Raw genomic sequence first — 56,624 nt, forward strand, 5'->3', positions numbered from 1 at the left:
CCCGTCGGGGCTGAAGGCCACGGAGTGCACCAGCCCGGTGTGACCGGCCAGCGGTTCGCCGATCGGCGTCGCGTCGCCCGGGGCGTCGACGTTCCACAGCCGGACCCTGTTGTCGTCGCCGCCCGCCGCCAGCGTCCGGCCGTCGGGGCTGAACGCCACCGAACGCACCGCCGCGGTGGGGCCCGTCAAGGTGTCCAGCGCCTTCGGCCGGCGCGGATCGGCCACGTCCCACAGCCGCACGGCGTGGTCGTCGTGGGCGGAGGCCATCGTGCGGCCGTCCGGGCTGAACGCGAGCAGGTAGACGGTGCCGCCGTGACCGGCCAGGGGGGCGCCGAGCGGGCGCGGGTGGCGCAGGTCGCTGACGTCCCAGAGTCGGATCGTGCCGTCGTCCGAGGCACCGGCCAGGGTGCGGCCGTCCGGGCTGAACACGGCGGAGCTGACCCAGCTCGTGTGGCCGGTGAGCGGCTTGCCCAGCGGTTCGGGACGCGCGGGATCCGACACGTCCCACAGCCGCACCGTCCGGTCGTAGCTCGCCGTCGCCAGGGTCCGCCCGTCCGGGCTGAAGGAGGTGAGGTAGACGGCGCCCGTGTGCCCGAGGAGCGGTGTGGCCAGCGGCGCGTTCACGATCGATATCAGCCGGTTCCGCACGTTCTCGTCGTCCGGCCGCAGGCGGTGCGCCGCCAGGTCGAGCTGGGCCGACAGCGACGGGTCCGTGTACTGGACCCGGTCCGCCTCGGCCACCACCTGCTCGAACACCGCGTCGTTGCGCTGCTGCCAGGCGACCACCGCCGAACCGACCGCCACCAGCGCGAGGACGACCAGCGCCGACACCGCGGCACGGCTGATCAGGACGGAGCGTTTGCGCAGCCTGACCGCGGCGGCCAGGAAATCCACCGCGCTCCGGGTCAGGAACGTGCCGTCGGCCGACTCCGCCCAGCCGCGGGCCCGCTCCAGTCGGGAGCCCCGGTAGAGCAGCGAGGCGTCGCGGTCCGACTCCTCCCAGGCCCGGCCGTCCTCCTCCAGCCGCTGGCGCAGCAGGTTGCCGGTGCGGTCCTCGTCGATCCACTCGCGCAGGCGCGGCCAGGCGTGGAGCAGCGCCTCATGCGTGATCTCCACGGTCTCCGCGTCGAGTGTCACCAGCCGGGCGCGCACCAGGGCTTCGAGCGACTCCTCCGTCTTGCCGGGATCCCTCGACTCCTGCGCCAGCCGGCGTCGGGTGCCCCGCCTGCGGGTGGCCTGGGTGTCCTCGCTCACCCGGACCAGCCTGAGCAGGAGCAGCCGTGCGGCCGTGCGTGCCGCCGGGTCGAGGCCCGACCAGGCCCGCTCGGCGGTCGCCGCTACCGCTCCCTGGATTCCGCCGGCCGCGCGGTACCCGGCCAGCGTCAGCCGGCCCGCCTTGCGGCGCTGCCAGGTGGCGAGCAGGGCGTGGGAGAGGAGCGGCAGCACGCCCGCGTCGTGCGCCCCGCGCGGGCCGCCGGTGCTCACCTCCCGGATGATCAACTCCGCCAGGCCCGGTTCGAGTTCCATGCCCACGGCCCGGGCCGGGCCGTTCACCGCCTCGCGCAGCTCCGCGGTGGTCAGCGGCCCCAGCACCATGTGCCGGTGCTGCAGCGCGTCGGCCAGCTCGGGGTGGCGCAGGCACTGCTCGTAGAAGTCCGCGCGTACACCGAGGGCCACGAGCACGGGCGCCGGGTCACCCGGACCGCCGGGCGCGCAGGCGGCCTGGAGGAGCTGGACGAAGGCGCGTCGGTCCGAGTCGTCGGCGCAGAGGGTGAAGATCTCCTCGAACTGGTCCACGATGACGACCGGACGGGGTGTCGATGCCGATGCCGACTCCGACGCCGACTCCGATGCCGTCTTCGTCGCCGACTCCCTCGCTGATTCAGCCGCTGATCGCGTCGACCCTTCCGCTCTGCGGCGGGCCCACGCCGTGAAGGCGGCCCTGGCCGCCCGCGCGGTTCCCGGAGCGCCCGGCTCCTCCTCCGCCGCGTCCTTCGTGGTGGAGGAGGCGGAGACGGCGGCCACGACGGGCGCGAGCTCGGGGATCCGGCGGGCCAGCTCCCCGAGCGGATCGGCTCCCGGTACAAGCTGGAGTACTTCCCTGGGCCGGCCGGGCCCGTCGTCCTCGCCGCCCCCGTCGTCCAGCGCGCCCTTGCGCAGGGCAGGCACCAAGCCCGCGTTCAGCAGGGAGGACTTGCCCGCCCCGGAGGCGCCCACGAGCATGACCAGGCCGCCCGAGCCCTCCGCCGCGCGGAGCTGGGCGACGAGGGCGTCCGTGCTCCGCTCCCGCCCGAAGAACCAGTCGGCGTCCTGCCGGCGGTACGCGGCCAGGCCGAGGTAGGGGCAGACACCGCCGGGGACGGCCGGGCCAGCCTCGGCCGGGGGCTGTTCCTCGTCCGAGGGGGACGGCGCGGGGCGTTCGCCGGTCGGGTCGGCCACCGCCCGCTCCCAGAGGCGCTGCCACTGGGACAGGTCGTACAGGCCCGCGCACACCGGTGCGGGTCGCGCGCGCCGCGCCAGGGGGATGAGTACCTGCAGCACCGCCGCGAGGGCGGGGAACTGGGCGGGTACGTTCTTGGCCCGCCGCCAGTCGCTGATCCGCTGGGCGGAGACCCGCACGGGCCGCCCTCGTTCGTCGACCCGCTGGAGCCGGACGACCGCCTCGGACACGCGTTTGAGGGGAGGGTTGCCCGCCTCCCTGTACAGCAGAGCGAGACGTTCCGCGAAGGCCGTGCGTGCCCCTGAGTCGAAACTCAAGGTCTCCACTCCTTACTTCCCCCGCACCTGGACGTCCGGACCGGAAAACTCACTCTATACGCCTGACCTGCGGCTACGTCATGGTCGTCGCACCGGAACCTCCTCGGCGGCGACCTCAGCTGGCAGGATCACGTCGCAGTGGCGAGTCGCCCGCCCGACACCCGGACAGGTCAGCGGCCCAGCGCCCGGTGAGCCGCCCCATGAGGCCGCACGTTCTCGGTCAGCTTTTGGTGACCCAGCCCTCTCCGACCCGGTCCGGTACCGCGTACCACACGCCGTCGGCATGGCTTGGCTCCGGTCCCCACGAGGGGAGGGACCGGTGCCGAACCATGCCGACGGACGCGGACGCTCTCGCGAGCGCGGGCCGACGGACGAGCGGCCGGGACGGATTCAGCGCGGCGATCCGCGGGCAGGCACGTCGTGATGGTTCCCGTTCGAGCGCCGCTGGAGTGTGTATGAGGATCTCCGTCGACCCCGAGCAGTGCTACGGCTCCGGCGACTGCGTCCACCGGGCCCCGTCCGTCTTCACCAAGGTCGACGGCCTGGGTGCCGTGATACCCGGTCGCGAGAACGAGGTCGACGCACCACGGGTGCGGGAAGCGGCCGAGGGGTGCCCCTCCGCCGCGATCACCATCACAGGGGAGCACTGAGCGTCATCCGAGCACTGAGCACTCCCGTGTCCGAGGTACTGGTCACGCTCGGCAGCCGTTACGTGCGGAACGCCCCCGGTACCCTCGGGAAGGCGGCGCTCGCCGCGCGCTGGCTGAACCCCCATCTGCGCGAGCACCCCCGCCGGCGAGTCGTCAGAGTGCGTTCCGGGGACCTGTTCGCCGTGGACACGCGGGATCTCATCCAGCGGTACCTGTACCTGTTCGGCACCTGGGAGCCGCACATGACGGCCTGGTTGCGGCGCCGGCTGCGACCGGGGGACGGCTTCGTCGACGTCGGGGCCAACATCGGCGTTTTCAGCGTTCTCGCGTCACAGCTCGTGGGCGACGAGGGCAGGGTCGTCGCGATCGAGGCCTCCCCCGTCTTCCACCGCCGTCTGGTGCGGCACGTCGGGCTCAACGCCCGCGGGAACATCCGCGCCCTCAACGCCGCCGTCTCCGACGGCCACAAGACCCTGACCTTCGTCCTCGCCAGCTCGCGCAACATGGGCGCGAACAGCATCGTCCCGTACGACGGCCCGGCGGAGTCCACCTTCGACATCGAGGCGCGGCCGCTGCCGGAGCTCCTCGACCCGGCGGAGATCGCGAACGCCCGGGTGATCAAGATCGACGTCGAGGGCGCGGAGGGGAGCGTCGTCCGCGGGCTGGCGCCGATGCTGGGCAGCCTGCGGCCCGACGCGGAGATCAGTGTCGAGGTGACGCCCGAGCGCATGGCCCGGCTCGGGGACTCCGTCGGCGAACTGCTGAGGGTGATGCGCGACGAGGGCTTCCACGTCTACCGGCTGGCCAACGACTACGCGCCCGAGAGCTATCCCTTGGCGCTGGGTGGTGAGCCCGGTGAGCCCGGGGTGCCGGTCCGGTGGCGGGGGCCCGTCGTCGAGGAGAGCGACCTGATCTTCTCCCGGGTCGACGCGGAGACGCTCCCCTGACCCGCCTTCTTGACCGGCCTTCTTGACCCGCCTTCTTGACCCGGTGGAGTCTCAGGTACCGGCCGGAAAGCGCCATCCGAAGGAGGCCAGCGCCCGCGCCCTGGCCTCCACCACCGCCATCCTGGCTTCCCGTTCGGCGGGGTCCACATGGGCCGCCTGGCCGGTCAACTGGCCCTCCCACTTGCGGTAGAGAAGGCCCACCTCTTCGGAGAACCACCCCCGGCTCACGCAGTTGAGCGCCAGCAGCAGGCCGGTGTCCTCGGATGCCGGAAGGGCCATCCAGCCGCCGAGCGCGAGCAGCAGATCGCGCCGTACCAGGAGCGTCGCCGGGTGGACCTGGGGGCGGTGACCGTTCGCCTTCCAGTAGTCGAGCACCTGCCCGCGCTCGATCGGCCCGTGGTCCGGGTCGCCCGGGAACCCGGCCGTCGAGCCGTCGGGCAGCAGGTCGAGGACCCGCGACGTCGCCCACCCGAGCGCCGGGTCGGCCTCCAGGGCGGCCAGGTCGCGGGCCAGGGCTCCCGGCGGAAGTTGGTCGTCGGCGTCCAGGATCTTCACGTACTCGCCGTCGGCGTGGAACAGGGCCATCGTGCGGGCCATACCCGGGCCGCCCTGCTGTCCCGGCCGCCCCTGCCGGAAGACGACGCGCGGGTCGTCGGGCACGTGCGGCCGGACATCGTCCGTCCGCCCGTCCTCCTGGATCACCCAGCGCCACTCCCAGCCGGCGGGCAGCTCCTGCGCGCACAGCGACGCGTGGGCCTCCGGCAGGAAGGGTGCCGAGGGGCCGTGGACGGCCGTGACGATGATGACGCGCCGGCTCACGGCGGCACTCACCACCTTTCCAGACGAGTGATCAACAGCGGTTCCGTGCGGTCGCCCGGGGTGCGGAGTCGGTGCTGGGTGCCGCCCGGCCAGGGCTCGTTGGCCATGCTGCCGCCGATCCCGGCACGGGTGGCGAGCGGCCGGCGGGCCTGGCCGTGAAGCCTAGGCAGTCCTCAGGAGGTCTTGGTGAGCGGGGTGGCCCCGAACATGGCGGCGGCCCGGCTGCTCTGTCGAGCGGCCGGGCCGTTTCTCGCGTGTGGTGCTGTACGCAGATCGCCGTGACGTCGGGTGCGGGCGGCGCGGGCGGCGCGGCGGGTGCCGTGCGCGCGCCGGACCGCTCAGCGTTGGAGCGGCTCGGTGTGCTGGGCGGTGGTGTGCCGGGCCGGGGTTTCCGCGGTGTCGTCACACAGCAGGTCGGTGGAGGTCGCGGTGGCGTCGACGGTCGGACGGTGGCGGCAGGTGGGGGCCTTGCCGTGGGCCTCGGCGCGGATGCGCTGTTTCATCGTGGGGGGCAGGGAGCCGGTGCGTGACCAGGACCAGGGTGCCGCCGCCGCGGGTGCCGCCTCGGGGGAGGCGCTCTCGGTGTTGCTGTGCGTTCCGGTCTGCGGTACGGCCGCGGAGGCGGTCGTCGTGATGAGTCCGAGCGCCGTGCACAGCGCGAGGAAGGCGGTGACGATGGTGGTCCACAGCGTCATGACCTTGTTCCGGGCCATAACCCCTCACTTTCGGGTTGGGCGATTTGCGTACTTTCCTCATGATGTGTATGTGGACCGCGAAGTGGTGGACCGACGCCCGTGGCGCGTCGATGTTCAGATGAACACCACCCGGATGGGCGCAAGGGGTCGGAAAACGTGCCCAGGCGGTCGGAAGACGGACAAAAGTCGCGTTCTGTGAGGGTGTGATCACCCTCCGATCGGAACGGCTTCGTCCGCTGTTATCGGGCTCCGACGGCGGGCAGTTGGCCGTCGGCACAGGTCACCGATCGGTATCGGCCGGTGTGTATAGTCGGGCGCCAGAGGTCCCCTACGTCAAGGAAAGACGAGGTAGCGCGGTGAAGAAGCTTCTCCTGGTCGCACTGGCCGCCATCGGCGGGCTCCTCGTGTACCGCCAGATCCAGGCGGATCGCGCCGAGCAGGATCTGTGGACGGAGGCGACTGACTCCGTGCCCACGGGTTCGTGAGTACGACCGACATCCGGTCCTGAGCAGACCCCGGCCGTCATACGGTCGGGGTTTTGTGTTGCCCGGGCTCGGCTGCCGGACTTCGCTGCCCGGATTCCGCTGCCGGGTTCCGTGCGGGGGCGCGGAAGCGCGGGGTCGCGCGGCAGGATGGGCCACGGTCCGGTCCGGGCGGCGGCGACAGCGCCGGTGAACGCGAGGGGTGGCGGGTGATGGGGCGGTGGTGTACGTCTCGGTGGGGCGCCGGGGCGGGGCGCGGCGGATCAGCGCGTGCGGGGCGAGCGGGGCGTGCGGGATCAGGGTCTGACCGACCGCGTACGCCCCTGCGGCTGGTGGTCGTGACCGTCGTACTCACCACCACCGTCGTACTCACCACCACCGCCGCCCTGGCCACGACCGCCGCCCTGCCCGCCGGTGCCTCGCTCGCGGCGAGTACGCCCCCCGGCTACGCCTTCGCCGAGGACGCCCGGCGGATCGAGGGGGCGAGCGGCACCTCGGACGCCGTACGCCTGGAGCCCGGCGCCACGTACCGCAGTTCCCTGCCGAGAAGCGGCACTCTCTACTACCGCCTCGAACTCGACGCGGCGTCGGACGCCTACGTCTCCGTCACCGCCGTACCCGGCCCCGACGGCGAGGTCACCGCCGTCGACGGTATCCGCGTCTCCGTACAGGACGCCGAGGGCGGCTCCTGCTCGTCCGACAGCGCGACCTTCGGCGCCGCCCGCAGCCCCCGCCCCGTCACGGCCCGGGGCATGCGCGAGATCGCCCCCGGCGAAACGCGGTGTCAGGACCCCGGTACCTACTACGTCGCGGTCGAGCGGTCCCGGCCCCAGGACTCCCCGCCCGCGGCCTGGGACCTGGAGCTCACCGCCGTCACCGAACCGCGCCCGGAGCGCACCGGCGCGACCACCGCACCCGAGACCTGGGACTCCGCCTCCCCCGCACCCCTCACCGGCGAGCCCGAACGACGCCCGGGCGGCAACGGCTTCGCCCACGCCACCCCCGTCGGGCAGGGAGTATGGCGTGACGACATCCGGCCCGGGCAGACCCTCTTCTACGAGGTGCCGGTCGACTGGGGCCGCCAGTTGTACGCGACCGCCGAACTCGGCAGCACCGGCGACGGCTCCGGTTACGCCACCGGCGCCCTGCACCTGGCCCTCCACAACCCCGTGCGCGGCGAGGTCGACGACGCCGCGAGGGGGTACACCGGCCGCCCGACGTCCGTCGGCCTCGCTCCCCTGCCGCCGGTGGCGTACGCCAACCGGTACGCCACCGACGCACAGGCCGGCGCGATGCGGTTCGCCGGCTCCTACTACCTCGTGGTGCACCTCGCGGCACAGGTGGCCGACGACTTCGGCGACGGCCCCTTCGGGGTGACGTTGCGCGTACGGCTCGGGGGAGCGGCGCGGCCCGGCCCCGAGTACGCGGGGGAGTCCGAGCCGGAGGGCGTCTTCGAGGTCTCGGCGCAGGACCGGGAGGCCGCGCCGGAGGGCGGTGCCGGGGGCGACGACCTCGCCATGAAGGCGGTCGCCGTGGGCGGCATCGGCACCGGCAGCCTGCTGCTCGTGGGCCTGGGAGTGTGGACGGCGGCGGCGCGGCGCGGGCCCGGCAGGGCTTGAGTGCGCGGGCCTGGTGGAGGCCCGGGCTCAGATACGGGTCAGGGCCCAGAAACCCACGGCGTAGCAGGCCAGCGCGAGGAGCAGCAGCGGAACCGCCACCCTGGCCGGAGGGCCGGGGCGGCGCCGGCGACGTGCCGCGCGGTGCTGTGGATACGCCTGGGCGGGAGGGCGCGACCGCGGGCTCTGAGCGGTGTACGTGGCGGTGGGGACGTCGGCCGGCGGCTGCGGTGCCAGTGCCTGGGCGGGGTGCGGAGGCGCGTACGGGGTCCGGTATCGCGGGCTGCCCGGGAGGTCCGGGGTCTGTGCGTGCGCCTGCGGGGGGCCGGGCGAGGGGGTGGCGGTCGGCTGCGGGGGGCCGGGCGCGGGCGAGGGGGCGGCGGTCGGCTGGGGGAGACCGGGCGCGGGCGATGAGGTGACGGTCGGCTGCGGGGGCGGCAGATGGAAGCTGCCGGTCTCCGACATGGCGGACGGCCCGGCAGGCCCGGGAGACGACGCCGACGGCGTGCCGTCCGGGGCGGACGGGAGCCAGCCGAGGGGCGCCGGGGTTTCGGCCGGGGTGGGCGGCGTGCGGTTGTGGGGTGGTGGGGTCTGGGCCGGGGTTACCGGGCCGCCCGGGGTGGGCGGCGTACGGTCCGGGGCCTCCCTGCCGTCCGGGGTGGACGACGTACGGCCCGGGACTGCCGTGCCGTACGGGGCCGCCGGGGCACCGCCCGGAGCCGACGGCGTACGGCCCGGAGTCGACGGCGTGGCCTCCGGAGCCGACGGCGTACGGCCCGGAGTGGACGGCGTACGGCCCGGAGTCGACGGCGTAACCTCCGGGGACGGTCCCGGACGGCCGAGCGGTCGTCGTGGGTCCTGCGGGGCGTCGTCCACACCCGAGGCCCGCCTGAGTGGCCCGTCGGGCCCGAACCCCGCGGGCAGCGGGCCGACTTGGTCGAAGATCTCGATCAGCTCGTCGTCGGGCCCCGGCTCCGGCAGCAGCTCCGCCGCCGCGGCCAGCGCCTTGCGCGCCCCCGTGGCGGTGCGGAACCTCGCCGGCGGGTCCGGCTGGATCAGCGTCGCCACGACCTGCCACAGCGGCTCGGGGATCCCCTGCGGCGCGGGCGGCGTCCCGTGTTCGGCGAAGTACCGCACCAGCGCCTTGGCGTCCGGCTTGGCCCCCTCCAACAGGTACAGGGCGACCAGGCCCACGGCGAACAGGTCGGCCGGGAAGTCCGGCTCGGCGCCCAGCATCTGCTCCGGGGCGAGGTAACCCGGCGTGCCCACCACGAGGTTGGTCTCCGTCAGACGGGGCTCGCCCAGCCGCATCGCGATGCCGAAGTCGGACAGCCGCAACCGGGGCCGGCCCGTCCCCGTCGCTTCGAGCAGCAGGTTGGCGGGCTTGATGTCACGGTGCACGACGTCCTCCGCGTGCACCGCCGCCAGGCCCGCGAGGAGCTGGTCGAGGAGGGTGCAGACGAAGGCGGGCGGCAGGGGGCCGTAGTCCCCGATCAGGTGGACGAGCGAGCCGCCCGTGACCAGGTCCATGGTGAACAGGACCTTGTCGTCGTCGGCGGCCCAGCTCGCGGGCGCGAGCACATGGGGGTGATCGATCCGCATCGCCTGCTCGCGCACGAACCGCAGCAGCGAGTGCGCGTCCCGCTGCTGGAGCACCTTGGCGGCCACGTACCGCCGGCGCCGATGGTCCCAGGCACGCCAGACGGCACCGACCCCGCCCCGGCCGATCGGATCGACCAGCTCGTACCGGCCCGCGAACACCTCACCCATGGCTGTGCGCCGCTCCTCCCCTGGGACCTGTCGCGCCACTCCCGCGGCCCGGCCGCCGTACCCCCTTACGGCGACCGGATCCCGGGGTCAGTTCTGGTGGGACTGGTAGTGCGCCACCGCGTCCGAGGTGCGGCCCGCGCCGTACACCCGCAGGAACTCCGCCAGTTCCGGGTGGGAGCCGGACAGGGCGTCCGCCGCGTCGATGATGTCCCCGGCGGCCGCCACCGAGCGCAGCAGCGACTGGATCTCGCGGACCACCCGCTTGACCGTGGGCGCCCCCGAACTGCTCGTGGTCGTGGTGGTGTTGCTCAGCACCGAGCCCCCCTGCGACTTCTTGATCTCGTCCATGCGCTCCGTCGCCTCGGCCGCGCTCACGCTGCCGTCCGCCACCTGCCCCGCCAGGTCCTGCAGCAGCTGCACCCGCTGAACCACCGCGGGGTTACCGATCTTCGCCCGCTGGCCGCTCATCAGCTGCGACAGCATCGGCGCGGACAGCCCCAGCACCCCCGCGAGACGAGCCTGGTTGAGACCAAGATCGTCGATCAGCCTGCGGAAGAGCGCCCCCAGCGGCTCCCCGTACCAGTTCCGCTGCAGTTCCCGCGCTCTTGCGGTGGCTTCCTGCTGTGCGGCGTCCATTGCGTCTCCCCATCGCTTCCCCAAGAACCGCAGTTCGCTCCAGCGAACCACGCCGAGCATCTTACGGAGCGTGGTGTTTGACCGGGACCCCCAATCGTTTGTGAGATACGGGGGGCGACCCGGTACTCTTGTCTGCGGCGCCCCGCCGGCACGAGGTTCACCGGCCGGACGCCTCCTGCGGGGCCTTAGCTCAGTTGGTAGAGCGCTGTCTTTGCATGGCAGATGTCAGGGGTTCGACTCCCCTAGGCTCCACACATACAGCCCCTCTGGCCTGCGGAAACGCGGTTCGGAGGGGCTTTTTTTGGCTGCTGTCGTGCCCCCCTGTCCTTCACCTGCCGGTGTACGGGGGCGCCAGGGGCAGTTCCACGGTGACGCGCAAGCCGCCGGTGGAGCGCGGGGCGAGGGTGAGAGTGCCGTCGTGCGCCTGGGCGATGGTGTCGACGATCGCCAGGCCCAGACCCACGCCTGCCTGGTCGGTGTGGACGCGCTCGGTGCCGCGCCGGAAGGGCTCGGCGAGGGTCGGGACATCCTGGGGGGTGAGCAGCTCGCCGGTGTTCTCGACAGTGAGCACCACGGTCCTGGGGCGGACTCCGGTGTGGACCCAGACGTTGCCGTGATCCGGCAGGTTGTGGACGATCGCGTTCTGCACGAGGTTCGTGGTCAGCTGCAACAGGAGCGCCGGCGATCCGCTCGTGGGGGCGATGTCTCCGTAGGTCTCGACCGTGATGCCCTGCCCTTCCGCGAGGGGCAGGAGCGTCTCGGTTGCTTCCTCCGCCACGAGGGAGAGGTCGACGCGTTCCCGGGTGAAGGACCGCTGCTCGGCGCGGCTGAGCAGGAGCAGTGCCTCGGTGAGGTCGATCGCCCGTGCGTTGACGGCGCGCAGGCGGTCGACGAGTTCGCCGGTGTCCTGGTCCGGATCGGTGCGGGCCACGTCGAGCAGTGCCTTCGAGATCGCCAGCGGGGTGCGCAACTCGTGCGAGGCGTTGGTCGCGAACCGCCGCTGTTCGGCAACGTGCGCTTCGAGCCGCGCGAACATCATGTCGAAGGCGTCGGCGAGTTCGCGGAACTCGTCCGCGCGGCCCGGCAACCGGATCCGGTGGGAGAGCGATCCGTCGGTGGCCATGCGAGTGGCGTGTGTGATCTGGGTCAGGGGAGCGAGCATGCGGCCGGCGAGGAACCACCCTCCCAGGAGGCCGAACACCAGGAGGAACACCATCACCGCGGCTGCCGTCGGGGCGAAACCGCGCACGAAGAGGGTGCCCGGGGTTACTCGCACCGCCCCCGCTTCGTTGGTCTGCAACCACCCCTGTCGCAGGAGGAACACTCCCACGGCGACGAGCAGCAGGGCACCCGCGAGCATGAGGAACCCGGCGTAGCTGAGGGTGAGTTTGAGGCGAACGCTCAGCCCGGGCGGCCTATCCACGTCCGGCACCGTCCACAGGGCCGGCACCGTCCTTACGTCCGGCACCGTCCACAGGGCCGGCACCGTCCTTACGTCCGGCACCGTCCGCACGACCGACGCCGTCCGCACGACCGACGCCGTCCGCACGTCCGGCACCGTCCGCACGACCGACGCCGTCCGCACGACCGACGCCGTCCGCACGTCCGGCACCGTCCACACGTCCGACGCCGGGCCCCGCGTCGATGCGGTAGCCGACGCCCGGCACGGTGGCGATGATCCACGGCTCGCCGAGGCGTTTGCGCAGCGCGGAGACCGTGATGCGCACGGCATTGGTGAACGGATCAGCGTTCTCGTCCCACGCCCGTTCCAGCAGTTCTTCGGCGCTGACCACACCGCCTTCCGCGGTGACGAGGACTTCGAGCACCGCGAACTGTTTGCGGGTGAGCGCGACGTAGCGGCCGTCGCGGTAGACCTCGCGGCGGAACGGGTCCAGCCGCAGACCCGCGATCTCCCGTACGGGAGGCCTGGGGAGCGCGCGCCTGCGGTCGAGTGCTCTGAGCCTGAGTACGAGCTCCCGCAGTTCGAACGGCTTCGTGAGGTAGTCGTCGGCGCCGAGTCCGAACCCGGAGGCCTTGTCGTCGAGACGGTCGGCGGCGGTGAGCATCAGGATCGGCACGCCGCTGCCGGAGGCCACGATGCGGGTGGCGACCTCGTCACCGGACGGGCCGGGGATGTCGCGGTCGAGGACGGCGATGTCGTAGGTGTTCACGCCGAGCAGTTCCAGAGCGGTGTCGCCGTCACCCGCGATGTCGGCGGCGATCGCTTCCAGGCGCAGACCGGCGCGGATCGCTTCCGCCATGTAGGGCTCGTCCTCGACCACCAAGACACGCATGGCCTCAAGGCTACGAGTCGGTACATATCGTCGGCGTATCGAAATCCGCATACGTGCCGGCAACACCGTGCCGTCTTCCCTTGCCTCCAAGCATGGGCCCGGAGTGGGCCGACGAACACAGCGGTGAGCGAGGACGGACGATGACGCAGGTGGACACGGCGGGGACCGGACAGGGCGGCAGCCCGGCGGATCCCCGCGAGCCGGGTACCGGAGCCGGTCTCCCGGCGGCCGTCGGCTCTGGCGGGACCCGGCGCGCGGACGTACGCCGGGCGTTCCGTAACGGCATCCGGCCAGGACCCTGGAAGCGCGGACCGGTGCTCACGGCATCGGCGCTGCTCCTCGGCCTGCTCCTGCTGCTGCACACGGAGATCCCCAATCGGCCCGGTGGCCTCGGCAGCCTGGTGGCGACCTTCCTGCCGTGGTTCGGCCTGCTCATCCCGGTGCTGCTGGCCGGGGCACTGTGGCGCCGCTCCGCCTCCGCGGCGGTCGCGCTGCTGCTGCCGGTCACGGTGTGGCTGAACCTCTTCGGCGGGCTGCTCGGCGACAAGTCTCACCCGGGCGGCGACCTCACCCTGGTGAGCCACAACGTCGGCGCCGACAACCCCGACCCGGCCGGCACCGCCCGCGACCTGGCCGCCTCCGGCGCGGACGTGCTGGCACTGGAGGAGATCACCCCGCAGGCCAGCGGCACGTACGAGAGGGAACTGGCGAAGGCGTACCCGTACCACGCGGTGCGGGGCACGGTCGGACTGTGGAGCAGGCTGCCGCTGTCCGACACCCGGCCGGTCGACATCGAGCAGGACGTCGGACCGCTGGGGGACGCCAAGCCGGCCGAGATCAAGCTGGCCTACAGCCGGGCGCTGCGCACCACGGTGGCCACGGACCGGGGGCCGCTGGCGGTGTACGTGGCCCACCTGGGTTCCGTACGGATGAACCCCAGGGCAGGCTTCTGGACGGACTCGCGGGACAGGAACGCGCAGGCGCTCGGCAAGGCGATCGCCGCCGAGCGGAACGAGCGGGTGGTGCTGCTCGGCGACCTGAACGGAACCATGGACGACCGCGCGTTCGACGGCATCACCTCGCAGTTGCACTCGGTCCAGGACGCGGCCGGGGACGGCTTCGGGTTCAGCTGGCCGGCGAAGTTCCCGGTGGTGCGGATCGACCAGATCCTGGTCCGCGGCGTGCAGCCGCAGAGCTCGTGGCTGCTGCCGGCCACCGGCAGCGACCACCGGCCGGTGGCGGCCGGAATCAGCTGGTGAACATCGCGCACGGCCGACGCAGGAGAGCGGCCCCGGCCCCGGCCCCGTGAGGCGTGTCGGCCCGGTACAGCCCGGAACATATCGCCGCCGTACCGAAACCCTCATCACGTAGCTCACCCGGCCCGAGCGGGCTGATGGTGCCGGGCCCGCCCCGAGAGTGACGGGAAACACCAGACCGTACCCCCGAACAGCCGGTGCCGACGACGTCCACAACCTCCCCACCAGGCATGACAGTTGACCCAGGGCGCCACCGGACCGCCTCGCCACGCGGCCGCACCCGAGCGGCCGCGGCTCCTGGGCGCGCACCGACTCCCCGGGGCCCCGCCGAGCACCACGGAGGTGCTGTCTGCTCTTGATATCGTCACCCCACAGGGCACCAGCGCCACACCCCTGCGGGGCGGTGCCACGTGGCTCATCGCCGTCGGAGGCGTCCGGTCGCTACCGACGAGGTGGAAGGGGTAACCATGCGGGCGAAGGTACGGGCCGCTCTCGATGCGCTCTATATGAAGCGGCTGGTCAGGGAGTTGGAGGGACGCCCACGCCCCCAGCACATCGGCATCATGCTCGACGGCAACCGCCGGTGGGCCAAGATGTCGGGCATCGCCGACCCACGCGAGGGCTACCGGGCCGGCGGGGCGAAGGTGCTGGACTTCCTGCGCTGGTGCGACTCCGCACAGATCGAGCACGTCACCCTGTTCATGCTCTCCGACGACAACCTGCACCGGCCCGAAGACCAGCTGAACCCGCTCATCGACATCATCGCCGAGGTCGTGGAACAGCTCGCCGCACCGGGCAACCCCTGGCCCGTCGAAGCGGTCGGCGCCCTGGACCTGCTGCCCGCCGAGTCCGCAGCCCGCCTCAAGACCGCCACCGCCGCCACCCAGGGCCGCAAGGGCGGCACCAAGGTCGACGTCGCCGTCGGCTACGGAGGCCGACGGGAGATCGTCGACGCCGTACGCTCCGCCCTCACCGAGCACAGCTCCCAGGGCGGGGACATCGACGAGTTCATCGAGACCTTCACCATGGAGCACATCTCCAAGCACCTGTACTCCAAGACACGGTCCGAGTCCGACCTCATCATCCGCACCTCCGGCGAACAGCGCCTCTCCGGATTCCTGCTCTGGCAGTCCGCCTACGCCGAGGTCCACTTCTGCGAGACCTACTGGCCGGACTTCCGCGAGATCGACTTCCTGCGCGCGCTGCGCAGCTACTCGCTGCGCGAACGCCGCTACGGCCGCTGAGCGACAGCTCCAACGGTTTCACGTGAAACATCGCTGCGGGGCGGGAGACCCTGAAGTCTCCCGCCCCGCAGCGATGTGAAATCCGTCCGGCGAAGATCAGCGGGGCTCGTCGCCCTCCGCCGCCTCCTCCTGCGCCTGCTTGGCCTGCACCTCGGGATCAAGGATCGCCTCACCGGTGCCGTCCACCGACGTCAGCCGCCCCGACTCCGGAACCTCCGTCGCCTCGGGCGGCTCCACCAGCCAGTCCGGGTTGGCCTGCTTGTCCCACCACTTCCAGGCAGCGAAGGCACCGCCCGCGACGAGACCCGCGACCGCCAGAACCTTGGCGATACGCCCGGCCCTGGCCCGGCGCTGATGCTTGCGCGTCAGCTTCTGGATCTCCTTGGCCGTGACCTCGCCCCGCAGCGCCGCCAACGCGGCGGCACCCCGAGCGGCGGCCTCGTCCCTGACGGGTCCCGCCGCGGCCACCGCCTGCTCGATCATCGGCCTGGAGTACTCGGCCGCCTGCCGGGCGGCCAGGCGGGTGCGGACGGCGGCCTCCTGAGCGGCCGCGTCCACCTTCGGCGGCACATGCGTACGGGCCTGCTCCAGCCGCGGCGCGACATGCGCCCCGTACTGGTGACGGGCCTGACACGCGGCCTGCGACACCTTGGGCGCCAGCCGTCCGCGCGCCTCCTGTGCGTAGTGAGCGGCCCTGTCCTTGGCCGTGTCGGCGTAGGGCGCCACCACTTCCGCGGCGTGCAGCACGCTGTCCTTCGCCGAACCGGTCGCGGCGCGCACGCTGTCGATGCGGGTCACGGGTTCCTCCTCCTCGGTGGCGTACGGTAATTCGACTTTCCACCCTTTTACGGATCATGCCTGCGGACGCACTGCCAGGCATGTGAGGGCGGGCATCCGGGTCACAGACGATGCCTTCGGGCCCTCTGGGGCAAGTGGTGATGAAGTTGCGAACAAGAGTCGATCAACATCAATAACGGATGAATACCGGGCAACGGGAGCCTGTCGACGACAATGCCATGGATCGGCGCCCCACGCTCGTAACCCAGGAGTACTCGGCGGAGCAGCCCGCCGACCGTGCAAGGATCGACAAGCACGACAGGACGACGGAAGGCACAACGTGGCCGAGCAGCTCTACGCCACCCTGAAGACCAGCCAGGGCGACATCGAGATCCGGCTTCTTCCGGACTACGCCCCCCGGACGGTCAGGAACTTCGTCGAGCTCGCCCAGGGCACCCGGGAATGGACCCACCCCGCCACCGGCGAGAAGTCCACCGACAGGCTCTACGACGGCACGGCCTTCCACCGAGTGATCAGCGGCTTCATGATCCAGGGCGGCGACCCGCTCGGCAACGGCACCGGCGGCCCCGGCTACCAGTTCGAGGACGAGATCCACCCCGACCTCGCCTTCGACAAGCCCTACCTGATGGCCATGGCCAACGCCGGCCCCGACACCAACGGCTCGCAGTTCTTCATCACCGTCTCCCCGACGACCTGGCTCAACCGCCAGCGCACGATCTTCGGCGAAGTGACCGACACAGCCAGCCAGAAGGTCGTCGACGCCATCGCCACCATGCAGACCAACCCCCGCACCGAACGCCCCCTCAACGACGTCGTCATCGAGTCGGTCGTCGTCGAGACCCGCCAGGACTGACCACCGGGGCAGACCCACCCGCCCACAGGGCAGGAACCAAACGCCCCGCCCATCCGTAAAGATGGGCGGGGCGGCGCATGTGCCCGCACCGCCCACAGAACGGCCGAAGAACGACCGAGGGGAAGCCATGGACCACGCGGCAGTCGGCTCACCGGACGCTCAGAGCACGCCCGGCTGCTACCGCCACCCCGACCGGGAGACCGGCATCCGCTGCACCCGCTGCGAACGCCCCATCTGCACGGACTGCATGGTCAACGCCTCGGTCGGCTTCCACTGCCCCGACTGCGCCACAGGCCGCGGCGGCACCGGGCCGGCCCCCGCCGCCTCCCGGCCCCGCACGCTGGCCGGAGGCACCATCGCCCGAGACCCCCACCTCCTCACCAAGATCCTCATCGGGCTCAACGCGGCGGTCTTCATCGCCGTCCACGCGCTGCCCTCGTCCTTCCTCAGCGACATGGTGCTCATCGGACGATGGCCCCCCGCCCCCTTCGTCCCCACCGAAGGCGTCGCCGAGGGCGAGTGGTACCGACTGGTGACCACGATGTTCACCCACGAGGAGATCTGGCACATCGGCTTCAACATGCTCAGCCTCTGGTTCCTCGGCGGCCCCCTGGAAGCCGCCCTAGGCAGAGCCCGCTACCTCACCCTCTACCTCGTCTCCGGCCTGGCCGGCAGCGCTCTCACCTACCTGCTGGCCTCGCCCACCACGGCCACTCTCGGCGCCTCCGGCGCGGTCTTCGGTCTCTTCGGCGCGACCGCCGCCCTGGTCCGCCGCCTCAACGCGGACATGCGGCCGGTCGTCATCCTCCTGGCGATCAACCTGGTCTTCACCTTCACGTGGGCCAACATCGCCTGGCAGGCCCACATCGGCGGCCTCGTCGCCGGCGCCGCGATCGGCTACGCCATGCTCCACGCACCGCGCGAGCGGCGAGCGCTCGTGCAGTACGGCACGAGCGCGCTGGTACTCGTCGCCGTCGTCGGTCTGACCCTGTTGAGGACCGCCCAGCTCACCTGAGCGCGCGTTGTCCACAGTCGGTGGCGGATCTTGTGCACAGTGTGCGGGAACACGTGTGCCCCCTGTCGCTGACTTGGGTTTCCGCAGGTCAGGCAGGGGGCGAACATGTTTTCGGGTGCCGATACTTCCGTCACACCGGCGTCAATGCTCAGTGGGTTATCCACAGATCGTCTTTCTTTTCCCCATGTGGATAACGCCTGTGGATAACTCCGTGGATAGTCCTGGGGAGAGCTGCTGCCTCCCGGCTACTTCCACTGCGTCGAGACACCGAACCCGGCGGCGATGAATCCAAAGCCCACCACGATGTTCCAGTTGCCCAGCGCGTCGATGGGCAGTGAACCGTCGGTGACGTAGAAGACGACAATCCAGGCGAGGCCGATGACGAACATGGCCAGCATGACGGGGGCCACCCAGCTGCGGCTGGTCAGCTTGATGCTGGTCGCCTGCTTCGAGGGCGGCGGCGTGTAGTCGGCCTTCTTGCGGATACGTGACTTCGGCACGAGGGTCTCTCCTGTCGATGCGCTGCGTGGCCGCGCAGGGAACGGGGTCGGGGACTCTGAGCGCTCCCCCGGGCGTCCGTTAGCGTAGTGCTTCCGTGGCGCCGAAGGAGATAAGGGTACGTTGAGCAATTCTGCCGACTCCCCCGGGACGGGATCCAGCCCTGCCCGCAGGCGCCGATTCCGGCCCGTGCGCGTACTCACGGCGGCCGTCTTCGCTCTCGCGGGACTCATATTCTTCACCAGCTTCAATACCGCCAAGGGCACCAATATCCGCACGGACGCCTCTTTGCTCAAGTTGTCCGATCTCATCCATGAACGCAGCCAGGAGAACGGTGAGCTGGAGGAGTCCAACGCGGCTCTGCGCGACGAGATCGACGCGCTCGCCGAGCGCGACAACGGAAGTACGAAGGCGGAGGCGGACAAGCTCGCGGCGCTGGAGAAGAAGGCCGGTACGCAGAAGCTGAAGGGCGAGTCGATCTCGGTCACGCTCGACGACGCCCCGCCGGACGCCACCGCGAAGCTCCCTGGCTACCCGGAACCCGAGCCCGACTATCTGGTGATCCACCAGCAGGATCTGCAGGCCGTGGTGAACGCGCTGTGGCTTGGCGGCGCGGAGGGCATCAAGGTCATGGACCAGCGGCTGATCTCCACCAGCGCGGTGCGCTGTGTGGGCAACACGCTGATCCTCCAGGGCCGCGTCTACTCACCGCCGTACAAGATCCAGGCGGTGGGCGATCCGGAGCGGCTGAAGGAGGCGCTGGCCGCGTCCCCGGCGATCCAGAACTACATGGTGTACGTGAACGTCTACGGGCTGGGCTGGAAGGTCGAGGACGAGGGGCGGGCGACGCTGCCGGGCTACTCGGGCACGGCGGACCTGCACTATGCCCAGCCTGTGGATTGACGCCGTTCCGGAGGGCCCCGCGCCGTTAGTCTGGTGCGGTACGGCGTGAGTCTGGCGCCGTGGTGCGACGGAAGGGACGGCATGTACGGCTGGATCTGGCGGCATCTGCCGGGGAACGCGTGGGTGAAGGCGCTGCTCTCGCTCATGCTGGCGGTGACCGTGGTCTACGTCCTCTTCCAGTACGTCTTCCCGTGGGCCGAGCCGCTGCTCCCCTTCAACGATGTGACGGTGGACAACCAGTGAGTGCGCGCATCCTCGTCGTCGACAACTACGACAGCTTCGTCTTCAACCTGGTCCAGTACCTGTACCAGCTGGGCGCCGAGTGCGAGGTGCTGCGCAACGACGAGGTGTCGACGGCGCACGCCCAGGACGGCTTCGACGGCGTGCTGCTCTCGCCCGGTCCGGGTACGCCCGAGCAGGCGGGGGTCTGCGTCGACATGGTCCGGCACTGCGCGGCGACCGGTGTCCCCGTCTTCGGCGTCTGCCTGGGCATGCAGTCGATGCAGGTGGCGTACGGCGGTGTGGTGGACCGGGCGCCGGAGCTGCTGCACGGCAAGACCTCGCCGGTCGAGCACGCGGGCCGGGGGGTCTTCGCGGGCCTGCCCTCTCCCTTCACGGCGACGCGGTACCACTCGCTGGCGGCGGAGCCGGCCACGGTTCCGGCGGAGCTGGAGGTGACGGCGCGTACGCACGACGGGATCGTGATGGGGCTGCGCCACCGTGAACTGCCCGTCGAGGGTGTGCAGTTCCATCCGGAGTCGGTGCTGACCGAGCACGGGCACCGGATGCTGGCCAACTGGCTGGCGGAGTGCGGCGACCAGGACGCGGTGGCGAGGTCGGCGGGGCTCGCCCCGGTGGTGGGCAGGGCCACGGCGTGACCGCGCTGCGCCCCGAGCGCGAATCCGGCGCGGCCGGTGACCAGGGATCCTCGTACGGGCGGCCGTACGGGGATTCCGGTGCGTTCGGGGGCGGTTGGCGCGAGTCCTCCGCTTCCGCGGACTTCTCCGCGGACTTTTCCTCCTCCGGGGAGCCGTATCGGCCGGTCGTCGCCGACGACGAGACGGTGGCGCTGCGGGTTCCTGATCCGCCGCCGGAGCGGGAAACCGCCGTTCCTCCCGTGGCCGGTGGGCGCGCGGCCCGCAGGAAGGCCGCGAAACGGCGTCACGGGCGCCATGGGGCCTCCCGGGGCCCGGCGGCGGTACCGGAGTCGGACGAGGTGCCGAAAGCGCCTCTGTCGCGTGTTGAGGCGCGTCGGCAGGCCCGTGCGCGCAAGCCGGGTGCCGCGGTGATCGCCAGCCGCGTGATCGGTGAGGTCTTCATCACGACCGGTGTGCTGATGCTGCTGTTCGTCACGTACCAGTTGTGGTGGACGAACGTGCGGGCGCAGGCGCAGGCGGACAAGGCGGCGAGCAGCCTCCAGGACGACTGGGCGAGCGGTAAGAGGAATCCGGGGACGTTCGAGCCGGGTCAGGGTTTCGCGCTGCTGCACATTCCCAAGCTGGATGTCGTGGTGCCGATCGCGGAGGGCATCGACGACAAGAAGGTCCTGGACCGGGGCATGGTCGGGCACTATGCCGAGGGTGCGCTGAAGACGGCGATGCCGGAGGCGAAGACGGGCAACTTCGGGCTGGCGGGGCATCGCAACACGCATGGCGAACCGTTCCGGTACATCAACAAGCTGGACCCGGGCGATCCGATCGTCGTGGAGACGCAGGACGAGTACTTCGTCTACAAGATGGCGTCGATCCTGCCGGTGACGTCGCCGAGCAACGTCAGCGTCCTCGATCCGGTGCCGAAGCAGTCGGGTTTCGAGGGGCCCGGCCGCTACATCACCCTCACGACCTGCACGCCGGAGTTCACGAGCAAGTACCGGATGATCGTCTGGGGCAAGATGGTCGAGGAACGGCCGCGCAGCAAGGGCAAGCCGGATGCGCTCGTCAGTTAAGGGCGGATGACCAGTGGCATCGACCACCGACACGGAGCACGAAGAGCACGCCGGCGCGGACGGCCCACCGGAGCGCGCGGCACGCCGCCGCGGTCGCGGCCCGGGGCGGGTCGTCGCGCAGGCCGTCAGCGTCTTCGGAGAGCTCCTCATCACCGCGGGCCTGGTGCTCGGCCTGTTCGTCGTCTACTCCCTGTGGTGGACGAACGTGGTCGCGGACCGCGCGGCGGACGAGCAGGCCGAAAAGGTCCGCGACAACTGGGCCGAGGAACGGGTCGGTTCGGACGGTCCGGGGGCGCTGGACACCAGGGCGGGCATCGGCTTCCTGCACGTGCCGGCGATGGGGAGCGGCGACATCCTGGTGGAGAAGGGCACGTCGATGAAGATCCTCAACGACGGCGTGGCCGGCTACTACACGGACCCGGTCAAGTCGGCGCTGCCGACCTCGGGCAAGAAGGGCAACTTCTCGCTGGCGGCGCACCGGGACGGTCACGGGGCGAAGTTCCACAACATCGACAAGATCGAGAAGGGGGACCCGATCGTCTTCGAGACGAAGGACAAGTGGTACGTCTACCAGACCTACGCGGTCCTTCCGGAGACGTCGAAGTTCAACGTCAAGGTTCTCGACGCGGTCCCCGAGGAGTCCGGCAGGAAGAAGGCCGGCCACTACATCACGCTGACGACCTGCACCCCGGTGTACACGAGCCGGTACCGGTACGTGGTGTGGGGGGAGCTGGTGCGCACGGAGAAGGTGGACGCGGAGCGGACTCCGCCGAAGGAACTGCGGTGAGGGACTGAGGTCCTGCGGGGACCTCGCTCCTCCACCATGACGGAGGCCCGAAGCCGCGACTTGCTCTTGCGGCTTCGGGCCTCTTCGTTCACGTCACTGCAAGACAGTCAGTGGTGCACCCGCGCTCCATTCCTCCAGGAGTCCGCGGTGTACGGCGGTGATGCCGCTCTCGGCTGCGATGTTCCGGGCGTCGCGCGTGAAGGGGCACGTCGCCACGAAGAGGGCCACCTCGGAGCTGTGCAGGATCCTGGCCGCCCCGACGAACTTCTGAACCTCGGGGCTGGTGATGGAGAGGTGGGGCGCGAACCTCTTGCACTGGACGACGAGAGTCCGCCCGTCGGCTGTGAGAGCGGTGATGTCGATGCCTCGGTCCCGGCTGCCACCACGCACGATGACGTTGGTGCAGCCGTCGCGGCGCAGCAGTGCGGCCACGTGCTCCTCGAACTCACGGCCGTTCATGGCGTCCATGGAGGCCATGACACCGATGAGGGGGCGGTCCTCTCGCGGGCTTTCCAGCCTCTGGAGCCGGGCGTGATGCTGTCGGAGTCGCCTCTCGATGCGTTGGACGCCTGTCCGGAGGGCGATGAGTTCTCGTCGGTGGTCGCTCGATGTTTCGATCAGGGCGTTGAACATCGGTACAACGGTCCTGCCGAGGATGTGGGTGATGCGCTGGTCGATGCGGGCGTCGAGGGCGGCCGGGTCTGTCGGGACCGGGTTTTCCACAGGCTGCCTGCGGGCCAGGTTCTCCATGTCCAGGAGGTGGACACGCACCTGACGTGCGACTTCGCTGTCGCGGAGGAGCATGGCGATGTTGAGGACGGTGCGGCGGGGGTACAGCGCGAGGGAGCGGGAGCGGGACTGGATCCCACTGACCTCCTTGAAGGAGGTCAGTTCTGTACCTGCCAATACGCGGTAGCCGCTGACGGTCAGTTCGTCCCGGTGGTCGAACACCAGCGACTCGATGGCCTTACGGCTGACCTCGAGGTACGCCGCCACCATCGCCGTCGTCACATGCATGCCGTCCGGCAGCAGCGACAGTGCCTTGACGCGGTCGAGTACGTCCGTGCGCTCGAGCACGCTGCTGCGTAGGGCCGGTGATTCCAGTAGGGCGGTCTCGCTGATCACGTGTAGGTCCCCCGGTTGGGTCGTGTGGGCACCCTTGGTCAACGAGTCATGACATACGAAGACACGATCGATTCCCGGCGGCGTGTACGACAAGAGCCCCGGTCCCTCCGCTGAGGGGCCGGGGCTCTTGCCGTGACGGCGAGTTGCCGGGGTGTGTCAGTCGTCGCCGCGGAGGCCGCCGATGATGCCGCCGCCGCCGTTGTCACCGCCGCCGTTGTTGCCGCCGCCGCCCGCGGTCGTGAGGGTGATGGGGGTGGCGGCCGGGTCGTCGACCTCGGTGCCCGCCGGCGGGTTCTGCTGTATCACCAGGGCGTTGTCGTCGCCGGGGCCGGATACCTGGATGTTGGTGAATCCGGCCTGCTGCAGGGTCTGCTTGGCCTGGCCCAGCGGGGTGCCGAGCTTGATCTCCGGGACCTTCTTCTTCTCGGCGGCCTTGCCCACGAAGATCTGCACCGAGGAGCCCTTGTCGACCTGTGTGTTCGCCGTGGGCGTCGTGGAGATGACCTTGCCGTCCTGGTTCGGGTCGGTCGTGGGCTGGTCCGTGCAGGTGGCTTCCAGGTCGTTGTTCTCCATCTGGGCCTTGGCCTCGTCGCAGCTGCGGCCGACGACGTCCGGCACCGTGGCCTTCGCCTCGGCCTTGGCGACCTCCAGGGTCACCGTGGAGCCCTTCTCCAGCTCGCTGCCCGGGTCGGGGTCCTGGCTGAGGACGGTGCCCTCGTCCTGGGAGGACTCGGTCTGCTTGGTCTCGACCTCGAAGCCCTTGTCCTTGAGCTGCTGGGTGGCCTCGTCGACGTTCTTGTCGATCACGTTCGGCACGGCGACCTTCGGGGCGCCGGTCGAGACGACCAGGTTGACGGTGGACTTCTTGTCGACGCTGGTGCCCTGCGCGGGGTCCTGCGAGCAGATGCTGCCCTTCTTCTGGTCCTCGCAGGGCTTCTGCGTGAAGGCCAGTTCCAGGTCGGCGTTGACGGCCTGCTGCTGGGCGTCCGCCTTGGTCAGGCCGACGAAGGTGGGTACGTCGACCTTGTCGTTGCCCGGCCCGCCACCGCCGCTGAACGCGTACTTGCCGATCAGGATCGCGCCGACGAGGACGAGGACGCCGGCCAGGACCAGGAAGATCGTGGAGGTGTTCGACTTGCGCGGCTGCTGGCGGCGCCGGTCGGGGCGGTCGTCGTAGCCGTAGCCGCCGTCGTCCGGGTTCATCGGCGGCAGCATGGTCGTGGCGCCGCCGCCGGCGTCGGAGCGCAGGGCGGTGGTCGGCTGGTCGTCGGGGTAGGCGCCGTAGCCGCCCGCGGCCATGGCGCCGAGTGCGGCGGTGGCGCCGACCGGCTGGCCGTCGAGGCAGGCCTCGATGTCGGCGCGCATCTCGTCGGCCGACTGGTAGCGGTAGTCGGGGTCCTTGACCAGGGCCTTCAGCACGATCGCGTCCATTTCGGGCGTGATCTCGGGGTCGAAGACGCTGGGCGCCTGCGGTTCCTCGCGGACGTGCTGGTAGGCGACGGCGACCGGGGAGTCGCCGACGAAGGGCGGGCGGACCGTGAGCAGCTCGTAGAGCAGGCAGCCCGTGGAGTACAGGTCGGAGCGTGCGTCGACCTGTTCGCCCTTGGCCTGCTCCGGGGAGAGGTACTGGGCGGTGCCGATGACCGCGGCGGTCTGGGTCATCGTCATGCCGGAGTCGCCCATGGCGCGGGCGATGCCGAAGTCCATGACCTTGACCTGGCCGTTGCGCGTGAGCATCACGTTGGCCGGCTTGATGTCGCGGTGGACGATGCCGGCCCGGTGCGAGTACTCCAGCGCCTGGAGGATGCCGATGGTCATCTCCAGTGTCCGCTCCGGCAGCAGTTTGCGGCCGGAGTGGAGCAGCTCACGGAGTGTGGAGCCGTCGACGTACTCCATGACGATGTACGGGATCGACACGTTGTCGATGTAGTCCTCGCCCGTGTCGTAGACCGCCACGATCGCGGGATGGTTGAGCGAGGCGGCCGACTGGGCCTCCCGGCGGAAGCGGGCCTGGAAGGACGGGTCGCGCGCGAGGTCCGCGCGGAGTGTCTTCACTGCCACGGTGCGGCCGAGCCGGGAGTCATGCGCGAGGTATACCTCCGCCATGCCACCACGGCCGAGCACCTGGCCCAGCTCGTACCGGCCGCCGAGGCGACGCGGCTCTTCCATAGCTACCTACCAGCCCTCTCCGTCGGTCCCGACCGGCATGCTTGTACGGTCGGAGGCTGCCGTCCGGCCTACCGTACCCGGCTCGCTCCGGGTGACCTGGCCAAGCCCGATACCCGATACAGGACCGGTATCGCAACGTGCGCCTATGTGAAGGGGACGTGACCGGAGTCACGTCCTGTTCAGCCCGTGGTCACTTCTTGCTCTCCAGAACCGCCTCCATGACGTTCTTCGCGATCGGCGCCGCGAGCCCGCCGCCGGAGATGTCGTCACGGACCGCGTTCTCGTCCTCGATCACCACGGCGACGGCGACGGGTGCGCTGTCGTCGTCGCCCTTGGCGTACGAGATGAACCAGGCGTAGGGGTTCTCGCTGTTGTCGACACCGTGCTGCGCGGTGCCGGTCTTGCCGCCTACCGTGACGCCGTCGATCTGGGCGTTGGTTCCCGTGCCGTCCTCGACGACGGTCTCCATCATGGACTGGAGCTTCTGGGCGTTGTCCGCGGAGAGCGGCTTGCTCATCTCCTCGGGGTCCGTCTTCTCGATGGTGTCGAGGTTGGGGGCCTGGAGTTCGTCGACCATGTACGGCTTCATCAGGGTGCCGTTGTTGGCGATGGCCGAGGTGACCATGGCCATCTGCAGCGGGGTGGCGGCGGTGTTGTACTGGCCGATGGAGGAGAGCGCGGTCTGCGACTCGTTCATGTCGTCCGAGAAGACGGAGGCGCTGGAGCGGACGGGGACGAACTGCTCCTCGGTGAAGCCGAACTTCTTGGCCGTCTCGAGCATCTTGTCGTTGCCGAGGTCGGAGCCGACCTTGCCGAAGACGGTGTTGCAGGACACGCGGAGTGCTTCGCGGAGGGTGGCGTTCTCGCAGGGGAGGTCGCCCTCGTTGGGCAGCTCGGTGGTGGTGCCGGGCATCGTCCAGGGCAGCGGGGAGTCGGTCTTCTCGTCCGCCGAGTCGTACAGGCCGTGCTCCAGGGCGGCGGCCGCGGTGAGCACCTTGAAGGTGGAGCCGGGCGGGTAGACCTCGCGCAGGGCGCGGTTGAGCATCGGGTCGTCGGGGTTGTTCTTCTTCTGGAGCTTGTTCCAGGCCTCGCCGGCCGCTTCGTTGCTGCCGGCGATCGAGGTGGGGTCGTACGACGGGTACGACGCCATCGAGAGGATCTTGCCGGTGGACGGTTCGAGCGCGACGACGGCGCCCTTGGCGCCCTGCTTCTTCAGGCCGTCGTAGGCGGCCTTCTGGGCGGCGCTGTTGAGGGTGGTGACGACGTTGCCGCCCTCGCGCTTCTTGCCGGTGATCATGTCGAGGGTGTTGCGGAAGAAGAGCCGGTCGTCGTTGCCGGTGAGGATGCCGTCGTTGATGGCTTCGATCTGGGTGGCGCCGTAGGCCTGGGAGACGTAGCCGGTGACGGGCGCCCACATGGCGCCGTCCTTGTAGGTGCGCTTGTACTTGAAGTCGCCCTCGGTGGTGGCGTGACCGGTGATGGCCTGGCCGTCGACGATGATGTCGCCGCGTGGGCTGGCGTACCGCTCGATGGCGACGCGGCGGTTGTGTTCGTCCTCTTTGAGCTCGTCGGCCTGGACGTACTGGAGCCAGTTGTCGCGGATGAGCAGGGTGAGGACGAGGAGGCCGCAGAAGATCGCGATCCGGCGCAGGGGCTTGTTCACGGTCGGACCACCTGGGTCATCTCGGCGTCCGGGTTGGCGGGAGCGGCGGGTGCCGGTCTGCGGGCGGTGTCGCTGATGCGCAGGAGGATGCCGATCAGGGCCCAGTTGGCGATGACCGAGGAGCCTCCGTAGGCGAGGAAGGGCATCGTCATGCCGGTGAGCGGGATGAGGCCCATGACGCCGCCGGCGACGACGAAGACCTGGAGGGCGAAGGCGCCGGAGAGGCCGATGGCGAGGAGCTTGCCGAACGGGTCGCGGGCGGCGAGGGCGGTGCGTACGCCGCGTTCCACGATCAACGCGTAGAGCAGGAGCAGGGCCATGAGGCCGGCCAGGCCGAGTTCCTCGCCGAAGGTGGCGAGGATGAAGTCGGAGTTGGCGGCGAACCGGATCAGCTCGGAGTGGCCCTGGCCCCAGCCGGTGCCGAGGGTGCCGCCGGAGCCGAAGGCCCACAGGGCCTGCATGGCCTGCTCGGAGTGGCCGGCCTGGCCGGCGCGGGAGAGCGTGTACTCCTTCATCGGGTCGAGCCAGGCGTCGACGCGCTGCTGGATGTGCGGCTCGAAGGTGGCGACGCCGACGGCGCCGACGGCGGACATCATCAGGCCGAAGACGATCCAGCTGGTCCGCTCGGTGGCGACGTACAGCATGATCACGAACATGCCGAAGAACAGCAGCGAGGTGCCGAGGTCGGTCTCGAAGACCAGGATGAGGATCGAGACCATCCAGACGACGAGGATGGGACCGAGGTCGCGGCCGCGGGGCAGGTAGAGGCCCATGAAGCGGCGGCTGGCGAGGGCGAGCGCGTCCCGCTTCACCATCAGGTAGCCGGCGAAGAAGATCGCCAGGACGATCTTGGCGAACTCTCCGGGCTGGATGGAGAAGGACCCGACCTGGATCCAGATCTTGGCGCCGTAGATGTTCTTGCCGAGGCCCGGAACGAGGGGCAGCAGCAGCAGGAACAGGGCGGTGACCATGGAGATGTAGGTGTAGCGCTGCAGGACGCGGTGGTCCTTGAGGAAGACGAGCACGGCGACGAACAGGGCGATGCCCATCGCGGTGTAGATCAGCTGGCGGGGCGCCGCGGTGCCGGCCTGGTCGATGCTCTGGAGCAGTTCGGACTGGTCCAGGCGCCAGATGGCGACCAGTCCGAGGCCGTTGAGCAGGGTGGCGAGCGGCAGCATCAGCGGGTCCGCGTACGGCGCGAACTTGCGCACGACGAGGTGGCCGACGCCGGCCAGGAGGCCGAGGCCGAGGCCGTAGCTCAGTAGGCCGGCGGGCACCTCGTCGTTGATGGCCAGGCCCACGTTGGCGTAGGCGAAGACCGGGATCAGGACGGCGAACACGAGCAGAGCCAGCTCGGTGTTGCGCCGGCTCGGGGCGCCGATGGCGCCGATCGTGGACGTGTGGTGCGTCGGCGAGTTGGTAGAACTGCTCATCGTGTGACAGGGCCTCTCACGGCTTGCCTACTGCTTACCGCACAGCGAGACGACCTTCTGCTCTTCCTCCGAGAGGGTCGGTCCTGAGCCTGGAGTGGGTGCGGTCGTGGACGGGGACTCGGACGATTCGGGTGCCTTCGGCGAGCCCGAGGGGTTCGGGCTCGGTGAGGCCTTGGACGTGAAGGAGGCGGGAGTGGTTCCCGTGGTGCCTCCGGCCTCGCCCTCGCCCGTCTTCGCGTTCTTCTCGGTCTCCGCGGTGCGCCGGTCGGCCTGCTTCTTGCAGGCGGAGGCCTGCACCGCCAGTTCCTCGATCTTCGCCCGGGCGTCGGCCAGGTCGCCTTCGGCGATGGTGGCCTCGACCAGTTGCTGCTGGTAGGGCGGCAGGTACTTGAGTTCGATCTCGGGGTGGTCCTTCTGGATCTTCGAGAGCGAGACCCAGGCGAGGTCCTGGCTGATGCCCCGGTACAGCGCGACGTGGTCCTCGTTGGTGCCGACGTAGTACTGCGTCTGGGTCCAGCGCCAGCCGCCGTACGTGCCGCCGCCGATGACGGCGAGGGCGAGCACGGTGTAGAGGGATCTCTTCAGCCACTTGCGGCTCTTGCGGGGCTTGACGAAGTCGTCGGGGCCGTAGTCGTCGAAGCCGCCGGCCGGGATGTAGCCGGTGGTGTCGCCGCTGCCGGGCGGGCCGAACTCGCCGCCCCCGCCGCGCTGCCCGCCGCCTTGGCGGCCGAGTCCGGCGGCGCGGCCGGCCGGGGTCTGCATGATGCCGTTGTCGCCGAACTGGGCCTGGTTCTCGGCGACGGCGCCGACCACGATCGGGGTGTCGGAGAGCTGGGCGGCGAGGGTGTCACCGGTGTCCAGGTCGAGGACGTCGGCGATGATGACGGTGATGTTGTCGGGGCCGCCGCCGCGCAGGGCGAGCTGGATCAGCTCCTGGACGGTCTCCTGGGGGCCCTGGTAGCTGGCGAGGGTGTCCTCCATCGTCTGGTGGGAGACGACGCCGGAGAGTCCGTCGGAGCAGATGAGGTAGCGGTCGCCGGCCCGCACCTCGCGGATGGACAGGTCGGGTTCGACGTGGTCGCCGCTGCCGAGCGCGCGCATCAGCAGGGAGCGCTGCGGGTGGGTGCCGGCCTCCTCCTCGGTGATGCGTCCCTCGTCGACGAGGCGCTGCACCCAGGTGTGGTCCTGCGTGATCTGGGTGAGGACGCCGTCGCGCAGCAGGTAGGCGCGGGAGTCGCCGACGTGGACGAGGCCGAGGCGCTGGCCGGTCCAGAGCAGGGCGGTGAGGGTGGTGCCCATGCCTTCGAGGGCGGGGTCCTCCTCGACCATCTGCCGCAGCTGGTCGTTGGCGCGCTGCACGGCGGTGCCGAGGGAGGTGAGGATGTCGGAGCCGGGCACGTCGTCGTCGAGGGCGACGATGGTGGAGATCACCTCGGAGGAGGCGACCTCGCCGGCGGCCTGGCCGCCCATGCCGTCGGCGATGGCGAGCAGGCGGGGGCCGGCGTAACCGGAGTCCTCGTTGCCCTCCCGGATCATGCCCTTGTGCGATCCGGCGGCGAAGCGCAGTGACAGACTCATGCGCACCTCGCCCGTCGGCTCCGGGTACAGCCGGTCGTGTCGAGCCACACTGCCCACCCTCCGGTCGGGAGCGCGCCGTGGCCCGGGGTGCCGGCCGCCGCTGCGTGCTCGCTCCGCTCGCGCTCATTCATTGGTGTAGCACTACTTCCGCAGCTCGATGACGGTCTTGCCGATGCGGATCGGCGACCCCGGCCCGATCGGCGTGGGGGTCGTCAGCCGGGACCGGTCCAGGTAGGTGCCGTTGGTGGAGCCCAGGTCCTCGACGATCCACTGGCCGTTCTGGTCGGGGTAGATCCTGGCATGGCGGCTGGAGGCGTAGTCGTCGTCCAGCACGATCGTCGAGTCGTGTGCCCGGCCGAGCGTGATGGTCTGGCCCTGGAGGGCAACGGTGGTGCCGGTGAGGGTGCCCTCCGTGACGACCAGTTTGGTGGGGGCGCCCCGGCGTCCCCGGCCGCCGCTCTGTTGTTGGCGCTGCGGTGGAGGCGCCTGTCCTTGGCGCGCGGCGGCCTGCTGCGGTCGGGCGGCGTCGCGCCGCGCTCCGCGCTGGGTGACCCGCGTGCCGAACAGGTCGCTGCGGATGACCTGCACGGCCACGATCACGAACAGCCACAATACGGCGAGAAAACCCAGCCGCATGACCGTGAGGGTCAGCTCTGACATTGCCCCCGGATCACCCTTCGGCTTGCCTATAGATAACGGTGGTGCTGCCCACGACGATCCGCGAGCCGTCGCGGAGCGTAGCGCGGGTGGTGTGCTGCCCGTCCACCACGATGCCGTTGGTGGACCCGAGATCCTGGATCGTCGAGGGCGTTCCGGTCCGGATCTCGCAGTGCCGGCGGGAGACGCCGGGGTCGTCGATCCGCACGTCGGCCTCGGTGCTGCGTCCGAGCACGAGGGTCGCGCGGGAGATCTGATGGCGGGTGCCGTTGATCTCGATCCAGTGGCGGGTGCGTCCGCCGGCCGCGGGTGCGGCCGGGGGCTGCTGGCCGCCCGCGGGCTGCGGGTAGCCGTATCCGCCGGGGCGTTGGCCGGGTGGCGGCGCGGCCGGCATGGGCGGGGCGCCCGCGGGGGCGGCGGGCGGCGGGTAGCCGTAGCCACCGCCCTGGCCGCCGGGCCGCCCGGTGGGGGCAGGGGGCGCGGCGGGGCCCGCGGACGCCGGGCCGCCCTGGTGGCTGGTGGAGGAGGCGAGCGTACGGCTGCGCACCCGGTACAGGCCGGTGTCGAGGTCGTCGGCCTTCTCCAGGTGGACCTTGATCGGTCCCATGAAGGTGTAGCGCTGCTGCTTGGCGTAGTCGCGGACCATGCCGGCCAGCTCGTCGCCGAGCTGGCCGGAGTACGGGCTGAGGCGCTCGAAGTCGGGCGTGCTCAGTTCCACGATGAAGTCATTGGGTACGACGGTGCGGTCGCGGTTCCAGATGGTCGCGTTGTTGTCGCATTCGCGCTGGAGCGCTCCCGCGATCTCCACGGGCTGCACCTCGGACTTGAACACCTTCGCGAAGGTGCCGTTGACCAGACCTTCGAGACGCTGCTCGAACTTCTTCAGGACTCCCATGGGGCACCTCCTCCGTCGCTGCCGTCCTGTCCACTGCCTTGCGTACTGCTGCCCTGCGTACTGCTGCCCTGTGACCTGCTGCCCTGCGTCCTGCTCACGCGTGTACGGCTCACCCGCGCACTGCTTACTTGGTACTGCTTACTGATCGTATCCACGCGCCGGTCGATCGGCTGGTTCCCCCTGTCGGCCCGGTCGACGGGTGTCGACGCCTCTCGGAGTTCCCGCCGGAGCCCCCCTTCGAACTCTCGGGGTCCTTCGGGATGCTCTCCCGCGGGTACTCATGCCCAGGATCGTAGAGGCGGCCGCAGACCAGTGTCCCGCACCTGACCGCGGACCCCTACCGGCTCCTGGGGAGACGGGCCGGACCGGTACGAGGTTGATACGTGAACGGACACGGGTCGGTACGAGTGCCCGGGTGCCCGAAGGAGGGCGGGCGCCCTGCTCTCCGGGCCCCTGTCCGCGGCCTGCCCCGCCCGGAAAGGGATGTGAATCCACCCGTTCCAGCGTGCTAATGTTCTCGTGTCGGAAGGCGCCGGACCGCAAGGAAAGGCCCCGAGGACACACCCAATGCGCGGGTGGCGGAATAGGCAGACGCGCTGGATTCAGGTTCCAGTGCCCGAAAGGGCGTGGGGGTTCAACTCCCCCCTCGCGCACCAGCCGGAAGCCCCCCAGGTCTCGGACCTGGGGGGCTTCCGCATGCTCGGGCACAGCGCCGTGGGGCCCCGTGGGGTAGTGGTGCGCTGTGAGCAAGGTCTCAGGACGCGCGGCGCCACAGGGCCGGCACGTTGGGCGGCTCCCAGCCCGCCATCGAGGTGTGCCCCTGGAGGCAGCGGTAGGAGCCGCCGCCGTACGTGACCGCGTCGCCGGCGGCGTAGGAGCGGCCGGTCGCCCAGGTGCCGCCCGGCGGGTCGGTCGGCGGGTCGGTGGGGTCGGGGCCCGGGGCGCCGTCCACGTTCAGGACGAAGTCGAAGCTCGCCTCCTTGCCGCCGCCGGCGCCGCGGACGTTCATCAGCAGCGCCGGGTCGAAAAGGGCGTCCGTGCTGTTGCGGGGCTCGCCGGGGAAGTACAGCTGGGTGGTCAGTACGGGGCGGCCGGGTGCCTGTGCCTTGACGTGGATGTGCCGGGTACGGCCCGGATAGAGGCCGGGAACGATCGTCCCGAGCGAGAACGCGCCCGTGGCGTCGGTGAACTGGTGGCCGCGGAAGGTGTACCCGGCCATGTCGTAGGCGCCGGCATTGTCGGCCTGCCAGAAGTCGAGGAGCACGCCGGACAGCGGAACGCAGTTGCGGCCGAAGACGTAGCCGCTGACGGTCAGCCGGGTGCCGGCGGTGCCGGGTGTCACCAGGTTGGTGCGCAGCGGGGAGTTCGGCTTGAAGTAGGGGCCCTCCATCTGGTCGGGCGTCGGGTCGTCGCCGTCATCGCAGTAGGGCGTCGGCGACAGGGGCCTGCCGGTGGAGGAGCGGGCGGCGTCCCGGGCGAGCGCGAGGGAGCCGGTGGCGAGCAGCGGGACGGCGGCGCCGGCGGCGACGGCCGCCCTGAGCAACGTCTTGCGGCTGACGGCGCGGTCGGCGGTGGTGCCGGTCCCGGGTTCGTCGGGGGTGGTGGGGGTGTCGGAGGTCATGGCGGCTCCTCTGTCTCCTCGGTGGGGGTGGTCCCTGGGGGAGCTGGACGGGACGTGCGACATCCGGGACGTCGGGGACAGGGAGCGCGCCCGCCGGCGCGGGGCAGGCTGCTGTCGTTGCTTCGGCGGGCGCGCTCCGTGGTGATCGCTCGAAACCGTAAGCGCGTCGGCGGGGGTCCGGGCACCTCCTGTTCCGCCCCCTGCCCGGCGTTATGCGGGCGGCGGGGCGGGGGCGGACGGGGCCGTGTACGGGCGGTTCGCCCGGGGGTACGGTCGTGGCGCGTCGGCGCCCGGGGACGGGCGCGGCGCGGATACGGGCACGGGCACGGCACGGGTACGAGTACGGGGAGGACGGCCGGGATGACCGAGGCGACTGCGGGGGCTGCGGCGGCGGAGGCGACTGCGCGGGTGCGTGCGGGCACGGACGCGGGGGCGGGGGTCGGCACGGACGCGGAGGCTGCGGCGGGGGCGCGGGCCGGTACGGACGGGGCGGGGGGTGTGCGGGTGCCGGTCGTGCCGGGGTTCGCGCGGTGGCCCGTCGGTGGCTCGCCGAAGGCGGACGGCAAGGCGCTGCGCACGCGTGTTCCGCGGTCCGCGCACGCCGTCCTCCCGCTGGACGCCTCCCGGCCGGACGCGGTGAGCGCGGTCGAGGAGTCCAACCGCGGCCGGATCCCCGGGCTCACCCCGATACGGGTGGGGCGGATGGCCGCCACCCCGTTCGCCTTCCTGCGCGGGTCGGCGGGGCTGATGGCGTACGACCTGGCGCGTACGCCGACGACGGGGATCGGCGCCCAGATCTGCGGCGACGCGCACGCCGCCAACTTCGGTCTCTACGGTGACGCCCGCGGCGGCCTGGTCATCGACCTGAACGACTTCGACGAGACCGTCCACGGCCCTTGGGAGTGGGACCTCAAGCGGCTCGCCACCTCGATCGTCCTCGCGGGCCGGGAGGCCGGTGCCGACGAGTACACCTGCCGCGAGGCCGCCCACGACACGGCGGGCGCCTACCGGCGCACCATGCGGCTGCTGGCGAAGCTCCCCGCGCTGGACGCCTGGAACGCCATCGCGGACGAGGAACTCGTCTCGCACACCGACGCCCACGACCTGCTCGGCACGCTGGAGCGGGTGAGCGAGAAGGCGCGGGCCAACACCAGCGGGCGCTTCGCCGCCAGGTCGACCGAGCCCACCGAGGACGGCGGCCGGCGCTTCGCCGACGCCCCGCCGGTGCTGCGCCGGGTGACGGACACCGAGGCGGCGGGCGTCGCGGCCGCCCTGGAGCCGTACCTGGCCACGCTCTCCGAGGACCGGCTCCCGCTGCTGGCCAGGTACGCGGTGCAGGACGTCGCCTTCCGGATCGTCGGCACCGGCAGCGTGGGCACGCGGTCGTACGTCGTGCTGCTCCTGGACCACCGCGGCGAACCGCTCGTGCTCCAGGTGAAGGAGGCCAGGCCCTCCGCGCTGCTTCCTCACCTGGCGGCCGTCGGCTTCGACGCCCCCGAGGTCGCGCACGAGGGGCGCCGGGTGGTCATGGGGCAGAAGCGGATGCAGGTGGTCAGCGACATGCTGCTGGGCTGGACGGAGGTCGACGGGCGGCCGTTCCAGGTGCGGCAGTTCCGCAACCGCAAGGGCAGCGTCGACGCCACCGCCCTGGCCGCCGACCAGATGGACGACTACGGCCGCATGACCGGCGCCCTGCTGGCCCGCGCCCACGCGCACAGCGCCGACCCGCGGCTCATCGCGGGCTACTGCGGCAAGAACGACGAGCTGGACGAGGCGGTGTCCGCCTTCGCCGTGGCCTACGCCGACCGTACGGAGGCGGACCACGCGGAGCTGGTGGACGCGGTGCGGGCGGGGCGGATCGCGGCGGAACTGGGGGTGTGACGCCGGCCGGGCGGTACCGGGCGGGCTGTGGCCTACGCTGGTCGGGTGACGACCCCGGAAGCTGAGCAGGGTGGTGGCGGCGCCGGTGCGGAGCCGGTGGCGACGCCCGAGGACGGTGCGCCGCGTCCCGAGGAACGGCTGGAACAGGCCGTACGGGCCGCCGAGCAGGCACTCATCGAGTACGAGATCGCGCTGGAGACCTTCCGCGTGGAGGTCGAGAACTTCTCCCGGCTGCACGAACAGCGGCTCGGCCCGGTGTACGCGCGGCTCGAGGAGCTGGAGGCGCAGATCCTGGAGGCCAGGGCCGCCCGCACCGGCGACGCCGACGACCGGCGCCGGGCCGCCGAGGCACGGGCCCGGCTGATGCCGATTCCCGGGGTCGAGGAACTGCTGAACGGCTGGATGGACGGGGACGGGCTGTTCCCGGAGGCCACGGCGATGCTCACGGACCAGGCGGTACGCCCCCCGCAGCGGGTGCGGCCCGGTGAGGAGGCCCGCAAGCTCTACCGCGAGCTGGTCCGCAAGGCCCACCCCGACCTGGCGCAGGAGGAGGCGGAGCGGGCCCGGCGCGAGGAGTTCATCACCCGGGTCAACGCCGCCTACGCCCGTGGCGACGCGGGCCGGCTGCGGGAGCTGGCCGAGGAGTGGGCCGCCGGTCCGGCGCCCGAGCGGCGCCCGAGCCGCGGCGAGGAGCTGTACGCCCGCCTCGAATGGCTCGACCGGCGCAAGGAAATGCTCACGCTGCTCGCCAAGGAGCTGGAGGAGAGCGCGATCGGCGGCATGCTCCGGCTGGCCCCGGACGACCCCGACCGGCTGCTGGAGGAGATCGCCGAGCAGCTGGCGGCCCAGGTGCGGGAGCGGGAGGCCGAACTGGCGGCGGCGCTCGGGCGGGACTGAGCCGGGCGGGGGCTCCGGTAGCGTCGGGGGCATGAGTTTCGGAGCTGGTGTGCCCACGGTCGAGGTCACGGACCTCAAGGACGGCGACTTCCTGCTGGACGTCCGCGAGGACGAAGAGTGGCAGGCGGGCCATGCCGCCGGGGCACTGCACATTCCCATCAGCGAGTTCGTGGCCCGGTACGGTGAGCTGACCGAGGCAGCGCCGCAGGACGGCCGGATCCACGTGATCTGCCGTTCCGGCGGTCGCTCGGCCCAGGTCACCATGTATCTGGCCCAGCAGGGCATCGACGCCGTGAACGTCGACGGCGGCATGCAGGTGTGGGCCGCGGCCGGCCGTCCCGTGGTGGACGGGAAGGGCGAGCCGGGGCACGTTCTCTAGGGCCGATCGGGTCGTGTCCGGGTCGCGTCCGGGGCGGGCCACCGGGCCGGGCTCCACGTCGTCTCGGGGCTGTCTCCGGACCGTCTCCGGACCGTCTCCGTGTCACCGCGGGCGCTGCCGCGCGGTGACGATGTGGTGACGGCCACGGTGCGGCCGGTCCGTCGGGGGCTGTGCGGGCGGACGGTCCTGAGTACCGTTCCCGTTCGAACGCTGCCGAGCAGCCGCACGAGCGGCGCGGGGGGCCCGCCCCTCGCGGTGGGGCGGGCGGAACGAGGATCGGGACCGGAACGGGGCGGAATGGACGCGTACGACACAGGCTCGGACGCCCGGCAGGGGCGGGACCGGGAGGGGGGCCAGGGCGCACCGGACCGTCCCGACCGGAAGGATCACCCGAGTCTGGTGGATCAGCCGAGTCTGGTGGATCAGCCGGATCAGCCGGACCGGCAAGATCTGCCGGATCTGCCGGATCAGCCGGAGACCTCCGTCGGGACGGACGGCGGCCGTGAAGAGGCCGACGGAGCCGACGCCCGTGCGGTCACCGCGGAGCCCCGCCAGGCGACGACGGCGCCCCGCACCGGTCTCTCCGCGCTCTCCCCGCGCTACCAGGTCGCTGCCGTGGTCGCCCTCGCGGTCGTCGCCGTCGCCGTCTGCGCCCACATAGGCCTGGTGTTCCTGCACGTGGCACCGTCGAACACCCTCACCAAGCAGCACGGCGAGGTGGTGGACGAGTGGGTCTTCCCGGAGTTCGAACAGAACTGGAAGCTCTTCGCGCCCAACCCGCTCCAGCAGAACGTCTCCGTCCAGCTCCGCGCGGAGGTGAGCACGGCGGACGGCGCGATACGCACGACCGGCTGGTACGACCTGTCCGCCGAGGACGGCCGGAGTATCGACGGCAATCCGCTGCCGAGCCACACCCAGCAGAACGAGCTCCGCCGGGCCTGGGACTTCTTCGTCGCCACCCACGACTCCGACGACCGCGCGGTGGGCCTGCGGGGCACGTTGTCCGAGACCTACCTGCGGCGCATCGCGGTCCTGCGCCTGGACCGGAACGACGCCGCCGGTCCGGACGGTGCCGTCGAGCGCGTCCAGTACCGTTCCCGGACCACCAACGTGGAGCCGCCTTCCTGGAGCGGTGAGAAGGTCTCCGACCGGCCGACCTACCGTGAGCTGCCCTGGTGGCCGGTGGCTGCCCGTGAGAAGGAGGGGGACGCCGCGTGAACGGCATCGCCCTCTCGGTCTCCCGCGGCCTCGCCCGCGTCACCGGCGCCGCGCTCGGCCCGTACCAGACCGCCGTGATCCGCATCGGCTTCAGCGCCACCTGGCTGCTCTTCCTGCTGCGCGAACTGCCCCACCGCAGCGAGCTGTACGGCCCCGAGAGTCCCTGGGGACACGACCTCGCCGAGCAGCTGATCGCGGACAACGGCGCCTTCACGGCGCTGATGTGGTCCGACGGGCGGACCTGGTTCGAGCTCGTCTACGCGCTGGCCGTCCTGAGCAGCGTGCTGCTTCTGCTGGGCTGGCGGACCCGCACCATGTCCGTCCTCTTCATGGTCGGCGTGCTCTCGCTGCAGAACCGCAGCGTGTTCATGGGTGACGGCGGCGACAACGTCCTGCACCTGATGAGCATCTACCTGGTCCTCACGCGCTGCGGCCAGGTCTGGTCGCTGGACGTGCGCCGGGCGCGGCGTGCGGACGAGGCACGCGCGCGTGGGGAGCGTGTCGTGGACCGGGTCGGGCCGGTGCTGTGGTGCGTGTTCGGCTTCGTGCTGCTCACGGTGACCCTGGCGGGCGGGCTGGACGGCGACTGGCTCGTCCCGGCCCTGCTGTGGGCCGTGTGGGTCGCGCAGGGCCTGTGGTGGGCCGCGGGACGCGGTGCCGGGAGCGGTCAGCCGCGGATCCTGCTCGACGTGGTCACCAACACCGTGCACAACGGCGCGCTGGTCGTGATCATGGCCGAGGCGTGTCTGATCTACGCGACCGCGGGCTGGTACAAGATCCAGGGCTCGCGCTGGCAGGACGGCACCGCGGTCTACTACCCGCTGCACCTGGACTATTTCTCGCCCTGGCCCGCGCTCTCCGACGCGCTGGCCGCCAACGGCACGATGGTCATGCTCATCACCTACGGCACGGTCGCCGTGCAGGTCGCGTTCCCGTTCACGCTGTTCAACCGGCGGGTCAAGAACGTGCTGCTGGCCGCCATGATGACCGAGCACGCGGTGATCGCCGTGGTGCTGGGGCTGCCGTTCTTCTCGCTGGCGATGATCGCCGCGGACGCGGTCTTCCTGCCGACCTCCTTCCTGCGCCGGCTGGGCGGCTGGGCGGCACGCGCGCGTGCCGGGCTGCTGGGCCGACTGCCGGGCGGGCGTGGCGGCGGCGGTGGTGGCGGCGGCGGTGGTGGGGGCGGTGGTGACGGCCGTACGGCGGCGGTGCCCGGGCCCCGCTCCCGGGAGGTCGCGGAGAGCGACAAGGACCCCGGCCTCACGCACGTAGGCTTCCGGACATGACCGGCCCAGGCCCAGGACCAACCCTCGACCCCGACGCCGACCCGCTGGCCGTCTGGCGTCGGCACGCCGGAGCGTGCGTGCTGCTCGACGGGTTCCACGCGCTCAAGCACGCGCTGCGTTTCGGCGCCGAGGTTCCGGTGGCCGTCACCGGCGACCGCGCGGCTGCCCTGGCCCTCGCCGAGGAGCTGGCGCCCGACGTACGGGACGCCATGGACGCCCTGCTGGCGGAAGTGCCGCGGGAGACGTACGCCTCCCTCGTTCCGCGCCCGCACCCCACCGCCGTGGCCGCCCTGGCCGTACGGCCCTCGCGTACGGCCAACCTGCGGGCGCTGGCGCACACGCCCCGCCGTACGCCCGTCGTGGTCCTCGACCAGCCGCGCAACCTCGGCAACGCGGGGGCGGTGATCCGGCTGGCCGCCGGTTTCGCGGCGACCGGTGTGGTCACCACGGGCACGCTCGATCCGTGGCATCCCACGGTGGTGCGCGGTGGGGCGGGGCTGCACTTCGCGACCGCCGTGGAGCGGCTGGACGTCGGGGAGCTGCCGCCGGGCCCGGTGTTCGCGCTGGACCCGGAGGGCGGGGACATCCGCGGGCTGAGGCTGCCGGACGACGCGCTGCTCGCGTTCGGCTCGGAGCGCAGCGGGCTGTCGCGGGAGCTGCGCGCGCGTGCCGACCACCTGGTGGCGCTGCCGATGCGCCCCCAGGTCTCCAGCTACAACCTCGCGACCAGTGTGGCCATGACGCTGTACCACTGGAGCGCCACCGGGGGCGCGGTCCAGGGCTCCCAGGACAGGCCCGGGGGCGATACCCCCTAGGCCTGTCGGCGGACCTCCACCACCCGGAAGCGGTTGGCCACGAACGCGCCGTCGCACAGGGCGGCGTTGGCCGCCGGGTTGCCGCCCGAGCCGTGGAAGTCGGAGAAGGCGGCCGTCTGGTTGACGTACACCCCGCCCGTGAGGTTGAGGGACAGCTGGGCCGCCTCCTCCAGGCAGGCCTCCTGCACGGACCGCTCGACCTCCGCGTCGGTCGTGTAGGCGCCCACCGTCATCGCGCCCTTCTCCCGGATGCTGTGGCGCAGCAGGTCCACGGCGTGGGTCGCGGAGTCGACGGCGACGGCGAAGGAGACCGGGCCGAAGCACTCGCTGGTGTAGGCGGCCTCGTCGTCGGGCTTGGCACCGTCCAGCTTGACGATCACCGGGGTGCGCACGACCGCGTCCGGGAAGTCCGGGTTGGTCACCTCGCGGGAGGCCAGGGCGACCTCGCCGAGGCCGGCGGCGGCCTCCAGGCGGGCCTTGACGTCCGGGTTGACGATCGCGCCGAGCAGGGCGTTCGCGCGGGCGTCGTCGCCGAGGAGCCCGTCGACGGCGCGCGCCAGGTCGGCGGTCACCTCGTCGTAGGTCTTGGGGCCCTGGTCGGTGCGGATGCCGTCGCGGGGGATCAGCAGGTTCTGCGGGGTGGTGCACATCTGGCCGCTGTAGAGGGAGAGGGAGAAGGCCAGGTTGGCGAGCATTCCCTTGTAGTCGTCGGTGGAGTCGACGATCACCGTGTTGACGCCGGCCTTCTCGGTGAAGACCTGGGCCTGGCGGGCGTTGGCCTCCAGCCAGTCGCCGAAGGAGGTGGAGCCGGTGTAGTCGATGATCCGGATCTCGGGGCGGGTCGCCAGGGTCTTGGCGATGCCCTCGCCGGGGCGCTCGGCGGCCAGCGCGACCAGGTTCGGGTCGAAGCCGGCCTCGGTGAGGACGTCGCGGGCCACCCGCACGGTGAGCGCGAGGGGCAGCACCGCGCGCGGGTGGGGCTTGACCAGGACCGCGTTGCCGGTGGCGAGGGAGGCGAACAGGCCCGGGTAGCCGTTCCAGGTCGGGAAGGTGTTGCAGCCGATGACGAGGCCGATGCCGCGCGGGACCGGCGTGAACTGCTTGGTCAGCGCGAGCGGGTCGCGCTTGCCCTGCGGCTTGGTCCACTCCGCCGTGTCGGGGGTGCGGGCCTGCTCCACGTACGCGTACGCCACGGCCTCCATGCCGCGGTCCTGCGCGTGCGGGCCGCCCGCCTGGAAGGCCATCATGAAGGCCTGTCCGGAGGTGTGCATGACCGCCTGGGCGAACTCCATGGTCCGGTCGGCGATCCGCCCGAGGATCTCCAGGCAGACCATCGCGCGCAGCTCCGCGCCCGCGTCCCGCCACGCCCGCTGGCCGGCCTTCATGGCGGGCAGCAGCACGTCGAGGTCGGCGTGCGGATACTCCACGCCCAGCTCGACGCCGTACGGGGAGACCTCGCCGCCGACCCAGTCGTCGGTGCCGGGCTGGCCGAGGTCGAGGCGGGTGCCGAGCAGGGCGTCGAAGGCGGCCTTGCCCGCGGCCATGTCCAGGCTGCCGTTCTCCCCGTAGGCCTTGGGGTGCTCGGGGTGGGGGGACCAGTACGCGCGCGTGCGGATCGTCTCCAGCGCCTGGTCCAGGGTCGGCCGGTGCCGGTCGATCAGCTGGTGCGCGGTGAGTTCGGCGGCCATGCGGGACCAACTCCTCGTCTGCCACGGATCTTCCGGCTCGCTGTCGACGCCGCGTCGACTCTCCGTCGATCCGTGGACCTGGGGGAAACCTGGGCGGAAACAGGCGGACACGGCTAGAGTAACCGAACGATCGGTCGGGACAAGGGGGACCGCCGCATCTGTGGAAAACCCCGTGCGGGAGGATCGCGCACATGACAGCACTCGACCTCAGCAGCCCCGTGGCCGTCGTCGGCACCGGCACCATGGGCCAGGGCATCGCCCAGGTGGCGCTGGTCGCGGGCCACCCCGTACGGCTGTACGACGCCGTCCCCGGGCGGGCCCGGGAAGCGGCCGACGCGATCGGCGCCCGGCTCGACCGGCTCGTCGAGAAGGAACGGCTCACCGGCGCGCAGCGGGACCTGGCCCGTGCCCGGCTCCGGCCCGCCGAGACCCTCGCCGACCTCGCCGACTGCGCGCTCGTCGCCGAGGCGGTCCTGGAGCGCCTGGACGTCAAGCAGGAGCTGTTCCGGGCGCTGGAGGACGTCGTCGGCGACGACTGCCTGCTCGCCACCAACACCTCCTCCCTGTCCGTCACCGCCATCGGCGGCGCGCTCCGCGCCCCGGGCCGCTTCGTCGGCCTGCACTTCTTCAACCCGGCGCCGCTGCTGCCGCTGGTGGAGGTGGTCTCCGGGTTCGCCACCGACCCCGCGTCGGCCACGCGCGCGTACGAGACGGCCCGCGCCTGGGGAAAGACCCCGGTCGCCTGCGCGGACACCCCCGGCTTCGTCGTCAACCGCGTCGCCCGGCCCTTCTACGCGGAGGCCCTCGCGGTCCACGAGCTGCGGGCCGCCGACCCGGCTACCATCGACGCCGTGCTGCGCGAATCGGGCGGCTTCAGGATGGGCGCCTTCGAGCTGACCGACCTCATCGGGCAGGACGTCAACGAGTCCGTCACGCACTCCGTGTGGCAGGCGTTCTTCCAGGACGCGCGGTTCACGCCGTCGCTGGCCCAGCGCCGCCTGGTCGAGTCCGGCCGGCTCGGCCGCAAGAGCGGGCAGGGCTGGTACGACTACCGGGACGGCGCCGGGCGGCCCGAACCGCACACCGCCGAACCGGCCGACCGGCCCGCCTATGTCGTCGCCGAGGGGGACCTGGGTCCGGCCGCCGAGCTGGTCACGCTGATCCGTGCGGCGGGCATCGAGGTCCGCGAGGACGACGGGGGCAGCGGGTCGCTCGTGCTGCCCGGCGGCGGCCGGCTCCACCTCACCGACGGGCAGACCTCGGTCGAACGCGGCGACGTCGTCCACTTCGACCTCGCCCTCGACTACCGGCGGGCCACCCGCGTCGCCCTCGCCCCCGCCGGGACCACCTCGCCCCGCACCCTCGCCGAGGCCACCGGCCTGTTCCAGGCGCTCGGCAAGAAGGTCAGCGTCGTCGGCGACGTGCCCGGCATGATCGTGGCGCGGACGGTCGCGCGGATCATCGACCTGGCGTACGACGCGGTGGCCCGGGGCGTGGCCTCGGCGGAGGACGTCGACACCGCGATGCGCCTCGGCGTGAACTACCCGCTCGGGCCCGTCGAGTGGGGCCGTCGGCTGGGCCTGTGGTGGGTGTACGAGCTCCTCGGCGCGCTGCACGAACGCGAGCCCTCCGGGCGCCATGCCCCGTCCCTGGCCCTCCACCGCCACGCGCACGCCTCCGACGCAGGGGAGGACACCCCCTCATGACCACCGCCAAGCGCGACACGTACACGCCCGAGACACTGCTCTCCGTCGCCGTGCAGGTCTTCATCGAGCGCGGCTACGACGGCACCTCCATGGAGCACCTCTCCAGGGCGGCCGGCATCTCCAAGTCGTCGATCTACCACCACGTCGCGGGCAAGGAGGAGCTGTTGCGCCGGGCCGTGAGCCGGGCGCTGGACGAGCTCTTCGGGATCCTCGACGAGGAGCACGCGCGCGTGGGGTTGGCCGCCGAGCGGCTGGAGTACGTCGTGCGGCGCATGGTCGAGGTGCTCATGGCCGAACTGCCGTACGTCACGCTGCTGCTGCGGGTGCGCGGCAACACCGACACCGAGCGGTGGGCGCTGGAGCGGCGGCGCGAGTTCGACCACCGGGTCGCCGACCTGCTGAGGGCCGCGGCGGCCGAGGGGGACGTGCGCGCGGACGTCGAGGTGCGGCTCGCGACGCGCCTGGTCTTCGGCATGATCAACTCGATCGTCGAGTGGTACCGCCCCGACGGTTCCGGTGGTTCCGGTGGTTCCGGCGGTCCCGAGGGCCGGGGCGGCGCGGGCGAGCGCGAAGTGGTCGACGCGGTGGCGCGGCTGGTGTTCGGAGGGCTGCGCAAGGCGTCCTGAGGCCTCGAGGCGCCTTGGTGAGCGGCCGGGCGGGTCAGCTCTGCGGTTCGAGGTCCTCGGTCTCGAACACCAGCAGGGTGCGCGTGCTGAGCACCTCGGGGATGGCCTGGAGGCGGGTCAGCACCAGTTCGCGCAGGGCGCGGTTGTCCGGGGTGTGCACCAGCAGCAGGACGTCGAAGTCGCCGCCCACCAGGGCGATGTGCGAGGCCCCGGGGAGCTGCCGCAACTGCGCGCGGACCGTGCGCCAGGAGTTCTGGACGATCTTCAGAGTGATGTAGGCCGAGGTGCCGTGCCCCGCGCGTTCGTGGTCGACGCGGGCGCCGAAGCCGCGGATCACGCCGTCCTCGACGAGCCGGTTGATGCGCGCGTAGGCGTTCGCGCGCGAGACGTGCACCCGCTCGGCGACCGAGCGTATCGAGGCGCGGCCGTCCGCCTGGAGCATGCGCAGGATGTCCTGATCGATGGCGTCCAGCGGGCGCGAGGGCGGCGGGGTGCCGGCGTCGTCCGGGCCGCCGGCTTCCTCCGGGCGTTCGGCCATTTGTTCAGATGCCATGCGCCCCCGCCTCCCTACCATGGACGTACTGCGTCCATCTCAGGCTGTGGAGAACCGTTTGTCCACAGCCTGGGGCCGCCTGTAGCCAAAATGTGCCGACGACCGAACAATCGGTAGGTGAGGCCCGTCACACCCGTGGCGAGCCCACAGCCGCTCCCACGAGGAGGAGGTGCCGTCATGACGGTCATGGAGCAGCGGGGCGCTTACCGGCCCACACCGCCGCCCGCCTGGCAGCCCCGTACCGACCCCGCGCCGCTGCTGCCCGACGCGGAGCCGTACCGCGTCCTCGGCACGAAGGCAGCCGAGCACGCCGACCCCGGGCTGCTGCGCACGCTGTACGCCCGGCTGGTCAGCGGCCGGCGCTACAACGCGCAGGCCACGGCGCTGACCAAGCAGGGCCGGCTGGCCGTCTACCCCTCCAGCACCGGCCAGGAGGCCTGCGAGGTCGCCGCCGCGCTGGCCCTTCAGGAGCGGGACTGGCTCTTCCCCAGCTACCGCGACACGCTCGCCGTCGTCGCCCGCGGCGTCGACCCCGTCGAGGCCCTCACCCTGCTGCGCGGCGACTGGCACACCGGCTACGACCCCTACGAGCACCGTGTCGCGCCCCTCTCCACGCCGCTCGCCACCCAGCTGCCGCACGCCGTCGGCCTCGCGCACGCCGCCCGGCTCAAGGGCGACGACGTGGTCGCGCTCGCCATGGTCGGCGACGGCGGCACCAGCGAGGGCGACTTCCACGAGGCGCTGAACTTCGCGGCCGTCTGGCAGGCGCCGGTCGTCTTCCTCGTGCAGAACAACGGCTTCGCGATCTCCGTCCCGCTCGCCAAGCAGACCGCCGCCCCGTCGCTGGCCCACAAGGCCGTCGGCTACGGGATGCCGGGCCGCCTGGTCGACGGCAACGACGCCGCCGCCGTGCACGAGGTCCTGTCCGACGCCGTGCGGCACGCGCGCGCGGGCGGCGGTCCCACACTGGTGGAGGCGGTGACGTACCGCGTCGACGCGCACACCAACGCCGACGACGCGACGCGCTACCGGGCCGACGCCGAGGTCGAGGCCTGGCGCGGGCACGACCCGATCGAGCTGCTGGAGCGGGAGCTGACCGAGCGCGGCCTGCTCGACGAGGAGGGCGTGCGGGCCGCCCGCGAGGACGCCGAGACCATGGCCGCCGACCTGCGCGCCCGCATGAACCGCGACCCGGAACTCGACCCCATGGACCTGTTCGCCCACGTCTACGCCGAGCCCACGCCGCAACTGCGTGAGCAGCGTGACCTGCTGCGGGCGGAGCTGGCGGCCGAGGCGGAGACCGGTTCCGCGGCCGGGGCGTCCGAAGGGGGGCACCGATGACCACCGTCGCCGTCAAGCCGGCCACCATGGCGCAGGCCCTCACGCGCGCGCTGCGCGACGCCATGGCAGCCGACCCGAGCGTGCACGTCATGGGGGAGGACGTGGGCGCCCTCGGCGGCGTCTTCCGGGTCACCGACGGACTCGCCGAGGAGTTCGGCGAGGAACGCTGCACGGACACCCCGCTCGCCGAGGCCGGCATTCTCGGCACGGCCGTGGGCATGGCGATGTACGGGCTGCGCCCGGTCGTGGAGATGCAGTTCGACGCCTTCGCCTACCCGGCGTTCGAGCAGGTCGTCAGCCACGTCACCAAGATGCGCAACCGGACCCGCGGCAGGATGCCCCTGCCGCTGACCATCCGCGTCCCCTACGGCGGCGGCATCGGCGGCGTCGAGCACCACAGCGACTCGTCCGAGGCGTACTACATGGCGACTCCGGGGCTCCATGTCGTCACGCCCGCGACCGTCGCCGACGCCTACGGGCTGCTGCGCGAGTCCATCGCCTCCGACGACCCGGTGGTCTTCCTCGAACCCAAGCGTCTGTACTGGTCGAAGGACGCCTGGAACCCCGAGGAGCCGGCGCCCGTTGAACCGGCAGGCCGCGCGGTGGTGCGGCGCCCGGGCAGGAGCGCCACACTCATCACGTACGGACCGTCGCTGGTCGCCTGCATGGAGGCGGCCGAGGCGGCCCGGGCCGAGGGCTGGGACCTCGAAGTCGTCGATCTGCGCTCCCTGGTGCCGTTCGACGACGAGACGGTGTGCGCTTCGGTGCGGCGGACGGGACGCGCGGTCGTCGTCCACGAGTCGGGTTCCTTCGGGGGCCCGGGCGGGGAGATCGCGGCCCGGGTCACGGAGCGCTGCTTCCACCACCTGGAGGCGCCGGTGCTGCGTGTGGCCGGGTTCGACATCCCGTACCCGCCGCCGATGCTGGAGCGTCACCACCTGCCCGGTGTGGACCGGATCCTGGACGCCGTGGGGCGCCTGCAGTGGGAGGCCGAAAGCTGATGGCACACGCTTCTGAGGGGCGCAGCCTGGAGTTCAAGCTCCCCGACCTCGGTGAGGGGCTCACCGAGGCGGAGATCGTGCGCTGGATGGTCGAGGTCGGCGACGTCGTCGCCGTCGACCAGCCGGTCGTCGAGGTCGAGACGGCCAAGGCGATGGTCGAGGTGCCCTGCCCCTACGGGGGCGTGGTCACCGCGCGCTTCGGCGAGGAGGGCTCGGAGCTGCCCGTCGGAGCGCCGCTGCTGACGGTGGCGGTGGGCGAGGGCGCCGCCGACCTCCCGGCGCGGGACGCGGGCACCGGCGGCGAGGCGGTGGAGCCGACGCGAGCCGAGGAGCCGGCGGCCGAGGCGGCGAAGCCGGAGGAGGCCGGGGCGGCGAAGAAGGAGGCCGGGGCGGCCGAGGCCGAGGGCTCGGGCAACGTCCTCGTCGGATACGGCACCTCCGAGGCGCCCGCGCGACGGCGCCGGGTACGGCCGGACCGGCAGACGTCCACCGCGGCGGCGACCGGACGGATGAACGGCCGGGTCCGTACCGCGGACCCGGTGGACGGCCCCGTCCCCGTCATCTCCCCGCTGGTGCGCAGGCTGGCCCGGCAGAACGACCTGGACCTGCGCGAGCTGACCGGCTCCGGCCCGGAGGGGCTGATCCTCCGGGCGGACGTGGAGTACGCGCTGCGTGCCGCCGCCGCGCACGGTGGCCGTACGGCGGCCCGGGAGGGACAGGCCGAGACCACCCGGGTACCGGCACCCGTGTCCTCCGCCGCCCGGTCCGGCGGTGTCCGCACCCCCCTCAAGGGCGTCCGCGGCGCCGTCGCCGACAAGCTCTCCCGCAGCCGGCGCGAGATCCCGGACGCGACCTGCTGGGTCGACGCCGACGCGACCGAGCTGATGAGGGCCCGCACGGCCATGAACGCGGCGGGCGGGCCGAAGATCTCCCTGGTCGCGCTGCTGGCCCGGATCTGCACGGCCGCCCTGGCCCGCTTCCCGGAGCTGAACTCCACGGTCGACACGGAGGCCCGCGAGGTCGTCCGGTTCGACCACGTCCACCTCGGCTTCGCGGCGCAGACGGACCGGGGGCTGGTCGTGCCGGTCGTCCGGGACGCGCACGCCCGGGACGCCGAGTCGCTCACCGCCGAGTTCGCCCGGCTGACCGAGGCGGCCCGGGACGGCCGGCTGACCCCCGGTGAACTGACCGGCGGCACCTTCACGTTGAACAACTACGGAGTGTTCGGCGTCGACGGCTCCACGCCGATCATCAACCACCCCGAGGCGGCCATGCTCGGCGTCGGCCGCATCGTCCCCAAGCCATGGGTGCACGAGGGCGAGTTGGCGGTGCGTCAGGTCGTCCAGCTGTCGCTCACCTTCGACCACCGGGTGTGCGACGGCGGTACGGCGGGCGGTTTCCTGCGGTACGTGGCGGACTGCGTGGAACAGCCGGCGGTGCTGCTGCGGACCCTGTGACGGGGGCCCGGCGCCGACGCCGGCGCGCACACTCCGATCTCGCGGGTCCCCCGCGTTCCCTGTGATCGCCCGGCAACGCATACTCGGGGGGTGACCGCGTACGAGCCCTCCGGTGAACCCGGCGCCGGCACCGGCCCCGCGCCGGGCCCGGCCCCCGACGGGTACGACGCCGTCGTGCTCGCCGGCGGGGCCGCGCGGCGGCTCGGCGGTGCCGACAAACCCGGCCTCCGCGTGGGCGGTCGCGCGCTGCTGGACCGGGTGCTCGCCGCCTGCGCCGGAGCGCGGACGACCGTCGTGGTCGCCGACCCGCGGCCCACCGCGCGCCCGGTGACCTGGGCACGCGAGGACCCGCCCGGCGGCGGACCGCTCGCCGCCCTCGCCGCCGGTCTGCGGCACACCACGGCCGAGCACGTCGTGGTGGTCTCCGCCGACCTGCCGTTCCTCGCCGGGCCCACCGTCGCACGACTGCTGTCGGCCCTCGCCGCGAGCGACGCCGACGGCGTGCTGCTCACCGACGCCGACGGCCGCGACCAGCCCCTCGTCGCCGCCTATCGCGCGCCCGCGCTGCGCCGCGAACTGGCCGCGCTCGCCCGGGACCTGGCGGATCGGGCGGACCTCACCGGGCTTCCCCTGCGCCGGCTGACCGGCGCGCTCCGCCTCACCCGAGTCCCGGACGCCGTCGCCTCCTTCGACTGCGACACCTGGGACGACATCGCCACCGCAAGGGCACGCATCAGGGAGCATGGTCACGTGTTGGACGAATGGATTACCGCAGCCAAGGACGAGTTGGGCATCGACCTCGACGTCGACACCGGCGTTCTGCTCGACCTCGCCCGGGACGCCGCCCACGGGGTGGCCAGGCCCGCGGCCCCGCTGACCACCTTCCTCGTCGGTTACGCGGCCGGGCGGGCGCAAGGAGGCCCCGAAGCCGTCGCCGAGGCCGCCCGCAAGGCCGCCGCCCTCGCCCAGCGCTGGGCCGAGGAGGCCGCCGACGCCGAGCCCGCCCCCGCGGCGGGCCAGCCCGACGTGGCTCCCGACGCCACCCCTGACACCCGCCCGGACGCGTGATGACCCCCCACGGCACGCGGACCGACGAGGAGGCGGAAGACCTCGACGTCGAGGAGGCGCTCGCCCTCGTGAAGGAGAATCCCGGCCCGTCCGGCGCGCGCCACGGCGACCACGAGCACGAGGTGACGCCCGCGCACGGCGCACACCACGGTCACCGAAGTCACCACAGCCGCCAAAGTCACCACGGGCCTCACAGCGCCCCGCACAAGCAGGACGGCCCGCACCACCGCGCGACCTCCTGGCCCGAAGCCCGGGCGGCCGCCGAGCGCGCCGCCCGTGCCGCCGTCCGTGCCGCCCGCCGCCCCCCGCTCGCCGCGCCCCTCGACGCGGCCCTGGGCCTCACCCTGGCCGCGCCCCTCACCGCCCTGACCGACCTGCCCTCCTTCGACACCTCCGCGATGGACGGCTGGGCCGTCGCCGGCCCGGGTCCCTGGACGGTGCGCGACGAGGGCGTCCTGGCCGGCCACGCGGAGCCCGCGCCCCTCACCGACGGCGCGGCCGTCCGCATCGCCACCGGCGCGCGCGTTCCCCTGGACACCACCGCCGTACTGCGCACCGAGCACGGCCGCACGGACGGCAGGGACCGGCTGCAGGCGACCCGGGAGGTCGGCCACGGCCAGGACATCCGCCCGCGCGGTCAGGAGTGCCGCAGCGGCGACCAGTTGCTGCCCGTCGGCACCCTGGTGACGCCGGCCGTGCTGGGCCTCGCGGCGGCCGCCGGCTACGACACCCTCACCGCGGTCCCCCGCCCACGCGTCGACGTGCTCGTCCTCGGCGACGAGCTGCTCACCGAGGGCCGGCCGCACGACGGCCTCATCCGGGACGCGCTCGGCCCGATGCTGCCGCCCTGGCTGCGTGCCCTGGGCGCCGAGGTCCGCGCGGTCCGCCGGATCGGGGACGACGCCGAGGCCCTGCACCGGGCCGTCACCACCTCCGACGCCGACCTGGTCGTCACGACCGGCGGTACCGCCGCGGGCCCGGTCGACCACGTCCACCCGGTCCTGAGCCGCATCGGCGCCGAACTCCTCGTGGACGGCGTCGAGGTACGCCCCGGCCACCCGATGCTGCTGGCCCGGCTCAAGGACGACCAGCACCTCGTCGGCCTGCCCGGCAACCCCCTCGCCGCCGTCTCCGGGCTGCTGACGCTCGCCGAGCCGCTGCTGCGCACCCTCGCCGCCCGCCCGGCACCCGAGCCGTACACGCTGCCACTGCGGGACGCGGTGCACGGGCACCCGTACGACACCCGGCTCGTCCCCGTCGTGCTGCGCGGCGACGCTGCCGTGCCGCTGCACTACAACGGTCCGGCCATGCTGCGCGGCATCGCGGTCGCCGACGCCCTGGCCGTCGTACCCCCGGGCGGGGCGCGTCCGGGCCAGGAGGCCGAGCTGCTCGACCTGCCCTGGACCACCGGCGGAATCGGAGTGTGTTTCACGTGAAACTTCCTGGCCAGGACGCGATCGCCCGCCAGGCGGACGAACACCTCGTGACTCATCGGGTGAAACTCCCGAGGAAGCTGGTGGAGCACCCGATCCGTCAGGTCGGCAAGCGGCTCTCCATCGCCTTGGTAGTCCTGGTGGCGACCGCTTTCATCGTCTACGGCGACCGCGACGGCTACAGCGACAACTCCGACGGCTCCGTCGACCTTCTCGACGCCTTCTACTACGCCACCGTCACCCTCTCCACCACCGGATACGGCGACATCACCCCCGTCAGCGACGCCGCCCGGATGACGAACATCTTCGTCATCACACCCCTGCGCGTGCTGTTCCTGATCATTCTGGTCGGCACCACACTGGAAGCCCTCACCGAGCGCACTCGGGAGGAGTGGCGCCTGACCCGCTGGAGGACCACCTTGCGCGATCACACCGTCGTCGTCGGCTTCGGTACCAAGGGACGGTCGGCGATCCAGACCGTCTGTGCGACCGGGCTGCGCAAGGAGCAGGTCGTCGTGGTCGACCCGAGCGGGAAGGCCATCGAGGCCGCGACGGCCCACGGCTACGCGGGCGTGGTCGGTGACGCCACGCGCAGCGACGTGCTGAACCGCGCCGAGGTGTACCGGGCGAAGCAGATCATCATCGCCACCCAGCGCGACGACACGGCCGTACTGGTGACGCTGACGGCCCGGCAGCTCAACCGCGGGGCGAAGATCGTGGTCGCGGTCCGCGAGGAGGAGAACGCGCCGCTGCTGAAGCAGTCCGGCGCCGACGCGGTGATCACCAGCGCCAGCGCCGCGGGCCGCCTGCTCGGGCTCTCCGTGCTCAGCCCCGCCGCCGGCATGGTCATGGAGGACCTCATCAGCCAGGGCAGCGGGCTGGACCTGGTCGAGCGGCCGGTCATAAAGGCCGAGGTGGGCAGGAAGCCGCGCGAGACGGACGACCTGGTGGTGAGCGTCGTACGCGGGCACCGGGTGCTCGGCTACGACGATCCGGCCGTCGGCGCACTGGAGCTGACGGACCGACTGATCACGATCGTGCGGGCGACGCCGGCCACCCATGTGGCGCCCGACGCCCGCCCGCTGCCCCGCGACTGACGGGGTGCCGATCCCGTACCGCGGAGGCTACTTGCGGTTGTAGAGCCGCATCGTGACCGGGCCGAAGACCAGGAGGAGCAGACCCGCCCAGCCGAGCGTCCAAGCGATCTCGACGCCGGGCCAGTCGCCCGCCATCAGCCCGCGCACGGCGGACGCCAGGTGGGTGATCGGGCTGTTGTTGACGAACACCTGCAGCCAGCCCGGCATCGTCTTCGGGTCGACGAAGACGTTGGACAGGAAGGTGAGCGGGAAGATCACCATCATGCTGACGCTCATCACCGACTTCTCGGTGCGCAGCATCAGCCCGAACATCGTCCAGATCCACGAGAAGGCGAACGAGAACAGCAGCAGCAGCGTGATCCCGGCGACCACACCGCCGAACCCGCCGTCCGGCCGGTAGCCGAGCAGCAGACCCACGGCGAGCATCACGACGGACGCGATGGTGTAGCGCAGCGCGTCGCCGAGGAGATAGCCGACCATCGCCGAGGGCCGCCAGATCGGCAGCGAGCGGAAGCGGTCGAAGACGCCCTTCTCGATGTCGACGTTCACCGAGATCCCGGTGTACATCGTGATCATCACGACCGACATCACGAGGATGCCCGGGAGCACGAACTGGATGTAGTCGCTCGGCGAACCCGCCAGCGCACCGCCGAAGAGGTACGTGAACATCAGCAGGTTCATGATCGGGAAGGCGGTGACGTCGAAGAGCTGCTCCGGCACGTGCTTGATCTTGAGGATCGCGCGCCAACCGAAGGTCAGGGACGTGGACAGGGCGCTGGGCCGGGGCGGGCGCTCCTTGGCGACCAGCAGGGCCGCCAGCGACTCGGTGCTGACCGCGGAGAGTTCCTTGCTCTCGGTGCTCGTGGCCGTGCTCATGCCGCCACCTCGTCCTTCGTGTCAGGGCCGGTGCCGGTGCCGGTCTCGTTGCCGTCGGCGGTGCTCTGGCCGGTGTCGTGCCCGGTCAGCGCCAGGAAGACCTCGTCGAGGCTGGGCTGTCCCAGGGAGAAGTTGTCGACGGTGACACCGGCCCGGGTCAGCTCGCCCAGCGCCTTGGCGGCCTGGTCGGCGGCCGTGTCGCTCGCGGCCGCCCCGAGGCGCGCGGTCAGCGCCACCGGGTCGGGCTCCAGCTGCACCTCGGCGACCAGCAGGTCCCGCAGCAGCCGCTCCGCCTCGGGCCGCTGGTCGGCGTCCCGCAGCCGCAGATGGACGGTGCCGGCGCCGACGGACGCCTTCAGCTCGCCCTTGGTGCCCTCGGCGATCACCTTGCCCTTGTCGATGACGGCGATCCGGGACGCCAGCTGGTCGGCCTCGTCCAGGTACTGCGTGGTCAGCAGCACGGTCGTGCCCTGGGCGACGACCGCGCGCACGATGTCCCACACCTGGTTGCGGCTGCGCGGGTCGAGGCCGGTCGTCGGCTCGTCGAGGAAGAGCAGGTCGGGGGTGTTGAGGATGGACGCGGCGATGTCGATGCGCCGCCGCATGCCGCCGGAGTAGTGCTTGACCTGCTTCGCCGCCGCGTCCGTCAGCCCGAAGGCCTCCAGCAGCTGGGCACCCCGCTCCCGCGCGGCCGTCTTGCCGTGCCCGAGGAGCCTGCCCAGCAGGATCAGGTTCTCGGTGCCGGTGAGGTCCTCGTCCACGGACGCGTACTGCCCGGTGAGGCTCACCCGGCTGCGCACCTCGTCGGCCTCGCGCACGATGTCGTGGCCGAAGACGTGTGCCTGGCCGCCGTCCGGCCGCAGGAGGGTGGCGAGCATCTTCACCGTGGTGGTCTTGCCGGCGCCGTTCGGGCCGAGGACGCCGTAGACCGTGCCGGCGGGCACCGCGAGGTCCACCCCGTCCACGGCCCGGGTCTCGCCGAACGTCTTCACCAGTCCCGCGGTCTCGATCGCGAGTCCGGACGTGTGCGTGCTCATTGGTGGTGGTCCTTCCGCGTTCTTGGCTACGCGTTCTTGGGCTACGCATGGGAAGACCTTTACCGTCGCGCAAACTCATCGGTCGCGCACAGGGATTTTCCGGTGGACGGTCCCAAAGTCCGAGAGCGCCGCGACCGGGAGACGTAGGGCGTCGCGACCGGAGGCCCGGGCGGAGGGGGCCGAACAGGGGCGGAGGAGTAGCGTCGCCCTCATGCATGCGATCACGATTTCCGAACCCGGAGGCCCCGAGGCGCTGGTCTGGACCGAGGTCCCCGACCCGGTGCCCGGCGAGGGCGAGGTCCTGGTCGAGGTGGCGGCCAGCGCCGTCAACCGCGCCGACATCATGCAGCGCCAGGGCTTCTACGACCCCCCGCCCGGCTCCTCCCCCTACCCCGGTCTGGAGTGTTCCGGGCGCGTCGCCGCACTCGGGACGGGCGTGTCCGGCTGGTCCGTGGGCGACGAGGTGTGCGCGCTCCTCGCAGGCGGCGGCTACGCCGAGAAGGTCGCCGTTCCGGCCGGTCAGCTGCTGCCGGTCCCGGAGGGCATCGACGTGGGGCGGGCGGCGGCGCTGCCCGAGGTGGTCTGCACCGTCTGGTCGAACGTCTTCATGGTCGCCCACCTGCGCCCCGGCGAGACGCTGCTCGTGCACGGCGGCTCCAGCGGTATCGGCACCATGGCGATCCAGCTCGCCAAGGCCGTCGGCGCGAAGGTCGCCGTGACGGCGGGCACCGAGGAGAAGCTGCAGCGCTGCGCCGAACTGGGCGCCGACATCCTCATCAACTACCGCGAGCAGGACTTCGTCGCCGAGGTGAAGGAGGCGACGGGCGGCGCGGGCGCCGACGTCATCCTCGACAACATGGGCGCCAAGTACCTGGACCGCAACGTCCAGGCTCTCGCCGTCAACGGCCGGCTCGCGATCATCGGCATGCAGGGCGGCCGGAAGGGTGAGCTGGACATCGGCACGCTCCTGGCCAAGCGCGCCGCCGTCAGCGCGACCTCGCTGCGCGCCCGCCCGCTGGAGGAGAAGGCGGCCATCGTGGCGGCCGTACGCGAGCACGTCTGGCCGCTGCTCGACGGCGGTCACGTCCGCCCGATCGTCGACCGCGAACTCCCGATGAGCGACGCCCCCGCCGCCCACCGGGTCGTGGAGGAGAGCGGCCACATCGGCAAGGTGCTGCTGATCGCCTCGTAGCCGGTGCGCGTCAGCCGCGCCGCAGGCGGAGGCCGACGAAGGCCAGGGCCAGGCCGAGGCCGATCAGGACCAGCCCGCTGCCCAGGGGCAGGGCTCGCACCACGGGCTCGGTGTCGTCCTGGGCGTGCGTGCCGGCCTGAGGCCGGGAACGGGACGGGGACGCGGAGGGCACCAGGGCGGCCTCCCCGGGCGGCACGGCGGTCTCCGGACCGTCGGGCAGGCCCGCGTCGCCGTCACCGTCCGCCCGGTGGCGGGCGTTCCCGTCGGCGTCGGCCTCTTCCGGCTCGCGCTCCTCGGGCCGCCCGGGCCGCTGCCGCCCCTCGCCCGGCCGGCTCCCCGCCCGGGAGGGCTCCGGGTCTGCCGCCGACGCGCCCGACCCGGAAGGAGAGGCGGAGGGAGAGGCCGTCGCGGAGTCGCGCGCCGCGCTGCCCGCCGGGCCGGATTCCTCGCCGGACGGGGAGGCGGGGCCGGTATCCGAGCGGTCGGGACCGTCGTGACCGTCGTCGCGCCGGGGACGCTCGTGACCGTTGTGCCCGTCGTGACCGCCGGAGCCGTCCGGGTCGGCCGCCCCCGGAACCGCGGCGGGAGCCGAACCGGAAGGAGACGGGGACACGGAGGCCGGCCCGGCGCCGGGGGCGACTGCCCCCACCGCCCCGACCGTCGCGAACCCGGCGCCGTGCGCCACCCCCGCCCCGCACGGTGACACCAGCGCGCTCACCCCCAGGGCCCCCGCCAGTCCCGTCGCTCGCAGTGTGCGCAGCCATGGAGTCACGTCGGTGACCCCCTCCCGGTGGTAACCAGTCGCAGAAATCGACGGGACAAGCCTCACATTCGCCCGCCGTACCGGCATTCCGGACTCCGCCGAATGCGCTGGAGCGCGCTTCCGCGGGGGCACCGCCCTGTCGCGCCGCGCGGGTACGAGACAATGGGCGGTATGGAGATGCCGAGGAACGACAGGTCGCCGGAGAACCCCCAAGTCCTGGTCGTCGGCCAGGACGGAATGGCGCTCAGCGGCGGCGGTGGAGACGACGACGCCCGCGAGATCCCGGTGACCGAGCAGGTGGAACAGCCTGCCAAGGTCATGCGGATCGGCAGCATGATCAAGCAGCTGCTGGAGGAGGTGCGCGTCGCGCCCCTGGACGAGGCGAGCCGGGCCCGGCTCAAGGAGATCCACGCCAGCTCGGTGAAGGAGCTGGAGGACGGCCTGGCCCCGGAGCTGGTCGAGGAGCTGGAGCGGCTCTCCCTGCCCTTCACGGACGACGTCACCCCGACCGACGCCGAACTGCGGATCGCGCAGGCGCAGCTGGTGGGCTGGCTGGAGGGCCTTTTCCACGGCATCCAGACGACGCTGTTCGCCCAGCAGATGGCCGCACGGGCCCAGCTGGAGCAGATGCGCCGCGCGCTGCCGCCGGGCGTCGGCCAGGACGGCGAGGAGCCGCCCCACCTGGGCGGCCGCTCGGGTGGCCCCTACCTGTAGGCCGCCCCGACCGGCAGGGACGACGACCCACCGACACCACGAAGGGCCCGGCAGCACCTGCTGCCGGGCCCTTCGCCGTACGCCGGGTACCAGGGGGTGTCGCGCGATGCGCGATCAGGAGGACGCCGGGTTGCCCGTGGAGACCTTGAGCTGGATCTCCGGCATGTCCTCGGGGTCGACGTCCGTGCCGGGCGCGGGGAACTGGTCGCGGATCGAGCCCTCGCCGTAGGTGTTCTCGTCGACCTCCACGACCTTCATCCGCCAGCCGGCCGCGTTGAAGCACTCCTTGACCGAGCCGATGTACTTGAACGTGAAGTCCGGCACCTTGATCTTGTCGGGGTCGTTGTACGACTCCTCCGGCTCGGTGCACTCGTCCTTCTCGATCGTCTTCGTCTTGTCCGGCCCGCGGTAGCCCGCCGCCTTCGAGTCCGACGCGGACGCGCTGGCGGTGGCGTCCCCGCCCTTGGGGTCGTCCCCGCCGTTGTCCATC

51 protein-coding genes, 2 tRNA genes and 1 pseudogene (1 of these 54 running past the window's edge) are annotated in these 56,624 nt (G+C 71.9%); 31 read left to right on the forward strand and 23 right to left on the reverse strand.

Annotation, left to right across the window (positions count from 1 at the left end):
- A partial coding sequence (locus tag ACIQ6R_RS21130; protein WP_404222828.1) for an NACHT and WD repeat domain-containing protein occupies positions 1–2,766 on the reverse strand: 2,766 nt, incomplete at its 3' end.
- Between the two features lie 446 nt (positions 2,767–3,212).
- On the opposite strand from ACIQ6R_RS21130, the gene ACIQ6R_RS21135 reads away from it, so the two are divergent.
- Positions 3,213–3,407: a ferredoxin gene (locus ACIQ6R_RS21135; RefSeq protein ID WP_375906501.1), complete on the forward strand. Its 195-nt coding sequence runs from the start codon at positions 3,213–3,215 to the stop codon at positions 3,405–3,407.
- A 26-nt stretch (positions 3,408–3,433) separates the two neighbouring features.
- Positions 3,434–4,354: an FkbM family methyltransferase gene (locus ACIQ6R_RS21140; protein WP_404222829.1), complete on the forward strand. Its 921-nt coding sequence runs from the start codon at positions 3,434–3,436 to the stop codon at positions 4,352–4,354.
- 51 nt (positions 4,355–4,405) lie between these two features.
- On the opposite strand, the gene ACIQ6R_RS21145 is transcribed toward ACIQ6R_RS21140, so the two are convergent.
- The gene (locus ACIQ6R_RS21145; protein WP_404222830.1) at positions 4,406–5,173 is read right to left on the reverse strand and encodes a glycosyltransferase family 2 protein; all 768 of its coding nucleotides are present in this window, start codon (positions 5,171–5,173) and stop codon (positions 4,406–4,408) included.
- Positions 5,174–5,511: 338 nt separating this feature from the next.
- Positions 5,512–5,886, reverse strand: a complete 375-nt coding sequence (locus tag ACIQ6R_RS21150; RefSeq protein ID WP_404172975.1) for a DUF6344 domain-containing protein — start codon at positions 5,884–5,886, stop codon at positions 5,512–5,514.
- A 338-nt stretch (positions 5,887–6,224) separates the two neighbouring features.
- On the opposite strand from ACIQ6R_RS21150, the gene ACIQ6R_RS21155 reads away from it, so the two are divergent.
- Both ACIQ6R_RS21155 and ACIQ6R_RS21160 read left to right on the forward strand, forming a co-directional pair.
- Positions 6,225–6,353, forward strand: coding sequence for a DLW-39 family protein (locus tag ACIQ6R_RS21155; protein ID WP_003999697.1), 129 nt, complete (start codon positions 6,225–6,227; stop codon positions 6,351–6,353).
- Positions 6,354–6,562: 209 nt separating this feature from the next.
- Complete coding sequence (locus ACIQ6R_RS21160; protein ID WP_404222831.1) at positions 6,563–7,969, forward strand: hypothetical protein; 1,407 nt, start codon at positions 6,563–6,565, stop codon at positions 7,967–7,969.
- Between the two features lie 27 nt (positions 7,970–7,996).
- Here ACIQ6R_RS21160 and ACIQ6R_RS21165 read toward each other — a convergent pair whose 3' ends face one another.
- A complete protein-coding gene (locus tag ACIQ6R_RS21165; RefSeq protein ID WP_404222832.1) occupies positions 7,997–9,736 on the reverse strand; it encodes a protein kinase in 1,740 nt (579 codons plus the stop codon).
- Between the two features lie 87 nt (positions 9,737–9,823).
- On the reverse strand, positions 9,824–10,372 hold the full coding sequence (locus ACIQ6R_RS21170) for a helix-turn-helix domain-containing protein (protein WP_375906521.1): 549 nt from the start codon (positions 10,370–10,372) through the stop codon (positions 9,824–9,826).
- A 179-nt stretch (positions 10,373–10,551) separates the two neighbouring features.
- Here ACIQ6R_RS21170 and ACIQ6R_RS21175 point away from each other — a divergent pair.
- Positions 10,552–10,624 (forward strand) — tRNA-Ala (locus ACIQ6R_RS21175).
- A 76-nt stretch (positions 10,625–10,700) separates the two neighbouring features.
- On the opposite strand, the gene ACIQ6R_RS21180 is transcribed toward ACIQ6R_RS21175, so the two are convergent.
- Together ACIQ6R_RS21180 and ACIQ6R_RS21185 are read right to left on the reverse strand one after the other, a co-directional pair.
- On the reverse strand, positions 10,701–11,795 hold the full coding sequence (locus ACIQ6R_RS21180) for a sensor histidine kinase (RefSeq protein ID WP_404222833.1): 1,095 nt from the start codon (positions 11,793–11,795) through the stop codon (positions 10,701–10,703).
- Between the two features lie 181 nt (positions 11,796–11,976).
- A pseudogene (locus ACIQ6R_RS21185) lies at positions 11,977–12,666 on the reverse strand (response regulator transcription factor); the annotation flags it as partial.
- A gap of 140 nt (positions 12,667–12,806) precedes the next feature.
- Between ACIQ6R_RS21185 and ACIQ6R_RS21190 the strand changes: the two are divergent.
- Positions 12,807–13,925 (forward strand): endonuclease/exonuclease/phosphatase family protein, encoded by a 1,119-nt coding sequence (locus ACIQ6R_RS21190; RefSeq protein WP_404222834.1) that lies wholly within the window; start codon positions 12,807–12,809, stop codon positions 13,923–13,925.
- 464 nt (positions 13,926–14,389) lie between these two features.
- Positions 14,390–15,166: an isoprenyl transferase gene (locus tag ACIQ6R_RS21195; RefSeq protein ID WP_404172988.1), complete on the forward strand. Its 777-nt coding sequence runs from the start codon at positions 14,390–14,392 to the stop codon at positions 15,164–15,166.
- Positions 15,167–15,262: 96 nt separating this feature from the next.
- Here ACIQ6R_RS21195 and ACIQ6R_RS21200 read toward each other — a convergent pair whose 3' ends face one another.
- Positions 15,263–15,964 carry a DUF5324 family protein gene (locus ACIQ6R_RS21200; RefSeq protein ID WP_404172991.1) on the reverse strand — a complete coding sequence of 234 codons (702 nt, stop codon included), beginning with the start codon at positions 15,962–15,964 and terminating at the stop codon, positions 15,263–15,265.
- 319 nt (positions 15,965–16,283) lie between these two features.
- On the opposite strand from ACIQ6R_RS21200, the gene ACIQ6R_RS21205 reads away from it, so the two are divergent.
- Together ACIQ6R_RS21205 and ACIQ6R_RS21210 are read left to right on the forward strand one after the other, a co-directional pair.
- Positions 16,284–16,817 carry a peptidylprolyl isomerase gene (locus tag ACIQ6R_RS21205; RefSeq protein WP_404222835.1) on the forward strand — a complete coding sequence of 178 codons (534 nt, stop codon included), beginning with the start codon at positions 16,284–16,286 and terminating at the stop codon, positions 16,815–16,817.
- 127 nt (positions 16,818–16,944) lie between these two features.
- Positions 16,945–17,832, forward strand: a complete 888-nt coding sequence (locus tag ACIQ6R_RS21210) for a rhomboid family intramembrane serine protease (RefSeq protein WP_404222836.1) — start codon at positions 16,945–16,947, stop codon at positions 17,830–17,832.
- A gap of 245 nt (positions 17,833–18,077) precedes the next feature.
- Here the strand turns inward: ACIQ6R_RS21210 and crgA are convergent, their stop codons facing one another.
- The gene (gene crgA / locus ACIQ6R_RS21215; protein ID WP_121748040.1) at positions 18,078–18,332 is read right to left on the reverse strand and encodes a cell division protein CrgA; all 255 of its coding nucleotides are present in this window, start codon (positions 18,330–18,332) and stop codon (positions 18,078–18,080) included.
- A gap of 121 nt (positions 18,333–18,453) precedes the next feature.
- Between crgA and ACIQ6R_RS21220 the strand changes: the two genes are divergently transcribed.
- From ACIQ6R_RS21220 to ACIQ6R_RS21240, 5 genes are read left to right on the forward strand one after another with little or no spacing between them, the layout of a single operon-like run.
- Positions 18,454–19,233, forward strand: a complete 780-nt coding sequence (locus ACIQ6R_RS21220) for a DUF881 domain-containing protein (protein WP_404222838.1) — start codon at positions 18,454–18,456, stop codon at positions 19,231–19,233.
- Between the two features lie 45 nt (positions 19,234–19,278).
- Positions 19,279–19,476, forward strand: coding sequence for a hypothetical protein (locus tag ACIQ6R_RS21225; RefSeq protein ID WP_310875995.1), 198 nt, complete (start codon positions 19,279–19,281; stop codon positions 19,474–19,476).
- Positions 19,473–20,111: an aminodeoxychorismate/anthranilate synthase component II gene (locus ACIQ6R_RS21230; protein WP_121748043.1), complete on the forward strand. Its 639-nt coding sequence runs from the start codon at positions 19,473–19,475 to the stop codon at positions 20,109–20,111. The genes ACIQ6R_RS21225 and ACIQ6R_RS21230 overlap by 4 nt, the downstream gene beginning before the upstream one ends.
- Complete coding sequence (locus ACIQ6R_RS21235) at positions 20,108–21,178, forward strand: class E sortase (protein WP_404222839.1); 1,071 nt, start codon at positions 20,108–20,110, stop codon at positions 21,176–21,178. The genes ACIQ6R_RS21230 and ACIQ6R_RS21235 overlap by 4 nt, the downstream gene beginning before the upstream one ends.
- Before the next feature lie 13 nt (positions 21,179–21,191).
- Positions 21,192–21,965: a class E sortase gene (locus tag ACIQ6R_RS21240; RefSeq protein WP_404222840.1), complete on the forward strand. Its 774-nt coding sequence runs from the start codon at positions 21,192–21,194 to the stop codon at positions 21,963–21,965.
- Between the two features lie 93 nt (positions 21,966–22,058).
- Here ACIQ6R_RS21240 and ACIQ6R_RS21245 read toward each other — a convergent pair whose 3' ends face one another.
- The 7 genes from ACIQ6R_RS21245 to fhaA form a co-directional block, all read right to left on the reverse strand.
- Positions 22,059–23,090 carry a restriction endonuclease gene (locus ACIQ6R_RS21245; RefSeq protein ID WP_404223021.1) on the reverse strand — a complete coding sequence of 344 codons (1,032 nt, stop codon included), beginning with the start codon at positions 23,088–23,090 and terminating at the stop codon, positions 22,059–22,061.
- 156 nt (positions 23,091–23,246) lie between these two features.
- Positions 23,247–25,259 carry a Stk1 family PASTA domain-containing Ser/Thr kinase gene (gene pknB / locus ACIQ6R_RS21250; protein WP_404222841.1) on the reverse strand — a complete coding sequence of 671 codons (2,013 nt, stop codon included), beginning with the start codon at positions 25,257–25,259 and terminating at the stop codon, positions 23,247–23,249.
- A gap of 190 nt (positions 25,260–25,449) precedes the next feature.
- The gene (locus ACIQ6R_RS21255; protein ID WP_404173017.1) at positions 25,450–26,922 is read right to left on the reverse strand and encodes a peptidoglycan D,D-transpeptidase FtsI family protein; all 1,473 of its coding nucleotides are present in this window, start codon (positions 26,920–26,922) and stop codon (positions 25,450–25,452) included.
- On the reverse strand, positions 26,919–28,355 hold the full coding sequence (locus tag ACIQ6R_RS21260) for an FtsW/RodA/SpoVE family cell cycle protein (RefSeq protein WP_404173020.1): 1,437 nt from the start codon (positions 28,353–28,355) through the stop codon (positions 26,919–26,921). Before ACIQ6R_RS21260 ends, ACIQ6R_RS21255 begins: the two co-directional genes overlap by 4 nt.
- Before the next feature lie 27 nt (positions 28,356–28,382).
- Positions 28,383–29,933 (reverse strand): Stp1/IreP family PP2C-type Ser/Thr phosphatase, encoded by a 1,551-nt coding sequence (locus tag ACIQ6R_RS21265; RefSeq protein WP_404173751.1) that lies wholly within the window; start codon positions 29,931–29,933, stop codon positions 28,383–28,385.
- A gap of 141 nt (positions 29,934–30,074) precedes the next feature.
- A complete protein-coding gene (gene fhaB, locus ACIQ6R_RS21270; RefSeq protein WP_121748050.1) occupies positions 30,075–30,593 on the reverse strand; it encodes an antibiotic biosynthesis regulator FhaB in 519 nt (172 codons plus the stop codon).
- A gap of 10 nt (positions 30,594–30,603) precedes the next feature.
- Positions 30,604–31,485, reverse strand: a complete 882-nt coding sequence (fhaA, locus tag ACIQ6R_RS21275) for an antibiotic biosynthesis regulator FhaA (protein ID WP_404173023.1) — start codon at positions 31,483–31,485, stop codon at positions 30,604–30,606.
- Positions 31,486–32,054: 569 nt separating this feature from the next.
- On the opposite strand from fhaA, the gene ACIQ6R_RS21280 reads away from it, so the two are divergent.
- Positions 32,055–32,141 (forward strand) — tRNA-Leu (locus tag ACIQ6R_RS21280).
- A 98-nt stretch (positions 32,142–32,239) separates the two neighbouring features.
- On the opposite strand, the gene ACIQ6R_RS21285 is transcribed toward ACIQ6R_RS21280, so the two are convergent.
- A complete protein-coding gene (locus ACIQ6R_RS21285; RefSeq protein WP_404222842.1) occupies positions 32,240–33,106 on the reverse strand; it encodes a carbohydrate-binding protein in 867 nt (288 codons plus the stop codon).
- A gap of 360 nt (positions 33,107–33,466) precedes the next feature.
- Here ACIQ6R_RS21285 and ACIQ6R_RS21290 point away from each other — a divergent pair, with 360 nt between their 5' ends.
- The 6 genes from ACIQ6R_RS21290 to ACIQ6R_RS21315 all read left to right on the forward strand — a co-directional run bounded on the left by ACIQ6R_RS21290 (position 33,467) and on the right by ACIQ6R_RS21315 (position 39,582).
- Positions 33,467–34,987 (forward strand): DUF2252 domain-containing protein, encoded by a 1,521-nt coding sequence (locus ACIQ6R_RS21290; protein WP_404222843.1) that lies wholly within the window; start codon positions 33,467–33,469, stop codon positions 34,985–34,987.
- A 45-nt stretch (positions 34,988–35,032) separates the two neighbouring features.
- Positions 35,033–35,884, forward strand: coding sequence for a hypothetical protein (locus ACIQ6R_RS21295; protein WP_404173032.1), 852 nt, complete (start codon positions 35,033–35,035; stop codon positions 35,882–35,884).
- A gap of 49 nt (positions 35,885–35,933) precedes the next feature.
- Complete coding sequence (locus tag ACIQ6R_RS21300; RefSeq protein ID WP_404223022.1) at positions 35,934–36,263, forward strand: rhodanese-like domain-containing protein; 330 nt, start codon at positions 35,934–35,936, stop codon at positions 36,261–36,263.
- A 297-nt stretch (positions 36,264–36,560) separates the two neighbouring features.
- The gene (locus tag ACIQ6R_RS21305; RefSeq protein WP_404222844.1) at positions 36,561–37,481 is read left to right on the forward strand and encodes a DUF5819 family protein; all 921 of its coding nucleotides are present in this window, start codon (positions 36,561–36,563) and stop codon (positions 37,479–37,481) included.
- Positions 37,478–38,767: an HTTM domain-containing protein gene (locus tag ACIQ6R_RS21310; protein WP_404222845.1), complete on the forward strand. Its 1,290-nt coding sequence runs from the start codon at positions 37,478–37,480 to the stop codon at positions 38,765–38,767. The genes ACIQ6R_RS21305 and ACIQ6R_RS21310 overlap by 4 nt, the downstream gene beginning before the upstream one ends.
- Positions 38,764–39,582 carry a TrmH family RNA methyltransferase gene (locus ACIQ6R_RS21315; protein WP_404222846.1) on the forward strand — a complete coding sequence of 273 codons (819 nt, stop codon included), beginning with the start codon at positions 38,764–38,766 and terminating at the stop codon, positions 39,580–39,582. The genes ACIQ6R_RS21310 and ACIQ6R_RS21315 overlap by 4 nt, the downstream gene beginning before the upstream one ends.
- On the opposite strand, the gene paaN is transcribed toward ACIQ6R_RS21315, so the two are convergent.
- Positions 39,579–41,270: a phenylacetic acid degradation protein PaaN gene (gene paaN, locus ACIQ6R_RS21320; protein WP_404222848.1), complete on the reverse strand. Its 1,692-nt coding sequence runs from the start codon at positions 41,268–41,270 to the stop codon at positions 39,579–39,581. The genes ACIQ6R_RS21315 and paaN overlap by 4 nt on opposite strands.
- Positions 41,271–41,461: 191 nt before the next feature.
- On the opposite strand from paaN, the gene ACIQ6R_RS21325 reads away from it, so the two are divergent.
- Complete coding sequence (locus tag ACIQ6R_RS21325) at positions 41,462–42,976, forward strand: 3-hydroxyacyl-CoA dehydrogenase (RefSeq protein WP_404222849.1); 1,515 nt, start codon at positions 41,462–41,464, stop codon at positions 42,974–42,976.
- Positions 42,973–43,602, forward strand: coding sequence for a TetR/AcrR family transcriptional regulator (locus tag ACIQ6R_RS21330; protein WP_404222850.1), 630 nt, complete (start codon positions 42,973–42,975; stop codon positions 43,600–43,602). The genes ACIQ6R_RS21325 and ACIQ6R_RS21330 overlap by 4 nt, the downstream gene beginning before the upstream one ends.
- A 34-nt stretch (positions 43,603–43,636) precedes the next feature.
- On the opposite strand, the gene ACIQ6R_RS21335 is transcribed toward ACIQ6R_RS21330, so the two are convergent.
- A complete protein-coding gene (locus ACIQ6R_RS21335) occupies positions 43,637–44,155 on the reverse strand; it encodes an Lrp/AsnC family transcriptional regulator (RefSeq protein ID WP_404222851.1) in 519 nt (172 codons plus the stop codon).
- Between the two features lie 177 nt (positions 44,156–44,332).
- Here ACIQ6R_RS21335 and pdhA point away from each other — a divergent pair, with 177 nt between their 5' ends.
- From pdhA to ACIQ6R_RS21365, 6 genes are all read left to right on the forward strand, one after another.
- On the forward strand, positions 44,333–45,496 hold the full coding sequence (gene pdhA, locus ACIQ6R_RS21340) for a pyruvate dehydrogenase (acetyl-transferring) E1 component subunit alpha (RefSeq protein WP_404173053.1): 1,164 nt from the start codon (positions 44,333–44,335) through the stop codon (positions 45,494–45,496).
- On the forward strand, positions 45,493–46,497 hold the full coding sequence (locus ACIQ6R_RS21345) for an alpha-ketoacid dehydrogenase subunit beta (protein WP_404222853.1): 1,005 nt from the start codon (positions 45,493–45,495) through the stop codon (positions 46,495–46,497). The genes pdhA and ACIQ6R_RS21345 overlap by 4 nt, the downstream gene beginning before the upstream one ends.
- Positions 46,497–47,954, forward strand: a complete 1,458-nt coding sequence (locus tag ACIQ6R_RS21350) for a dihydrolipoamide acetyltransferase family protein (protein WP_404222854.1) — start codon at positions 46,497–46,499, stop codon at positions 47,952–47,954. Before ACIQ6R_RS21345 ends, ACIQ6R_RS21350 begins: the two co-directional genes overlap by 1 nt.
- A 90-nt stretch (positions 47,955–48,044) precedes the next feature.
- Positions 48,045–49,022, forward strand: coding sequence for an NTP transferase domain-containing protein (locus tag ACIQ6R_RS21355; protein WP_404222855.1), 978 nt, complete (start codon positions 48,045–48,047; stop codon positions 49,020–49,022).
- Entirely contained in the window at positions 49,022–50,458 is a 1,437-nt protein-coding gene (locus tag ACIQ6R_RS21360; protein WP_404222856.1) for a molybdopterin molybdotransferase MoeA, read from the forward strand. Before ACIQ6R_RS21355 ends, ACIQ6R_RS21360 begins: the two co-directional genes overlap by 1 nt.
- Positions 50,455–51,552, forward strand: a complete 1,098-nt coding sequence (locus tag ACIQ6R_RS21365) for a potassium channel family protein (RefSeq protein WP_404222857.1) — start codon at positions 50,455–50,457, stop codon at positions 51,550–51,552. The genes ACIQ6R_RS21360 and ACIQ6R_RS21365 overlap by 4 nt, the downstream gene beginning before the upstream one ends.
- Before the next feature lie 27 nt (positions 51,553–51,579).
- On the opposite strand, the gene ACIQ6R_RS21370 is transcribed toward ACIQ6R_RS21365, so the two are convergent.
- A complete protein-coding gene (locus tag ACIQ6R_RS21370; RefSeq protein WP_404222858.1) occupies positions 51,580–52,428 on the reverse strand; it encodes an ABC transporter permease in 849 nt (282 codons plus the stop codon).
- Positions 52,425–53,465 carry an ATP-binding cassette domain-containing protein gene (locus ACIQ6R_RS21375; protein WP_404173073.1) on the reverse strand — a complete coding sequence of 347 codons (1,041 nt, stop codon included), beginning with the start codon at positions 53,463–53,465 and terminating at the stop codon, positions 52,425–52,427. The genes ACIQ6R_RS21370 and ACIQ6R_RS21375 overlap by 4 nt, the downstream gene beginning before the upstream one ends.
- 211 nt (positions 53,466–53,676) lie before the next feature.
- Between ACIQ6R_RS21375 and ACIQ6R_RS21380 the strand changes: the two genes are divergently transcribed.
- Complete coding sequence (locus ACIQ6R_RS21380) at positions 53,677–54,657, forward strand: NAD(P)H-quinone oxidoreductase (RefSeq protein WP_404173076.1); 981 nt, start codon at positions 53,677–53,679, stop codon at positions 54,655–54,657.
- Positions 54,658–54,667: 10 nt separating this feature from the next.
- On the opposite strand, the gene ACIQ6R_RS21385 is transcribed toward ACIQ6R_RS21380, so the two are convergent.
- A complete protein-coding gene (locus ACIQ6R_RS21385) occupies positions 54,668–55,429 on the reverse strand; it encodes a hypothetical protein (protein ID WP_404222859.1) in 762 nt (253 codons plus the stop codon).
- 162 nt (positions 55,430–55,591) lie between these two features.
- Between ACIQ6R_RS21385 and ACIQ6R_RS21390 the strand changes: the two genes are divergently transcribed.
- Complete coding sequence (locus tag ACIQ6R_RS21390) at positions 55,592–56,134, forward strand: bacterial proteasome activator family protein (protein ID WP_404173082.1); 543 nt, start codon at positions 55,592–55,594, stop codon at positions 56,132–56,134.
- 114 nt (positions 56,135–56,248) lie between these two features.
- Here the strand turns inward: ACIQ6R_RS21390 and ACIQ6R_RS21395 are convergent, their stop codons facing one another.
- Positions 56,249–56,624, reverse strand: the 3' portion of a protein-coding gene (locus ACIQ6R_RS21395; protein WP_404173085.1) for a protein kinase. It continues 1,283 nt past the right edge of the window; 376 of the gene's 1,659 nt are visible here — the last part of the coding sequence; its start codon lies beyond the right edge, outside the window; its stop codon occupies positions 56,249–56,251.

The organism is Streptomyces sp. NPDC096048 (assembly GCF_044763415.1).
Classification (GTDB): domain Bacteria; phylum Actinomycetota; class Actinomycetes; order Streptomycetales; family Streptomycetaceae; genus Streptomyces.

Bases quoted from the DNA above. Each gene is read 5' to 3' on its own strand.
- ACIQ6R_RS21135 (WP_375906501.1), top strand. From the start codon at position 3,213: ATGAGGATCTCCGTCGACCCCGAGCAGTGCTACGGCTCCGGCGACTGC.
- ACIQ6R_RS21150 (WP_404172975.1), bottom strand. From the start codon at position 5,886: ATGGCCCGGAACAAGGTCATGACGCTGTGGACCACCATCGTCACCGCC.
- ACIQ6R_RS21160 (WP_404222831.1), top strand. From the start codon at position 6,563: ATGGGGCGGTGGTGTACGTCTCGGTGGGGCGCCGGGGCGGGGCGCGGC.
- ACIQ6R_RS21165 (WP_404222832.1), bottom strand. From the start codon at position 9,736: ATGGGTGAGGTGTTCGCGGGCCGGTACGAGCTGGTCGATCCGATCGGC.
- ACIQ6R_RS21170 (WP_375906521.1), bottom strand. From the start codon at position 10,372: ATGGACGCCGCACAGCAGGAAGCCACCGCAAGAGCGCGGGAACTGCAG.
- ACIQ6R_RS21190 (WP_404222834.1), top strand. From the start codon at position 12,807: ATGACGCAGGTGGACACGGCGGGGACCGGACAGGGCGGCAGCCCGGCG.
- ACIQ6R_RS21195 (WP_404172988.1), top strand. From the start codon at position 14,390: ATGCGGGCGAAGGTACGGGCCGCTCTCGATGCGCTCTATATGAAGCGG.
- ACIQ6R_RS21210 (WP_404222836.1), top strand. From the start codon at position 16,945: ATGGACCACGCGGCAGTCGGCTCACCGGACGCTCAGAGCACGCCCGGC.
- pknB (WP_404222841.1), bottom strand. From the start codon at position 25,259: ATGGAAGAGCCGCGTCGCCTCGGCGGCCGGTACGAGCTGGGCCAGGTG.
- ACIQ6R_RS21260 (WP_404173020.1), bottom strand. From the start codon at position 28,355: ATGAGCAGTTCTACCAACTCGCCGACGCACCACACGTCCACGATCGGC.
- ACIQ6R_RS21265 (WP_404173751.1), bottom strand. From the start codon at position 29,933: ATGAGTCTGTCACTGCGCTTCGCCGCCGGATCGCACAAGGGCATGATC.
- fhaB (WP_121748050.1), bottom strand. From the start codon at position 30,593: ATGTCAGAGCTGACCCTCACGGTCATGCGGCTGGGTTTTCTCGCCGTA.
- fhaA (WP_404173023.1), bottom strand. From the start codon at position 31,485: ATGGGAGTCCTGAAGAAGTTCGAGCAGCGTCTCGAAGGTCTGGTCAAC.
- ACIQ6R_RS21285 (WP_404222842.1), bottom strand. From the start codon at position 33,106: ATGACCTCCGACACCCCCACCACCCCCGACGAACCCGGGACCGGCACC.
- ACIQ6R_RS21290 (WP_404222843.1), top strand. From the start codon at position 33,467: ATGACCGAGGCGACTGCGGGGGCTGCGGCGGCGGAGGCGACTGCGCGG.
- ACIQ6R_RS21305 (WP_404222844.1), top strand. From the start codon at position 36,561: ATGGACGCGTACGACACAGGCTCGGACGCCCGGCAGGGGCGGGACCGG.
- ACIQ6R_RS21315 (WP_404222846.1), top strand. From the start codon at position 38,764: ATGACCGGCCCAGGCCCAGGACCAACCCTCGACCCCGACGCCGACCCG.
- paaN (WP_404222848.1), bottom strand. From the start codon at position 41,270: ATGGCCGCCGAACTCACCGCGCACCAGCTGATCGACCGGCACCGGCCG.
- ACIQ6R_RS21325 (WP_404222849.1), top strand. From the start codon at position 41,462: ATGACAGCACTCGACCTCAGCAGCCCCGTGGCCGTCGTCGGCACCGGC.
- ACIQ6R_RS21330 (WP_404222850.1), top strand. From the start codon at position 42,973: ATGACCACCGCCAAGCGCGACACGTACACGCCCGAGACACTGCTCTCC.
- ACIQ6R_RS21335 (WP_404222851.1), bottom strand. From the start codon at position 44,155: ATGGCATCTGAACAAATGGCCGAACGCCCGGAGGAAGCCGGCGGCCCG.
- pdhA (WP_404173053.1), top strand. From the start codon at position 44,333: ATGACGGTCATGGAGCAGCGGGGCGCTTACCGGCCCACACCGCCGCCC.
- ACIQ6R_RS21345 (WP_404222853.1), top strand. From the start codon at position 45,493: ATGACCACCGTCGCCGTCAAGCCGGCCACCATGGCGCAGGCCCTCACG.
- ACIQ6R_RS21350 (WP_404222854.1), top strand. From the start codon at position 46,497: ATGGCACACGCTTCTGAGGGGCGCAGCCTGGAGTTCAAGCTCCCCGAC.
- ACIQ6R_RS21360 (WP_404222856.1), top strand. From the start codon at position 49,022: ATGACCCCCCACGGCACGCGGACCGACGAGGAGGCGGAAGACCTCGAC.
- ACIQ6R_RS21370 (WP_404222858.1), bottom strand. From the start codon at position 52,428: ATGAGCACGGCCACGAGCACCGAGAGCAAGGAACTCTCCGCGGTCAGC.
- ACIQ6R_RS21375 (WP_404173073.1), bottom strand. From the start codon at position 53,465: ATGAGCACGCACACGTCCGGACTCGCGATCGAGACCGCGGGACTGGTG.
- ACIQ6R_RS21380 (WP_404173076.1), top strand. From the start codon at position 53,677: ATGCATGCGATCACGATTTCCGAACCCGGAGGCCCCGAGGCGCTGGTC.
- ACIQ6R_RS21390 (WP_404173082.1), top strand. From the start codon at position 55,592: ATGGAGATGCCGAGGAACGACAGGTCGCCGGAGAACCCCCAAGTCCTG.